This window comes from Eisenbergiella massiliensis (assembly GCF_003435485.1).
Window position 1 is genome coordinate 1 of the sequence record NZ_QVLV01000029.1, and the last position, 56,361, is coordinate 56,361.

General features: G+C 48.9%; 61 protein-coding genes and 1 tRNA gene (1 of these 62 only partly in view). 55 read left to right on the forward strand and 7 right to left on the reverse strand.

All coding sequences use genetic code 11. The features are described from left to right. Positions 1–224: 224 nt before the first annotated feature. The 3 genes from DXC51_RS25505 to DXC51_RS25515 all read left to right on the forward strand — a co-directional run bounded on the left by DXC51_RS25505 (position 225) and on the right by DXC51_RS25515 (position 4,094). Positions 225–2,228 carry a glycoside hydrolase family 31 protein gene (locus tag DXC51_RS25505; RefSeq protein WP_035323967.1) on the forward strand — a complete coding sequence of 668 codons (2,004 nt, stop codon included), beginning with the start codon at positions 225–227 and terminating at the stop codon, positions 2,226–2,228. A gap of 167 nt (positions 2,229–2,395) precedes the next feature. Further along, the gene (locus tag DXC51_RS25510; RefSeq protein WP_021639649.1) at positions 2,396–3,736 is read left to right on the forward strand and encodes a glycoside hydrolase family 5 protein; all 1,341 of its coding nucleotides are present in this window, start codon (positions 2,396–2,398) and stop codon (positions 3,734–3,736) included. Positions 3,737–4,022: 286 nt separating this feature from the next. Further along, positions 4,023–4,094 (forward strand) — tRNA-Glu (locus DXC51_RS25515). A gap of 79 nt (positions 4,095–4,173) precedes the next feature. Here DXC51_RS25515 and DXC51_RS25520 read toward each other — a convergent pair. After that, entirely contained in the window at positions 4,174–4,434 is a 261-nt protein-coding gene (locus DXC51_RS25520) for a hypothetical protein (protein WP_021639648.1), read from the reverse strand. 282 nt (positions 4,435–4,716) lie between these two features. Here DXC51_RS25520 and DXC51_RS25525 point away from each other — a divergent pair, with 282 nt between their 5' ends. The 3 genes from DXC51_RS25525 (at position 4,717) to DXC51_RS25535 (ending at position 8,860) form a co-directional block, all read left to right on the forward strand. Next, positions 4,717–6,441, forward strand: a complete 1,725-nt coding sequence (locus tag DXC51_RS25525; RefSeq protein WP_117545679.1) for an ABC transporter ATP-binding protein — start codon at positions 4,717–4,719, stop codon at positions 6,439–6,441. Continuing rightward, a complete protein-coding gene (locus tag DXC51_RS25530; protein ID WP_021639645.1) occupies positions 6,441–8,297 on the forward strand; it encodes an ABC transporter ATP-binding protein in 1,857 nt (618 codons plus the stop codon). Before DXC51_RS25525 ends, DXC51_RS25530 begins: the two co-directional genes overlap by 1 nt. 134 nt (positions 8,298–8,431) lie before the next feature. Beyond that, complete coding sequence (locus DXC51_RS25535) at positions 8,432–8,860, forward strand: MarR family winged helix-turn-helix transcriptional regulator (protein ID WP_021639644.1); 429 nt, start codon at positions 8,432–8,434, stop codon at positions 8,858–8,860. Between the two features lie 110 nt (positions 8,861–8,970). Here the strand turns inward: DXC51_RS25535 and DXC51_RS30325 are convergent, their stop codons facing one another. After that, the gene (locus DXC51_RS30325) at positions 8,971–9,105 is read right to left on the reverse strand and encodes a hypothetical protein (protein ID WP_278336995.1); all 135 of its coding nucleotides are present in this window, start codon (positions 9,103–9,105) and stop codon (positions 8,971–8,973) included. Between the two features lie 157 nt (positions 9,106–9,262). On the opposite strand from DXC51_RS30325, the gene DXC51_RS25540 reads away from it, so the two are divergent. Then, on the forward strand, positions 9,263–10,129 hold the full coding sequence (locus tag DXC51_RS25540; RefSeq protein WP_021639642.1) for a MerR family transcriptional regulator: 867 nt from the start codon (positions 9,263–9,265) through the stop codon (positions 10,127–10,129). A 184-nt stretch (positions 10,130–10,313) separates the two neighbouring features. Here DXC51_RS25540 and DXC51_RS25545 read toward each other — a convergent pair whose 3' ends face one another. Continuing rightward, positions 10,314–11,669, reverse strand: a complete 1,356-nt coding sequence (locus DXC51_RS25545) for a sodium-dependent transporter (protein ID WP_021639641.1) — start codon at positions 11,667–11,669, stop codon at positions 10,314–10,316. A 1,163-nt stretch (positions 11,670–12,832) separates the two neighbouring features. Between DXC51_RS25545 and DXC51_RS25550 the strand changes: the two genes are divergently transcribed. From DXC51_RS25550 to DXC51_RS25590, 9 genes are all read left to right on the forward strand, one after another. Then, positions 12,833–13,297, forward strand: a complete 465-nt coding sequence (locus tag DXC51_RS25550) for a ribosome maturation factor RimP (protein ID WP_021638782.1) — start codon at positions 12,833–12,835, stop codon at positions 13,295–13,297. A gap of 21 nt (positions 13,298–13,318) precedes the next feature. Continuing rightward, the gene (gene nusA / locus DXC51_RS25555) at positions 13,319–14,587 is read left to right on the forward strand and encodes a transcription termination factor NusA (RefSeq protein ID WP_021638783.1); all 1,269 of its coding nucleotides are present in this window, start codon (positions 13,319–13,321) and stop codon (positions 14,585–14,587) included. Further along, entirely contained in the window at positions 14,580–14,852 is a 273-nt protein-coding gene (rnpM, locus tag DXC51_RS25560) for an RNase P modulator RnpM (RefSeq protein ID WP_021638784.1), read from the forward strand. Before nusA ends, rnpM begins: the two co-directional genes overlap by 8 nt. Beyond that, positions 14,809–15,150 (forward strand): L7Ae/L30e/S12e/Gadd45 family ribosomal protein, encoded by a 342-nt coding sequence (locus DXC51_RS25565; protein ID WP_081745525.1) that lies wholly within the window; start codon positions 14,809–14,811, stop codon positions 15,148–15,150. The genes rnpM and DXC51_RS25565 overlap by 44 nt, the downstream gene beginning before the upstream one ends. A gap of 14 nt (positions 15,151–15,164) precedes the next feature. Next, a complete protein-coding gene (infB, locus tag DXC51_RS25570) occupies positions 15,165–18,305 on the forward strand; it encodes a translation initiation factor IF-2 (RefSeq protein WP_021638786.1) in 3,141 nt (1,046 codons plus the stop codon). Between the two features lie 36 nt (positions 18,306–18,341). Continuing rightward, positions 18,342–18,737: a 30S ribosome-binding factor RbfA gene (gene rbfA, locus DXC51_RS25575; protein WP_021638787.1), complete on the forward strand. Its 396-nt coding sequence runs from the start codon at positions 18,342–18,344 to the stop codon at positions 18,735–18,737. 50 nt (positions 18,738–18,787) lie between these two features. Continuing rightward, positions 18,788–19,729, forward strand: coding sequence for a DHH family phosphoesterase (locus DXC51_RS25580; RefSeq protein ID WP_025491102.1), 942 nt, complete (start codon positions 18,788–18,790; stop codon positions 19,727–19,729). Positions 19,730–19,807: 78 nt separating this feature from the next. Beyond that, positions 19,808–20,704 (forward strand): tRNA pseudouridine(55) synthase TruB, encoded by an 897-nt coding sequence (truB, locus tag DXC51_RS25585; protein WP_021638789.1) that lies wholly within the window; start codon positions 19,808–19,810, stop codon positions 20,702–20,704. A gap of 78 nt (positions 20,705–20,782) precedes the next feature. Beyond that, positions 20,783–21,712, forward strand: coding sequence for a bifunctional riboflavin kinase/FAD synthetase (locus DXC51_RS25590; protein WP_021638790.1), 930 nt, complete (start codon positions 20,783–20,785; stop codon positions 21,710–21,712). A gap of 58 nt (positions 21,713–21,770) precedes the next feature. Here the strand turns inward: DXC51_RS25590 and DXC51_RS25595 are convergent, their stop codons facing one another. Continuing rightward, on the reverse strand, positions 21,771–22,505 hold the full coding sequence (locus tag DXC51_RS25595; protein ID WP_021638791.1) for a cell wall-binding repeat protein: 735 nt from the start codon (positions 22,503–22,505) through the stop codon (positions 21,771–21,773). 262 nt (positions 22,506–22,767) lie between these two features. Between DXC51_RS25595 and DXC51_RS25600 the strand changes: the two genes are divergently transcribed. The 11 genes from DXC51_RS25600 to DXC51_RS25655 all read left to right on the forward strand — a co-directional run bounded on the left by DXC51_RS25600 (position 22,768) and on the right by DXC51_RS25655 (position 33,279). Further along, the gene (locus DXC51_RS25600; protein WP_025491106.1) at positions 22,768–24,420 is read left to right on the forward strand and encodes a Na/Pi cotransporter family protein; all 1,653 of its coding nucleotides are present in this window, start codon (positions 22,768–22,770) and stop codon (positions 24,418–24,420) included. Between the two features lie 306 nt (positions 24,421–24,726). Next, positions 24,727–25,758 carry a C40 family peptidase gene (locus tag DXC51_RS25610; protein WP_021638795.1) on the forward strand — a complete coding sequence of 344 codons (1,032 nt, stop codon included), beginning with the start codon at positions 24,727–24,729 and terminating at the stop codon, positions 25,756–25,758. Between the two features lie 136 nt (positions 25,759–25,894). Beyond that, complete coding sequence (rpsO, locus tag DXC51_RS25615) at positions 25,895–26,161, forward strand: 30S ribosomal protein S15 (RefSeq protein WP_021638796.1); 267 nt, start codon at positions 25,895–25,897, stop codon at positions 26,159–26,161. A 436-nt stretch (positions 26,162–26,597) separates the two neighbouring features. Further along, positions 26,598–28,688 carry a polyribonucleotide nucleotidyltransferase gene (locus DXC51_RS25620; RefSeq protein ID WP_025491108.1) on the forward strand — a complete coding sequence of 697 codons (2,091 nt, stop codon included), beginning with the start codon at positions 26,598–26,600 and terminating at the stop codon, positions 28,686–28,688. A gap of 187 nt (positions 28,689–28,875) precedes the next feature. Continuing rightward, positions 28,876–29,838 (forward strand): stage III sporulation protein AA, encoded by a 963-nt coding sequence (spoIIIAA, locus tag DXC51_RS25625; RefSeq protein WP_021638799.1) that lies wholly within the window; start codon positions 28,876–28,878, stop codon positions 29,836–29,838. Beyond that, complete coding sequence (locus tag DXC51_RS25630) at positions 29,832–30,350, forward strand: stage III sporulation protein AB (RefSeq protein WP_021638800.1); 519 nt, start codon at positions 29,832–29,834, stop codon at positions 30,348–30,350. Before spoIIIAA ends, DXC51_RS25630 begins: the two co-directional genes overlap by 7 nt. 16 nt (positions 30,351–30,366) lie before the next feature. Then, the gene (gene spoIIIAC / locus DXC51_RS25635; protein WP_021638801.1) at positions 30,367–30,561 is read left to right on the forward strand and encodes a stage III sporulation protein AC; all 195 of its coding nucleotides are present in this window, start codon (positions 30,367–30,369) and stop codon (positions 30,559–30,561) included. A 20-nt stretch (positions 30,562–30,581) separates the two neighbouring features. Then, complete coding sequence (locus DXC51_RS25640) at positions 30,582–30,968, forward strand: SpoIIIAC/SpoIIIAD family protein (protein WP_021638802.1); 387 nt, start codon at positions 30,582–30,584, stop codon at positions 30,966–30,968. A 61-nt stretch (positions 30,969–31,029) separates the two neighbouring features. After that, on the forward strand, positions 31,030–32,088 hold the full coding sequence (locus DXC51_RS25645; protein WP_035323389.1) for a stage III sporulation protein AE: 1,059 nt from the start codon (positions 31,030–31,032) through the stop codon (positions 32,086–32,088). A 26-nt stretch (positions 32,089–32,114) separates the two neighbouring features. Further along, positions 32,115–32,693 carry a stage III sporulation protein AF gene (locus DXC51_RS25650; RefSeq protein ID WP_021638804.1) on the forward strand — a complete coding sequence of 193 codons (579 nt, stop codon included), beginning with the start codon at positions 32,115–32,117 and terminating at the stop codon, positions 32,691–32,693. Further along, entirely contained in the window at positions 32,686–33,279 is a 594-nt protein-coding gene (locus DXC51_RS25655; protein WP_021638805.1) for a SpoIIIAG-related protein, read from the forward strand. The genes DXC51_RS25650 and DXC51_RS25655 overlap by 8 nt, the downstream gene beginning before the upstream one ends. A 113-nt stretch (positions 33,280–33,392) precedes the next feature. Here the strand turns inward: DXC51_RS25655 and DXC51_RS25660 are convergent, their stop codons facing one another. From DXC51_RS25660 to DXC51_RS25670, 3 genes are all read right to left on the reverse strand, one after another. Then, the gene (locus DXC51_RS25660) at positions 33,393–34,433 is read right to left on the reverse strand and encodes a tyrosine-type recombinase/integrase (protein ID WP_117545680.1); all 1,041 of its coding nucleotides are present in this window, start codon (positions 34,431–34,433) and stop codon (positions 33,393–33,395) included. Positions 34,434–34,583: 150 nt separating this feature from the next. After that, positions 34,584–35,078, reverse strand: coding sequence for a hypothetical protein (locus tag DXC51_RS25665; protein ID WP_117545681.1), 495 nt, complete (start codon positions 35,076–35,078; stop codon positions 34,584–34,586). Between the two features lie 53 nt (positions 35,079–35,131). Further along, entirely contained in the window at positions 35,132–35,674 is a 543-nt protein-coding gene (locus DXC51_RS25670; RefSeq protein ID WP_117545682.1) for a helix-turn-helix domain-containing protein, read from the reverse strand. A 222-nt stretch (positions 35,675–35,896) separates the two neighbouring features. Between DXC51_RS25670 and DXC51_RS25675 the strand changes: the two genes are divergently transcribed. The 28 genes from DXC51_RS25675 to DXC51_RS25810 form a co-directional block, all read left to right on the forward strand. Further along, entirely contained in the window at positions 35,897–36,094 is a 198-nt protein-coding gene (locus DXC51_RS25675; RefSeq protein WP_117545683.1) for a helix-turn-helix domain-containing protein, read from the forward strand. Beyond that, positions 36,091–36,717 (forward strand): BRO-N domain-containing protein, encoded by a 627-nt coding sequence (locus tag DXC51_RS25680; RefSeq protein WP_117545684.1) that lies wholly within the window; start codon positions 36,091–36,093, stop codon positions 36,715–36,717. Before DXC51_RS25675 ends, DXC51_RS25680 begins: the two co-directional genes overlap by 4 nt. 156 nt (positions 36,718–36,873) lie before the next feature. Continuing rightward, positions 36,874–37,065, forward strand: a complete 192-nt coding sequence (locus DXC51_RS25685; protein WP_117545685.1) for a hypothetical protein — start codon at positions 36,874–36,876, stop codon at positions 37,063–37,065. Then, positions 37,055–37,957 carry a prohibitin family protein gene (locus DXC51_RS25690; RefSeq protein ID WP_117545686.1) on the forward strand — a complete coding sequence of 301 codons (903 nt, stop codon included), beginning with the start codon at positions 37,055–37,057 and terminating at the stop codon, positions 37,955–37,957. Before DXC51_RS25685 ends, DXC51_RS25690 begins: the two co-directional genes overlap by 11 nt. Positions 37,958–37,971: 14 nt before the next feature. Then, the gene (locus tag DXC51_RS25695; RefSeq protein ID WP_117545687.1) at positions 37,972–38,175 is read left to right on the forward strand and encodes an Acb2/Tad1 domain-containing protein; all 204 of its coding nucleotides are present in this window, start codon (positions 37,972–37,974) and stop codon (positions 38,173–38,175) included. A gap of 69 nt (positions 38,176–38,244) precedes the next feature. Continuing rightward, entirely contained in the window at positions 38,245–38,634 is a 390-nt protein-coding gene (locus tag DXC51_RS25700) for a hypothetical protein (RefSeq protein ID WP_117545688.1), read from the forward strand. A gap of 12 nt (positions 38,635–38,646) precedes the next feature. Further along, the gene (locus DXC51_RS25705) at positions 38,647–38,874 is read left to right on the forward strand and encodes a hypothetical protein (protein ID WP_117545689.1); all 228 of its coding nucleotides are present in this window, start codon (positions 38,647–38,649) and stop codon (positions 38,872–38,874) included. A gap of 11 nt (positions 38,875–38,885) precedes the next feature. Further along, the gene (locus DXC51_RS25710; protein ID WP_117545690.1) at positions 38,886–39,149 is read left to right on the forward strand and encodes a hypothetical protein; all 264 of its coding nucleotides are present in this window, start codon (positions 38,886–38,888) and stop codon (positions 39,147–39,149) included. Between the two features lie 43 nt (positions 39,150–39,192). Further along, a complete protein-coding gene (locus DXC51_RS25715; RefSeq protein WP_117545691.1) occupies positions 39,193–39,450 on the forward strand; it encodes a hypothetical protein in 258 nt (85 codons plus the stop codon). A 20-nt stretch (positions 39,451–39,470) separates the two neighbouring features. After that, positions 39,471–40,103, forward strand: a complete 633-nt coding sequence (locus tag DXC51_RS25720) for a hypothetical protein (RefSeq protein ID WP_117545692.1) — start codon at positions 39,471–39,473, stop codon at positions 40,101–40,103. Positions 40,104–40,105: 2 nt separating this feature from the next. After that, a complete protein-coding gene (locus DXC51_RS29340; protein ID WP_147332405.1) occupies positions 40,106–40,429 on the forward strand; it encodes a hypothetical protein in 324 nt (107 codons plus the stop codon). Beyond that, a complete protein-coding gene (locus tag DXC51_RS25725) occupies positions 40,410–41,684 on the forward strand; it encodes an AAA family ATPase (protein WP_117545719.1) in 1,275 nt (424 codons plus the stop codon). The genes DXC51_RS29340 and DXC51_RS25725 overlap by 20 nt, the downstream gene beginning before the upstream one ends. Then, positions 41,684–42,835 carry an ATP-binding protein gene (locus DXC51_RS25730; RefSeq protein WP_117531724.1) on the forward strand — a complete coding sequence of 384 codons (1,152 nt, stop codon included), beginning with the start codon at positions 41,684–41,686 and terminating at the stop codon, positions 42,833–42,835. The genes DXC51_RS25725 and DXC51_RS25730 overlap by 1 nt, the downstream gene beginning before the upstream one ends. A 16-nt stretch (positions 42,836–42,851) precedes the next feature. Continuing rightward, positions 42,852–43,298 (forward strand): hypothetical protein, encoded by a 447-nt coding sequence (locus tag DXC51_RS25735; protein WP_117531672.1) that lies wholly within the window; start codon positions 42,852–42,854, stop codon positions 43,296–43,298. A 2-nt stretch (positions 43,299–43,300) separates the two neighbouring features. Continuing rightward, positions 43,301–44,887 (forward strand): DEAD/DEAH box helicase, encoded by a 1,587-nt coding sequence (locus DXC51_RS25740; RefSeq protein ID WP_117531674.1) that lies wholly within the window; start codon positions 43,301–43,303, stop codon positions 44,885–44,887. Between the two features lie 2 nt (positions 44,888–44,889). Further along, on the forward strand, positions 44,890–47,115 hold the full coding sequence (locus tag DXC51_RS25745; RefSeq protein ID WP_117545693.1) for an AAA family ATPase: 2,226 nt from the start codon (positions 44,890–44,892) through the stop codon (positions 47,113–47,115). A gap of 333 nt (positions 47,116–47,448) precedes the next feature. Next, positions 47,449–47,952: a RusA family crossover junction endodeoxyribonuclease gene (locus DXC51_RS25750; RefSeq protein WP_320985704.1), complete on the forward strand. Its 504-nt coding sequence runs from the start codon at positions 47,449–47,451 to the stop codon at positions 47,950–47,952. Next, entirely contained in the window at positions 47,949–48,179 is a 231-nt protein-coding gene (locus DXC51_RS25755; RefSeq protein WP_117545694.1) for a hypothetical protein, read from the forward strand. Before DXC51_RS25750 ends, DXC51_RS25755 begins: the two co-directional genes overlap by 4 nt. A 182-nt stretch (positions 48,180–48,361) precedes the next feature. Then, positions 48,362–48,583 carry a hypothetical protein gene (locus DXC51_RS25765; RefSeq protein ID WP_147332406.1) on the forward strand — a complete coding sequence of 74 codons (222 nt, stop codon included), beginning with the start codon at positions 48,362–48,364 and terminating at the stop codon, positions 48,581–48,583. Positions 48,584–48,607: 24 nt separating this feature from the next. Next, positions 48,608–48,826 (forward strand): hypothetical protein, encoded by a 219-nt coding sequence (locus DXC51_RS25770; RefSeq protein WP_025491449.1) that lies wholly within the window; start codon positions 48,608–48,610, stop codon positions 48,824–48,826. Positions 48,827–48,853: 27 nt separating this feature from the next. After that, positions 48,854–49,030 carry an NrdR family transcriptional regulator gene (locus tag DXC51_RS30860; protein WP_442876665.1) on the forward strand — a complete coding sequence of 59 codons (177 nt, stop codon included), beginning with the start codon at positions 48,854–48,856 and terminating at the stop codon, positions 49,028–49,030. Positions 49,031–49,391: 361 nt separating this feature from the next. After that, complete coding sequence (locus DXC51_RS25775) at positions 49,392–50,408, forward strand: tyrosine-type recombinase/integrase (RefSeq protein WP_117545697.1); 1,017 nt, start codon at positions 49,392–49,394, stop codon at positions 50,406–50,408. Between the two features lie 16 nt (positions 50,409–50,424). Then, positions 50,425–50,847, forward strand: coding sequence for an RNA polymerase subunit sigma-70 (locus tag DXC51_RS25780; RefSeq protein ID WP_117545698.1), 423 nt, complete (start codon positions 50,425–50,427; stop codon positions 50,845–50,847). A gap of 180 nt (positions 50,848–51,027) precedes the next feature. Beyond that, complete coding sequence (locus DXC51_RS25785; RefSeq protein ID WP_117545699.1) at positions 51,028–51,513, forward strand: hypothetical protein; 486 nt, start codon at positions 51,028–51,030, stop codon at positions 51,511–51,513. A gap of 340 nt (positions 51,514–51,853) precedes the next feature. Further along, entirely contained in the window at positions 51,854–53,206 is a 1,353-nt protein-coding gene (locus tag DXC51_RS25795; RefSeq protein ID WP_117545701.1) for a phage terminase large subunit, read from the forward strand. 8 nt (positions 53,207–53,214) lie between these two features. Then, positions 53,215–54,606 (forward strand): phage portal protein, encoded by a 1,392-nt coding sequence (locus tag DXC51_RS25800; protein ID WP_117545702.1) that lies wholly within the window; start codon positions 53,215–53,217, stop codon positions 54,604–54,606. Between the two features lie 3 nt (positions 54,607–54,609). Continuing rightward, positions 54,610–55,941 carry a phage minor capsid protein gene (locus tag DXC51_RS25805; RefSeq protein ID WP_117545703.1) on the forward strand — a complete coding sequence of 444 codons (1,332 nt, stop codon included), beginning with the start codon at positions 54,610–54,612 and terminating at the stop codon, positions 55,939–55,941. 111 nt (positions 55,942–56,052) lie between these two features. Beyond that, positions 56,053–56,361, forward strand: the 5' portion of a protein-coding gene (locus DXC51_RS25810) for a phage scaffolding protein (protein ID WP_117545704.1). It continues 288 nt past the right edge of the window; the window shows 309 of its 597 coding nt (coding positions 1–309); the start codon lies at positions 56,053–56,055; its stop codon lies beyond the right edge, outside the window.

Here is a 56,361-nt window from a genome sequence, read left to right on the forward strand (position 1 = left end):
TGTGAGAGGTCGAAAATTTCTCTAATCAGAGAAATTTTCTCCTACTCGATTATGGAATTTATAAAAAAAGGTCAGGATCCTTAAATAAAAGGTCAGGAAACAGAAGGAAATAACAGTACAAAATCAATATAATGTATTTATATCCCGCCGGATACCGCCTGCTGCTCAGGACGTCGGGAAAGGCGGAAATGCAGGAACCGGAAAACTGGTTAAAAGGAGGAGCTATGATTAAAGTAATCGACAACAAAATATACCGCAGACAGGACAAGGAGCTTCTTGTCATAGAGCCGTGGGGGCCGGACAGTCTCCGTGTGCGCGCCACGCAGAACCATACCTTTAATAAGGACGAAGAAACCTCAGCCCTTCTTCCGGCGCTGGCCTCGGCGCCGGAAATTACAACGGACGGGAAAAGCGCCGTCATCACCAACGGTAAAATCCGCTGTGAGCTGATGGTGACGGGCAAGCTGAAGTTTTTCAACCAGAAGGGTGAGCTGCTTCTGGAGGAATATGACAGGAACCGTTTCCGTGAAAATGTGGAAGGGGAATTCAACAGCGCGCTGGAAATCAGCCCCCGTACCTTCACACCCATTATGGGAACGGAAAACTTTAAATTAGCCGTTCGCTTTGAGCCGAATGACGGAGAGAAAATATACGGTATGGGCCAGTATCAGCAGCCGTATATGGATATGAAGGGCTGTGTGGTTGAGCTTGCCCACAGGAATTCCCAGGCCAGCGTTCCCTTTGCCCTTTCCAATAAAGGCTACGGCCTGCTCTGGAACAATCCTGCCATCGGAAGCGTGACCTTCGGAAAGAACCTGACGGAATGGACGGCGCTTTCCACAAGACAGATGGATTACTGGATTACAGCCGGGGATACGCCGGCCGAAATAGAAGAAGCCTATGCGGATGCCACGGGCAAGGTGCCCATGATGCCGGATTACGGCTGCGGCTTCTGGCAGTGCAAGCTGCGTTATCAGACGCAGGAGGAGCTGCTGGAGGTGGCAAGGGAATATAAGAGAAGAGGGCTGCCAATCTCTGTCATTGTGGCCGATTATTTCCACTGGCCTCATCAGGGGGACTGGAAATTCGACAAGGATTACTGGCCGGATCTGAAGGCTATGGTGGACGAGCTGGAAGGCATGGGCATCAAGCTGATGGTTTCCATCTGGCCCACGGTGGAGGAAGGCAGCGAGAACTTTAAGGAAATGGAGGAGCTGGGCTATCTGAGCCGGAATGACTACGGAAAAAGGATGCACCAGCTGGGCAATGCGGCCATCATGGATCCCACCAATCCGGATGCCAGAAAATATGTGTGGAGCAAGATTAAAAAGAATTATTATGACGACGGCGTACGCATTTTCTGGCTGGATGAGGCGGAACCGGAATTCACCAACTATGAATACGGCAACCATCGTTTTTACCTGGGCTCAGATCTGGAAATCGGCAATATTTTCCCCAGGGAATACGCGAGAATGGCCTATGAAGGCATGGAAGGGGAAGGCCAGGCCAACATTGTGAACCTTCTTCGCTGCGCATGGGCAGGCAGCCAGAAATACGGCGCCCTTGTATGGTCCGGAGATATTGACTCAAGCTTTCGCTCCTTAAGGAGCCAGCTGGCTGCAGGGCTGAATATGGGCCTTGCGGGGATTCCCTGGTGGACGACGGATATCGGCGGCTTCCACGGCGGAAATATATATGATGAGGATTTCAAGGAGGTTCTGGTCAGATGGTTTGAGTTCGGGGCATTCTGCCCGGTATTCCGTCTGCACGGCTTCCGCGAGCCCTTCAAGGAGCCTCTGGGAACCACAGGCGGCGGAACGGCTATCAGTGGCGCGGAAAATGAAGTATGGAGCTACGGCGAAGAGGTATATGAAATCTGTAAAAAGTACCTGGAGCTGAGAGAAAGGATGCTGCCCTACGTAAAACGCCTGATGGCGCAGGCGCATGAAAAAGGGACGCCGGTAATGCGTCCGCTGTTCTATGATTTCCCGGAGGACGGAAAATGCTGGGAGATCGAGGACGAGTATATGTTCGGGCCGGAAATTCTTGTGGCGCCCATCCTTTATGAAAAACAGAGGGAAAGAAAGCTGTATCTTCCTGCGGGAGAGTGGCGCAGCCTGAATGACGGAAAAGTATATGCAGGCGGGGCGGATATTGTATGTGAGGCTCCCATTGACGCCATTCCTGTTTTTGTGAAAAACGGGTGTCTTAAGGAACTGAAATTTTAACGGCAGGCTGCCGCTTACTATGTAAACAGTATAGAAGAAAACAGTCCCGGGACGGGAAGGATGCCCCGGGACTGTTATTGTTGGAAAAAATGCAGCAGTTCAGGACTGCCATCTTCTTGAATGGCCCGCCGTTCTGAACTGCTACGAGGAAATAAGGAGCGCTGATTATGGATTTTGTTAAGGTGAATGGAAAAGAATTTTATTACAGGGGAAAGCCCATCCTGTTTTCCGGGCTGGGCGTGGGCTCCTGGCTGAATATGGAGCATTTTATGCTGGGGCTTCCGGGAACGGACAAACAGATCAGGGAAACCTTTGCCCGGGTGCTGGGGAAGGAGGACGCGGCCCGTTTTTTTGATTCCTTTATTTTGAATTTCCTTACGGAGGAGGATTTCCTTTTCCTGAAGGAATCCGGGGTGAATCTGCTGCGCGTGCCTTTCAGCTACAGGCTTTTTATTGATGATGAGAATCCGGGGGTATATAAGGAAGAGGGCTTTGGCTATATGGACAGGCTGCTTGCCCTTTGCAGCAAGTATGAGATTTTCCTGATGCCGGATCTGCATACGGTGCCGGGGGGACAGAACCCGGACTGGCACTCGGATAACACCACGGGAATCCCGCAGTTCTGGCATTTCCGTATTTTCCAGGAACAGATTGTGAAGCTGTGGCAGGACATAGCACAACGATACCAGGACGAGCCTTTCCTGTTAGGCTACGATCTGCTCAATGAGCCTTTTCTTATGCCTAAAAAGGAGGGCGTGCTGAATGCCTTCTTTGAAGAAGTGACAAAGGCAGTGCGAAAGGTGGATAAGAATCATATTATTTTTATTGAGGGCGATTTTTTCTCCATGGATTTTTCAGATATCAGGCTGCCTGCGGATGAACAGACGGCGCTGACCTTCCATTTTTATCCTACTGTATGGGATAAGAATCTGTGTGATAAGGATTATGACGCCAGGGAGAGAGTGCGAAAGATGGATGAGCAGCTTGCCGGATTCGCGGCTCTGCGGGATAAATTCGGCCGTCCTGCCCTCTGTGGGGAAGCCGGGGTGGATATTAAGAAGGACGATCTTCCGTTTACGATGCAGCTTCTGGATGAAACACTGGGACTGTTTCAAAAGCATGGCCTTTCCTGGACTCTTTGGAGCTATAAGGATGCACAGTGGATGGGCCTGGCCTACCCGAAGGATGGCACCGGCTGGATGAAGCTGGCCGGCAGGATCAGGGAACACTGGTCGCATTACGGGCAGATGGACGCTGCGGATGAAATCATGGAGGATATGGGAAAAAGATATACGGCAGATTTGGCAAAGGAACTGAAATACGAGCTGCAGTTCCAGCTGAGGGGCGTGCTGTACCGCCTGGAAGAGGAATATATCCTGAAGCCGGTCCTGGAGGAATTCCCCAAAGAGGAAATCATGTCCATGCCGGAATCCTTCCGGTTTGAAAACTGTGCCTTCTATGAAGATTACAGGGCGCTCTTGAAGAAGTATACCTGGCGGCAGGCATAAGCTGCGCCGGGCCGGCGGCGGAATTAATTAGGAGGAAAACTGCAAGGCGGCAGGAAAAAAGGAAACAGGAGGGAGACGCCCGACAGGCAGCAAAAATAATCCCTCCGAAGCTCTGCCGCCCCTTAAAAAAGCAGCTTTTGCGCAGGTTTTTTATGAAATAATATTGCGTTAAAATAAAATCAAAATAAAAATTAGAAAAATTTCAAAAAAAGTACTTGCATTTCCTGGCAACTTGTATTATTATATACAAGTGTCACGCGGGAAGTTATCGCGGACAACACCAGATGGCTCGTTGGTCAAGCGGTTAAGACGCCGCCCTCTCACGGCGGAATCAGGGGTTCGATTCCCCTACGAGCTGCTGACTATTTTGAAAAGAATAGCCCAACCCGAAAGAAGTGCTGCAGGCCTTGTGTCTACAGTTCTTTTTTTATGTTTTTTTATTTGAGGTTCAGCTCTTCAAGCAGGCGCGCACAGTCTTTCATTCCCTGCTTATATGCCAGTTCTATCAGCTTCCCGCAGCAGCTGTTATGACAGTCCATCAGCGACTCCACCAGATCATGGTATTCTTCAGGCAGCTCGCGGTAACAGCTGACGGCAGCCTCCTTTTCCGTTTCGCTCAGCTTACGGTAATCCCCATCCTTCAGGAATATTTCCTGAAGCCTTCCTGATACTGCACAGTCAGTGATTTCATCCAACATTTCCTTATCCTCCGGGCCACTCCGATTTTTTCACCCAAAGAGCGGCTCCTTCCATATCAAAATTCCGACACATCACTATATACAGACTACCACAGAACGGTAATATAGTCTACATTAATGTAGTAATATTTGCAATAGTCCATAACAGCCCGGATAGAGCGGATCCGTTGCATAATTCAGGGCATGAAAAATAAAAAAAGATGCAGGAGTTGACAAAATCAAATAATGCCCATAAAATAGTTGCATATGCAATAATTGTAAATACTTGAATTTGGAGGCAGTATGAGACGTTTACTTTCTTACATGAAGAAATACAGGACGGCAACGGTTCTGGCAGTGTTCTGTATTGTTTTGGAGACCTTTCTGGAGCTGATTATTCCCCTCATCATGGCGGATATGGTGGATGTGGGAATTGCCAACGCGGATAAGGCCTATATTTTTGAAAAAGGCCTGCTGATGGCGGGCTGTGCGGTTGTTTCCATGGTGCTGGGAGCGGGAAGCGCCAGATTTGCAGCCGTCTGCGGACAGGGCATCGGCGCGGAAATCCGAAAGGATGAATACCGTAAGCTCCAGCAGTTCTCCTTTGCCAATACGGATCATTTCCGGACCTCATCCCTTGTCACAAGGCTGACGGGAGATGTGACCAATATCCAGAATTCCATTTCCGGCGGCATGCGTCCGGCCTGCCGCGCGCCGGTGATGATGATTACCGCCATTGCCGTTTCCTTTTATATCAACAAAGAGCTGGCAGTGGTTTTCCTGATAGCGGCGCCTGTTCTGGGCGTTCTTTTATTCCTCATTATTTCCCATGTCCGGCCGCTGTATTCCAAAATGCAGAAAGCAGTGGATCTGGTTAACCGCATTATCCAGGAAAACCTGACGGCAATCCGGGTGGTGAAGTCTTATGTCAGAGGCGATTATGAGCTGGCGAAATTCGAAGAGGTGAATACAGGGCTTTTGACCACCTCGGAGAGGGCTTTTAGGGTCGCTTCCCTGAATATGCCTGCCATGCAGCTTGTCATGTACACTACCATTCTGTGCATCCTCTGGTTTGGCGGCAGGCTGATTTTGGTGGGAGGCATGCAGGTGGGCGAGCTGACCGGTTTTTTAAGCTATGTGCTCCAGGTGCTTAATTCCCTTATGATGATATCCAATGTATTTATGATGTTCACCCGATCCCTCACCTCCTGGAAGCGTATCACGGAGGTAATGGACGAGAAAATCGACATCACCGAGGAACGGTCAAAGGACATTTTTGTTGAAAAAGGAGAAATTGATTTTGACCATGTATACTTTAAATACAGCAAAGATGCGCAGGAATATGTGCTTTCGGACATTACGCTTCATATGAAGGCCGGCCAGACAATCGGCATCATCGGAAGAACCGGCGCCGCCAAATCCACGCTGGTGCAGCTGATTCCCCGTCTGTATGATGTGACGGAGGGAGAGATCCGCATCGACGGATATCCGGTGCAGGAATATCCGCTGAGGCATCTGCGGGATGCCATAGCCATGGTGCTTCAGAAAAACACGCTTTTTTCCGGAACCGTCAGGGATAACCTGCGGTGGGGGAAGGAGGACGCCACGGAGGAAGAGATAGAAGAGGCATGCAGAACCGCCTGCGTGGATGAATTTATCGAAAGGCTGGAAAACGGCTATGACACCGACCTGGGCCAGGACGGCGTAAATGTATCCGGCGGGCAAAAACAGAGGCTCTGTATTGCCAGGGCCTTGCTGAAGAAGCCCAGGGTGCTGATTCTGGACGATTCCACAAGCGCTGTGGACACGGCAACGGAAGCGAAGATACGGGAAGGGATGGAACGCAGCCTGCCGGGCACCACCAAAATCATCATTGCCCAGCGGATCACCTCCGTCGTCCATGCGGATGAAATCATCATCCTTGAGGATGGAAGGGTCTATGCCGTGGGCACCCATGAGGAGCTTCTGAAGAATAATGAAATTTATCAGGAAATCTATCAATCCCAGAAGGAAGGAGCTGATCTGTAATGGCGAAATATACCGGATATGCAAGACCGAAGGATAAAAAGAAAACCATGAAAAAGATGCTCCACTATATGGGAATCTATAAATGGTCCATGGTGCTGGTGGGGATACTGGTGTGCATCAGCAGCCTTGCCAACATTCTGGGAACCTATATGCTCAAGCCGGTTATCAACCGGTACATTCTGCCGGGAAACATCCCGGGGCTCATCCGCATCCTGATTCTGATGGCCGTCATGTACGGCTTCGGGGCGCTGGCCACGCTGGGCTACAATCAGCTGATGGTGCACACCTGCCAGAAAATCGTGGGACGCATCAGAAGGGATTTATTTGAACATACCCAGGACCTTCCGCTTTCCTATTTCGATGCGCATACTCACGGCGAGCTGATGAGCAGGTTCACCAATGATGTGGATACCCTGACCGAGGCGCTGAACAACAGCTTTACCCTTCTGATACAGAGCTTTATCGTGGTAACTGGCACCATTACCATGCTGATTATCCTGAATTTCAGGCTTTCCCTGATTGTCATCGGCTTTTTGCTGCTGATGTTCCTTTTTATCCAGTTTAACGGAAAGCGGAGTAAAAAATACTATCTGGCCCAGCAGAAGCATCTGGGAAGCATCAACGGCTTTGTGGAAGAAATGGTGGGCGGCCAGAAGGTGGAAAAGGTTTTTAACCACGAGGATAAGGATTTCGAAGAGTTCTGCCGGAGAAATGAAGCGCTGCGGGAGGCATCTACAAAGGCGTTGTCCTATTCGGGCATGATGGTGCCGACAATCGTCAGCCTTTCCTATTTTAACTATGCGGTTTCCGCCTGCGTGGGCGGCATGTTTGTGCTGTCCGGACTGATGGATCTGGGAAGCCTGGCCTCTTATCTGGTCTATGTAAGACAGAGCGCCATGCCCATGAACCAGTTTACCCAGCAGATCAATTTCCTGCTGGCGGCGCTTTCCGGTGCGGAGCGTATTTTTGAGATGATGGAAGAGGAGCCGGAAACAGACGAAGGGAAAATCACGCTCTGCCATGTACGGGAAAAAGACGGACAGCTGGAAGAAAACGGCAGCGAGGGCAGGGATTACGCCTGGAAGGTGCCGGATAAGGACGGCGGCAGCCATCTGGTGCCTTTGAAGGGCGATGTGCGGTTTACCGATGTGGTGTTTGGCTATACTTCCGAAAAGAAGATATTAAACGGCATCAGCCTTTATGCAAAGCCCGGCCAGAAAATAGCCTTTGTAGGCTCCACAGGCGCGGGAAAGACGACGATCATCAACCTGGTCAACCGTTTTTATGAGATCCAGGGCGGCACCATCACCTACGACGGCCTGGATATCCGGGATATCCGCAAAAAGGATCTGCGCCGTTCCCTGTCCATGGTAATCCAGGATACCCACCTGTTTACCGGGACCATTGCCGATAATATCCGCTATGGCAGACTGAAGGCATCGGATGAGGAAGTAAAGGAAGCGGCCCGCATCGCCAACGCGGATTCCTTTATCCGAAGGCTTCCCGAGGGTTATCAGACCATGCTTTACAGCGACGGCTCCAATCTTTCCCAGGGACAGAGACAGCTGCTTGCCATTGCCAGAGCGGCAATTTCCAACCCGCCTGTGTTGATTTTGGATGAAGCCACCAGCTCCATCGATACCCGGACGGAAAAGCTTATCGAAAAAGGCATGGATGCCCTGATGGAGGGACGGACCGTATTTGTCATAGCCCACAGACTTTCCACCGTGCGTAATTCCAAGGCGATTATGGTGCTGGAAAAAGGAGAGATCATAGAACGGGGCGATCACGAGGAGCTTTTAGAGCAGAAAGGCCGCTACTATCAGCTGTATACTGGCCAATTCGAACTGGAATGACCCGTCAAACCATGCTACAATAAAAAAGAAGCCTGTACCCCGCAAAGGTTCCTCCCCGGCCTCATACCCGAAGCTGGGGAAGAACCCTGGCGGCAGGATGCCGCCGGAATGAAAGTCAGGAGAGTGATAACAGAATGGAAAAATGGGAAATCAGAGATGCGATGGTGGAAATGGAAATTGCCAGGAAAAGAATCCTCCAGCCGTATTTTCAGAAGCTGGGACTGTCACCGGGACAGCCGAGGATTCTGAATAAATTATATGAAAAAGACCATGTGACCCAGCGGGAACTGGCCGACCGGTGCTGTATGGATGTGGCAACCATGTCCCGCACCCTCGACCGTCTGGAGGAAGCCGGATACCTGACCCGGGAAAAGCATCCCGACTGCCGCCGTTCCTTCCTTATAGTCCTCACTGAGGAAGGCCGCAGCAGGGCCGCCCAGGTGCATGAGGACTTCCGGAATATTGACGAACAAATCTGGCAGGGCTTCCATGAACAGGAAATGGAAGAGTTCCTTGCCTGTGCGAAGAAGATCATTGCCAACCTGAAAAGCGGCGGGAAATAGGGCGGGAGAGGACGCCCTATTTCCTGCCCCTCGCCCATGAAAACAGCCTGCGGTTCCCTGCGCCCCATGCTGCCGCCCGCTGAATAGGCTCCGAACGCTGGGATGAATTATCATAAAGCCGGAATAAACGCAGTCCGTTGCTTTTTTGATATCATCTCCGGCGTTTTTAAGTTTATATTACTGACCCCTTCTTTATCAACAGCTTCTGAAGCTGCCTTTATTACCGCATCTGTCAAAATATCCATGTTTTTCTCCAAAAAACTCCTTTCATACGCCAAACCGGCTTTCATATTATACAAACCCAATCACAGAATAATTGCAAAAAGATTTTATAGGTATTGACCCTCACGTATAGTGATAGCCTAAAGTAATACCTGAGGGAAGGAAAGAAGGTGCAAATATATGATGACAGTAAAACAGGTGGCAAACCTGACAGGAGTCAGCGTGCGCACCCTCCAGTTCTACGATGAAATCGGACTGCTCAAGCCGGCGGGACTGACGGAGGCCGGATACCGCCTCTACGATGAAAATACGCTGGAAACTCTCCAGCAGATCCTTTTTTTCAAGGAACTGGACTTCACGCTGAAGGAAGTTAAAACCATTATGGAAAACCCGCAGTTTGATAAAATGAACGCATTCATAAAACAGCGCGAACTTATACAGCTCAAACGCGACCGTCTGAATGCCCTGATCGAACTGCTGGACAAACTGATTAAAGGAGAAAAATGCATGGACTTCAAAAAATTTGATATGACGGATTACTTTAACGCACTGAATGAATACAGACAAAATAATTCCGAAGAAATTGTAAAACAATTTGGAAGCCTGGAAAGCTTTGATGAGATGCTTACAATGATGCGCTCCAGGGAAGATGAGATTGGCGAAATGGCAGTAAAACAATATGGCAGCATTGAAAATTACACAAAGGCAGCCCAAAAGAACCTGGCCCGGTTTCTTGCGGACGGCCCGGCATTTTCCCGGACGGAAGCCCTTTCCCTTGCCGAAAAAACAGAGGCCCTGACCAGGAAACTCACCGCTGACCTCACCAAGGATCCCGCAGATCCCGGGATACGCGAAATTACCGCCGGGCTGATAACCCTGACTGAAGAATCGAACAAAGGCACAGATATGGGAGATAACTACTGGGAATTCATGGCGGAGCTTTACCGGACCAACCCAGCATATATTGAAGCCAACAACAAAAAGTACGGCCCCGGCGCCTCAGAGTTCATAAGCAAAGCCATAAAAGCCTGCCTGGAAGCGCAATAACCGCCGAAAAGGCCGCTTTCCACCCTCCGCTTTCCTCCGGCCTGCGGTCAGCAGTCAGCCGAACCATCCCGCAGAACACATCCTGCAAAACTAAAAAAGACAGCCGGAAATGAGAAACACATCCACGTTTCCCATTTCCGGCTGCCCTGCTCTGGCACACCGCCTGAAACCGACCCAACTGCCCTTACAGGCTAATCCAACCAAACGTATTGGCGATAGAACTGATAAGAATCAAAAAGATCAGAATCGGAGCCACATATTTCACAAGAACCACATAAAGCTTTTCATCCTTAAACGGAGCGGAAAGCTTCACCTCATCCGTAACCACCTTCGGCTTCACGACAAAACCCACAAAAATACAGGTAAATAACGCCACCACAGGCATAAGCACACTGTTGCTCAGGAAATCAAAGAAATCCAGGATGGAAAGCCCCAGAGGAGCCACCCAGAAAAGCACGCCAAAGCCCAGAGAAGAAGGAATTCCCATCACCAGGGCAAAAACCATGACTCCAAGACACGCCGTCTTCCTTTTCATATGGAATTTGTCCTGAACAATAGACACCACCGTCTCCATTAAAGAAATGGAAGAAGTCAGGGCCGCAAATAAAACAAGCAGGAAAAATACCAGCCCCAGAATCGCACCGGCCCGCATACTGGCGAAAACCTTGGGAAGCGTAATAAACATCAGGCTCGGCCCTGAAGAAAGAATATCCTTGTTCCCGCCGGAAAAAACGAATACCGAAGGAATAATAATCATACCTGAAATAAAAGCAATTCCCGTATCAAAAAGCTCAATGCTGCGCACCGACGACTCAATGTTTTCCGACTTCGGCATATAAGAACCATACGTAATCATAATACCCATGGCAAGAGACATGGAATAAAAAAGCTGCCCCATCGCCGCAAGCACACAATTCACCGAAAACTCCGAGAAATCAGGCTTGATATAATAAATCAGCCCGTCCACAGCCCCCGGCCGCGTCACCACATAAACCGCAATTCCCAGGGAAAGAAGGACAAGAATCGGCATCAATATTTTGCTCGCCTTCTCAATCCCCTTTTCCACGCCAAGCATAACAATAAAAGCAGTAGCCGCAATAAAAAGGAAAAGCCAGAACAAAGGCTGCCCAACCTCACCGATAAAACCCGTAAAAAAGCTGTCCTCCGTAGCCGCCAGCCCCTGCCCTGTCACATACACAAACAGATACTTGGCCACCCATCCCCCGATTACACAATAATAAGGAAAGATAATAATGGGAACAATACTGGAAAGCACGCCCAGGAAAGAAAACTTCTTATTCAGGGACGTAAAAGCATACAACGTACTCTTTCCCGTTTTCCGCCCCAAAGCAATCTCCGTCAGCATCAGGGCGAAACCAAACGTCACCGCCAGTATCAGATAAATCAGCAGAAAAGTCCCTCCGCCGTACTTCGCCGCCAGATAAGGAAACCGCCAGATATTCCCCAGCCCCACAGCAGACCCTGCCGCCGCCAATATAAAACCGATCCGGCCGGAAAACGAATTCTTTTGTTCTTTCATAAGGAAAAACCCCCTAAAATAATATGAATTACAGCGCTGCACTGCCGCTTCAAAACAATGCCGCTGTGACAATATATTCTATCACACTAAAAACCAAGAGAAAAGTCCCAAATACAAAAAGAGTGGGGAGGGGATAAGCGCATCCGGCCCGGTTCCTTTCTTCTGTTTCATGGGGGCGGCGGAAGGTTGGGAGGGCTGCGGCAGGGCGGGGAGGTGGGGGGAGGGGCGGCCCCAGTCTCAAAAATGGGGTGTTTCTAACTGCGCCGGAAGGCCAGGATTGTGCCGAAGCGGCTGAAACTCCTCCGCAGCGACCCCTGTGTGTGGTGGCTGTATTTTAGTTGCTGTGGTCGTCTGCGTTCGTCAGACAAGCCGCAAAGGGCGGCAAAATCCCGGCCTTCCGGCGCAGTAAGAAACATCACCGTTTTTTCCAATGGAGCCGCTCCCTTCCCCCACCTCCCCGCCCTGCCGTAGCTCTCCCAACCTCCCGCCGCCTCCGTGAAACAGAAGAAAGGAACCGGGCCGGATGCGCTTATCCCTGAATACAGCGACATTTGTTGAAAAAAGAATAATGAAACAAGTTAAAACCCCATAAAATAAAATTACCTCCCTCCAGTCCTTTTTCTTTTTCTTCTATATAAAATACAGAAGCGTGCGGCGCCCTTTTCGTTACCTGCCGGCCCGGAGTATTTCCGGTGGTGTCTGGGGGAGGGGTTCCGGGGTGCGGGGCGGGCTGTGTTACAGGTGAGTCCCGAAAAAATGGAGATATTTCTTATCGCCCCGTTTTTTCATGCTTCGCTCCGTTCCTAATGGCGCTGTCAGCGACTTTAGTCGCTTGCGAACGAAGTGAGGAGTTTGCGCCATGTTGGAAGAAGCATGGAAAAACGGGACGATTAGAAATATCCCATTTTTTCGGGACTCACCTGTAACACAGCCCGCCCCGCACCCCGGAACCCCTCCCCCAGACACCACCGGAAATGCTCCGGGCTTATCCACCCTCCCGAGAGGCCACCACACCCTCCGCATTTTGCACTTGCGTTTTGTATACAATGGTGTTATACTACTGTAAGGTTAATAAGATTACTAGAGTAGAGTGGACTTCCGGTCCACTCTTCTTTATTGATTAGGCAACTTACAACTGAATAAAGAAAGGAACTGGTGAACGAATGTCAAAAGGCAGAACGATTGAAACCCGTACCGAAGAAGTGCTTGCACCCATTGCAGAAGCAAACGGCGTGGAGATTTACGACGTTGAGTATGTGAAGGAAGGCAGCGACTGGTATTTGAGGGCTTATATCGACAAGCCGGAGGGTGTGAATATTCTCGACTGTGAGAATGTGAGCAGAGCGCTTTCCGACAAGCTGGATGAAGAGGATTTTATTGATGATGCTTATATTCTGGAGGTCAGCAGCCCGGGACTGGGCAGGACGCTGAAGAAGGATAAGCATTTGGAAAAGAGCCTTGGAGAGGAAGTGGAGCTGCGGCTCTACAAGCCTAAGGATAAACAGAAGGAATTTGCGGGCATTCTGAAAGCATTTGATGAAAACAGCGTCACAATTGAAACACAAGAGGAAGAAAAAGTTTTTGCAAGGTCTGAAATCGCCCTGATAAGGCTTGCATTTGATTTTTAAATATTTTTGGAGGTTAAAGCAATGAATAAGGAATTAATGGAAGCGCTGGATATTCTGGAAAAAGAAAAAGAAATCAGCAAGGAGACACTTTTTGAGGCGATTGAGAATTCCCTGCTTACGGCGTGCAAAAACCATTTCGGCAAAGCGGATAACGTGAAGGTGGAAATTGACCGGAAAACTTGCGATTTTCTCGTGTATGCGGAAAAGGAAGTGGTGGAGACAGAGGATGACGTGGAGGATGACTGCCTGCAGATCGCCCTGGAGGATGCCCAGGAGATTTCCAAGAGAGCCAAGGTGGGAGATGTCATTCATGTGGAAATCAAGTCCAAGGAATTCGGGCGTATTGCCACACAGAATGCCAAGAACGTGATACTGCAGAAGATCAGGGAAGAAGAAAGAAGCGTAATTTACAATCAGTATTTTGAAAAAGAAAAAGATGTGGTTACCGGCGTTGTCCAGAGATATGTGGGTAAGAACATAAGCATTAATTTAGGAAAGGCCGATGCCCTCCTGAATGAAAGCGAGCAGGTAAAGGGCGAGGTATTCAAGCCCACCGAGAGAATCAAGGTCTATATCCTGGAGGTGAAGAACACACCCAAGGGACCGCGTATCCTTGTGAGCCGCACCCATCCGGAGCTGGTTAAGAGGCTGTTTGAATCTGAGGTTACCGAAATCAAGGACGGAACGGTAGAAATCAAAAGCATCGCCAGAGAAGCGGGAAGCCGTACAAAAATGGCTGTCTGGTCCAACAATCCCAACGTTGACGCGGTGGGCGCCTGCGTAGGTATGAACGGCGCCAGGGTAAACGCCATTGTGGATGAGCTGCGCGGCGAGAAGATCGATATCGTCAACTGGGATGAGAATCCCGGAAACCTGATTCAGAATGCACTTTCCCCTGCCAAGATTGTTGCCGTATTTGCGGATCCTGATGAAAAAACCGCAAAGGTTGTTGTTCCTGATTACCAGCTTTCCCTGGCAATCGGCAAGGAAGGACAAAACGCCAGACTGGCGGCAAGGCTGACAGGTTACAAGATAGATATCAAGAGCGAGACTCAGGCCAAGGATGCACCCGGCTTCCGTTACGAGGATTATCTGGATGATGATTACGATGAGGAAGACGGCGAATACGAGGAAGAGTACGACGGCGATTATGAGGAGTCTGAGGATTCCGGGGAATACGCCGGAGAGGAAGCCTATGAGGAAGCTCCTCTTGAAGAAACCTTCGACGAGAACCTGGATGAAGCTTCGCAGGAAGAACTGACAGAGGATGACGGAGAGAACTATGAATAAGAAAGTTCCCATGAGACAATGCGTAGGCTGCGGCGAAATGAAGGGCAAAAAAGAAATGATGCGCGTCCTGAAGACTGCAGAAGGAGACATTGTACTGGATGTGACCGGTAAAAAAAATGGAAGAGGCGCTTATCTTTGCAAATCCATGGAATGCCTGAAAAAGGCAAGGAAAGGCAAAGGCCTGGAGCGCTCCTTCAAGATGAATATTCCAAATGAAGTATATGACAGTCTGGAGAGGGAGTTTGAGGAGTTTGAAGCAGAATAAGATTTTATCCCTGCTGGGTCTTGCCACCAGGGCTTCATCAGTGGTCAGCGGTGAGTTCATGACGGAAAAGTGTGTGAAGTCCGGTGCTGCAAGGCTGGTGATCGTAGGAAATGATGCCTCTGACAATACAAAGAAAAACTTCCGGAACATGTGCGAGTACTACCGCGTACCCTTTTACCTCTATGATACCAAGGAGGGGCTGGGACACGCGATGGGAAAGGAAATGAGGGCATCCCTGGCGGTAACAGATGACGGGTTTGCCAAAAGCCTGATCGGACATTTGGAAGAAGCCAAGTAGACGGAGGTAGCAGCATGGCAAAAACGAAAGTATTTGAACTTGCAAAAGAGTTAGGTATACACAGTAAAGACGTAATCACATTTCTTCAGGGCAAAGGGGTGGAGGCGAAAGCCGCCCAAAGCTCCATTGAAGACGATGCGACAGCGATGGTAAAGAAACATTTTGGTAAAAGCGAAGGAGAAAAACGCGTAGTGGAAGAAGCATCCATGAAGACGACGGGCGTTACGCCGGAAAAGAAAACAGAGAATACGCAGAATGAAAATCACGGAAAGCAGGAGCAGGTCCAGACTGCGGCAGCGCAGCCTTCTGCGGCGGCACAGCCTGCCGCTGAGCACCGTGAAGGCGGCGCAGCCGATGCGCCGGTGAAAAAGAAGAAAAACATTATTTTTGTGAGCAATCCGCACAACAGCAAAATGCAGTCCGGCGGACAGCGTCAGTCCTCAGCCGGGAATAAACCTGGTGTGTCTGGAAATAATGGAGACAGAAGGGGCAGCAACAACGGAAATAATGGAAATAATGGAAACAACGGCGGCAGAAATAATTCCGGCCGCGGTAACAATTCCGGCGGGCAGGGAAGAAACGGCCAGAACCGTCAGAATAATAACCAGAACCGTTCTTCAGGAAGAATCGGTTTTGAACAGCCCAAGCTGATCAAGCCCCTTACCAAGCCTTCACAGCCCCAGATGCCCGATGAGAGGCTGGAAGAACAGCGCAGGCGTGCGGAAGCTGCGGAAAGAGCAGCCAGAGAACAGAAAGCAAGAGAAGAAAAAGCTGCCGCGGAAAAAGCGGCAAGGGCCGAGAGAAGTGATAACAGGAATGAAGGAAGAACGGATAACAGAAGCGACAGGCCGCAGAACAGCCGCCCGGAGGGCAGCAGGCCGCAGGGCAGCCGTCCGGACAGCGGCAGGACAGACAGGCCGCAGTCCAGAAATCCGAGAAACGACAGACCGCAGGGCGGACGTACGGACACAAGGGCGCCCAGAAGCGACAGGCCTCAGGGCAGACCTGGTGAAGGCCAGAGCCGTCCAGGCTTTGGCGGCGGCCAGAGGCCTGGCCAGGGCTTTAACCGTAATGCAAATGGCGGCAGACCTGGCGGCAATAGTGACCGTCCTCAGGGAGACCGTACACAGGGCGCAGGCGGAAGGCCGGACGCTAAACGTGCCGCGGACAATAAATTCAGGAAGCCTGCGCCGGGCGGCAAGAGTTTTGTCCCCGAAAGCCCGATTAAAGAAGGCGAGAAGCACAGGGACGAAGAGAAGCGCCGCAGCAGCCAGGAGAGGGATAAACGCTCCAGGAAAGACCTTATTTACGAAGAGGACAATGCGGCAAAGAACAAACTGAAAAACAAGGCCGGCAGATTTATCAAGCCGGAGCCTAAGAAGGAAGAGGCTCAGGAGGAACAGATCAAGGTTATTACCGTAGGTGATACCATCACCATTAAGGAACTGGCCGATAAAATGAAGCTGCTGCCTGCCGCAATCATCAAGAAGCTGTTCCTGGAGGGCAAGGTTGTTACCCTGAATCAGGAAATTTCCTATGAAGATGCGGAAAATATCGCCATTGATTATGACATTATCTGCGAAAAAGAAATTAAGGTGGATGTCATTGAAGAACTGCTGAAGGAAGACGAAGAGAACGAAGAGGATATGATTTCCAGGCCTCCTGTTATCTGTGTTATGGGTCATGTTGACCATGGTAAAACCTCCCTTCTGGATGCTATCAGAAAGACAAATGTAACAGACCGTGAAGCGGGCGGAATCACCCAGCACATCGGCGCTTATACCGTACAGATTAACGGACAGAAAATCACCTTCCTGGATACTCCCGGACATGAGGCGTTTACAGCCATGCGTATGCGCGGCGCCAACTCCACGGATATCGCGGTCCTGGTGGTTGCGGCGGACGACGGCGTTATGCCCCAGACCGTGGAAGCGATCAACCATGCAAAGGCTGCAGGCATTGAAATCATCGTTGCTGTAAATAAGATGGATAAACCCAATGCCAATATCGACAGGGTGAAGCAGGAACTGGCAGAATATGAGCTTATTCCCGAGGAATGGGGCGGAAGCACCGTATTCGCACCGGTATCCGCAAAGACCGGCGACGGCATCAACCAGCTGCTGGAGATGATCCTGCTTACTTCCGAAATACTGGAACTGAAGGCCAACCCCAACAGACAGGCAAGAGGCCTTGTCATCGAAGCGGAGCTGGATAAGGGACGTGGACCTGTGGCAACCGTACTGGTACAGAAGGGCACCCTTCACGTGGGCGACTTTATTTCTGCCGGCGCATGCCATGGCAAGGTTAGGGCAATGATAGACGATAAGGGCAGACGCGCCAAGGAAGCAGGACCTTCCACCCCTGTGGAAATCCTGGGCCTTTCCGATGTTCCCAATGCCGGCGAGGTATTCCTGGCACATGAGAACGACAAAGAGGCGAGAGCCTATGCGGAAACCTTTATCGCACAGAATAAAGAGAAGAAGCTGGAAGAGACAAAGGCTAAAATGTCTCTGGATGATCTGTTCAGCCAGATTCAGGAAGGCAATCTGAAGGAACTGAACCTGATTATCAAGGCCGACGTACAGGGCAGCGTGGAAGCGGTAAAACAGAGCCTGCTTAAGCTGACCAATGAAGAAGTGGTTGTAAAATGCATCCACGGCGGCGTAGGCGCCATCAACGAATCCGATGTCACCCTGGCCGCAACCTCCAATGCCATCATTATCGGCTTCAATGTCCGTCCGGATGCAACGGCGAAGGCAACGGCCGAAAGAGAGGGCGTGGATATCCGTCTGTACAGAGTTATTTACCAGGCTATCGAGGATATCGAAGCTGCAATGAAGGGTATGCTGGATCCTGTATTTGAGGAGAAGGTTATCGGCCATGCGGAAGTGCGTCAGATTTTCAAAGCATCCGCAGTGGGCAACATTGCAGGTTCCTATGTGCTTGACGGTGAGTTCAAGAGAGACTGCAAGGTGAGAATTACCAGAGACAAGGATCAGATTTATGAAGGCACTCTGGCAAGTCTCAAGCGTTTTAAAGATGATGTGAAGGAAGTACGTTCCGGATATGAATGTGGTCTTGTCTTTGACGGCTTTGACCAGATTCAGGAGGGCGATATCGTGGAAGCCTACATTATGGTGGAGGTTCCCAGGTAAGCTGCGAAGGAATGCTGCCTCACAGGTAGGAGTAATATGAGAAAAAACAGTGTTAAAAATACCCGGATCAATACGGAGGTGCAGAAGGTGCTTGCCGAAACCATCCGGGGGGAAATAAAGGATCCCAGAATCGCTCCCCTTACTTCAGTGGTAGCGGTGGAGGTTTCTCCGGATCTGAAGACCTGCAAGGCATGGATCAGCGTGCTTGGGGATGAAAAAGCCCAGGCGGATACGCTGGCCGGCTTAAGAAGCGCCGCCGGCTTTATCAAAAGCAGGCTGGCGAAGGAAATCAATCTTCGTATTACGCCGGAGGTATGTTTTATCATGGATCAGTCCATTGCCTACGGAGTAAACATGTCCCATAAGATTGATGAAGTTATGGGCAGCGCAGGGACGCAGGCGGAGACGGATGAGGAAGCCGGAGAAGAATAAGCCGGCAGATGCTTCCGCCTGGCGCATGTTTGACAGCAGGGAGGTCTGATATGAAGCTTTTGGAAGAATGTAAACAGGCAAAAAGGATAGGGATCAGCGGACATATCCGTCCGGACGGAGACTGTGTCGGTTCCTGTATGGGCCTTTACCTTTATTTGAAAAAGGTAAGGCCCGATGCGGACCTTCATATTTTCCTGGAAAAACCGGCTGATATTTTCAGCTGCATCAGCAGTGTGGAAGAAATTGACAGCGAATACGGCGAGCAGGAACGCTTTGATGTGTTTTTCGCCCTGGATACTGCGTCCGACCGCCTGGGAGGAGCAGAAGCGTATTTCAACAGCGCTGTGAAAAAGATAAATATTGACCACCATATCAGCAATAAGGGCTGCGGGGATGTGAATTATGTGGTTCCCACAGCCAGCTCTACGAGCGAGCTTATTTATGATCTGACGGAAAAGGAACAGCTGGACGAAGAGATTGCCAAAGCGCTTTATATCGGCATTATCCATGATACGGGCGTGTTCCAGTATTCCAATACGTCGCCGGAAACCCTTCGGGCGGCGGCAAAGCTGATTTCCTATGGCTTTGATTTCAGCCGTCTCATAGAAGAGACATTTTATGAAAAAACCTATCTGCAGACGCAGATACTCGGCCGCGCACTGCTGGAAAGCATCCTTTTCATGGACGGAAAATGCGTGGTCAGCGTCATTGACAGGAAAACCATGGATTTTTATGGAGCCTCGCCCCAGGATCTGGAGGGCATTGTAAGCCAGCTTCGCAGTATCAAGGGCGTGGAATGCGCCATATTCATGTATGAAACAGGCGTGCTGGAGTATAAGGTGAGCATGAGATCCGGCGGCCTCGTCAATGTATCGCAGATCGCTTCCTATTTCGGAGGAGGCGGGCATGTGCGCGCGGCGGGCTGCACCATGAACGGCACCTGCCATGATGTAATCAATAACCTTTCGTTACATATTGAAAAGCAGCTGTAACTACCCGGCCAGCGGGCATTTTTCTGCTCGTTAAGCCTGACCGGACGGCTGGAAACAGTTTATCAAGGAGCGGAATACATGATAAACGGCATTCTGAATGTCTATAAAGAAGCGGGCTTTACCTCCCATGATGTGGTGGCAAAGCTGCGCGGCATATGCAGGCAGAAAAAAATCGGCCATACAGGTACCCTGGATCCGGAAGCGGTCGGGGTACTTCCTGTTTGCCTGGGCAGCGGCACGAAGCTGTGTGATATGCTTACTGATAAAAGCAAGGAATATGAGGCTGTGCTTCTTCTGGGACAGGTGACGGATACCCAGGACGTGACCGGAACGGTATTGGAGGAGCATGAGGTGACGGCGGATGAAGAGCAGGCTGTGGAGGCCATCCGATCCTTTGTGGGGGCTTATGAACAGATCCCGCCCATGTACTCTGCGCTGAAGGTGAACGGCAAAAGGCTGTATGAGCTGGCCAGGGCGGGGAAGGAAGTGGAGAGGAAGGGCAGGCCGGTGGAAATCCACAGCATCGAAATCCTCTCCGTCAGCCTGCCGGAAATCACCTTCCGCGTTGCCTGCTCCAAAGGAACCTATATCAGGACCTTATGCCATGATATCGGACAGAAGCTTGGCTGCGGCGGCACCATGAAAAGCCTGAAGCGCACAAGAGTGGGCATTTTTACCATTGACGGCGCGCTGAAGCTTTCCCAGCTGGAAGAACTGGCGGCGCAGGGCAGGCTGGAAGAAAAGGTGATACCTGTGGAAGCGATGTTTACAGAGCTTCCTGCCCTTACGGTGAAGGACGCTTTTGCCAGGCTGATAGAAAACGGGAATGCCTTTTATCCCGGCCAGGCGGAGGAAAGCGTAAGGACTCCGGACGGCGGACAGGTGAGAGTGTATGACAGAAAAGGACGTTTTTACGGCATTTATGCCTTCTCGGAGGAGAAGGAAAGGTATCAGCCCGTAAAAATGTTCCTGTAATGTGACCGTGAAGGAACCAAACCCTTTAGATAAATATCCCGCAGAAATAACGGAAAGTACGGATACTGGAGTGATTCAATGCAGATAATTTCGGGTACGACAGAATTTGAATGTAAACACCATACGGCGGTGGCCATCGGCAAATTTGACGGCATTCATCAGGGCCACAGAATGCTTCTTTCTCAGATTCTGAAGGCAAAGGAGGATGGGCTGCAGTCGGCGGTTTTCACCTTTGATCCCCCTCCAGGGGTGTTTTTCTCAGGGAAGCCGCAGGCAGAGCTGACAACCAAGGAAGAAAAAAGACGGGTTTTTGACCGGATGGGAATCGATCTTCTGATTGAATTCCCCATGAATGCGGAAACCGCGGCCATGCCGCCGGAGACCTTTGTCCGGGAAGTGCTGCATGACAGGCTGCAGACAAGGTTTATTGCGGCAGGGACGGATCTTTCCTATGGAGACAGAGGAAAGGGGGACTGGCATCTTCTGCAGGCCATGTCCGAACGGATGGGTTATCAGGTACAGGTTATCGACAAAATCATGTATAACGGCCGGGAGATTAGCTCCACCTTTGTGCGAGAAGAGGTGCAGAAGGGGAATATGGAGCTGGCGGAACGGCTTTTGGGCGCTCCCTACTGTGTGGCGGGGAATGTCATGCATGGGAAAAGGCTGGGAAGGACGCTGGGGATGCCCACGGTGAACCTTTTTCCTCCCAGGGACAAGCTCCTGCCCCCAAACGGCGTGTATCTTTCCCGGTTATCCGCCGGAAACAGACAGCTGAACGGCATTACAAATATCGGCTGCCGGCCTACGGTGAGCAACAGCGGCCAGATGAGCGTGGAAACAAATCTTTATGATTTTAATGAGGAAATCTACGGGGAATATGTGGAGGTGAGCCTGTATTCCTTCTGCCGTCCGGAGATGAAGTTTTCAAGTGTGGAAGAATTAAAGCAGAATATGGCCCGGGACATAGAAGCGGGCAGGGAATATTGGAAAAACCGGAGGCTGTGACGTCTCCGGTTTTTCTGTGACCTGCAGATATGCTGTTTCAGGTGTTTGCTTATGCGGCTCAGGGCCTGCAGACCTTGCAGGCGCCATAACCGGCGGCGAGGGCGTCGGACAGGTCGATGGAAATTTTGCTTTTCTCCAGATAACGGCAGCTTGCTCTGTGATATTTATTGCCGGTAGCCGTGATGTAAACGGTTTTCTCCTGAGGCTTGTCCGCTGTTACCTGCGGCGCTTCCTGCTGCTGCGGCGCAGGGACAGTCTGTCCTGCCAGGGCCGCCGTAAATACAGGTGACGCCCAGTAGCGTGCGCCGTCAAAGCCTATCAGCCCGGAGGCAATGCCATTCTGCAGCAGTGTCGCATCAGTGGGCGCATACAGCGTCCAGCCCGCGGCTTCAAAAACAGCGGCGATGGCGGCATCCGGTGCGGGAGCCGTCTGGGCGGGAGCGGGGGCCGCCTGGGGCGGAGCTGTTTGGGAAGGCGCTGCAGGTGCAGGGGTGGCGGCTTCGGCATTGGGACCAACCGGGCTTCCCTCAGGGTTGGTGCATACACCTGTTTCATCCAGGTAATACCAGAGCTCACCTACCTGAATCCAGCCTGTCTGCACGAAACCGGCGGCATCCAGATGATAGATGCCCGTCCCGGCCTGCACCCAGGTGTTGGCGGCAAAGCTTCCGTCATCGTTCTGGAACTTTACCCCTGCCGTATCCTGGACAAAGCCTGCGGCCGAAACCGTGGACGAGAAGGCGAAGCTCAAAAGCAGGGCTGTGGTTAACAGAGTCACTATCCTTTTTTTCATTGCATATCCTCCTTATTCCCCAATAAAATCTTTTCCTTAGTATACCATTTTCTGGTTAAACAGCCAACAAAATTTATCTGTATATTGTAAGCGTCTGATACAAAAATCAACATTTTCCCCATTTCCTCTTGTAACTTTCTTAAGAATCCCTTAAAATATACGTAAAGTGTGCGTAAATAAAAAGTAAAATCGATGTATAATGCAAACCCTGGAGAAAAGGCCGAAAGGCCTTTTTCGCAGGTGGGAAGGAAAAAGACAAAAGATGAGTATAGGTGCGATGCTGTTGTCAATGGCCGGGGGCCTTGGATTGTTCCTGTTTGGCATGCGGCTGATGAGCGAGAGTATTGAGAAGGCGGCGGGTGCCAAGCTGAGGGGCATCCTGGAGATGTTTACCAAGAACCGCTTTGTTGGAATGCTGGTCGGTATTATTTTTACAGCGGTTATACAGTCCTCCTCGGCGTGTACGGTAATGGTGGTCAGCTTCGTCAACTCGGGGCTGATGAATCTGTATCAGGCGGCGGGTGTAATCTTTGGTGCCAATATCGGTACTACGGTGACCTCCCAGCTTGTTTCCTTTAACCTTTCTGAGATAGCCCCGGTATTCCTTCTGGCAGGAATCCTGGGCATCATGTTCTGCAAGCGGCAGAACATTGTTAAAATCTGTCATATTATCCTTGGCTTCGGCGTTCTTTTCATGGGCCTGTCCGGGATGTCCAGCGCCATGTCGGGTATGCGGGACATGCCGGAGATAGTGCATATTCTTTCTTCCCTGACAAGCCCGATGCTTGCCATTCTTGTAGGGACGCTGCTGACAGCGGTAATCCAGAGCTCCTCTGTAACGGTAAGTATTGTGCTGCTGATGGCAAATCAGGGGCTGCTGGAGCTTCCCATCTGTCTGTTTATCATACTCGGCTGTAATATCGGCGCGTGTACCTCCGCGCTGCTGGCTTCCCTGAGCGGCAAGAAGGATGCCAAGAGGGCTGCCATGATCCATTTCCTGTTCAATGTAATAGGAACGGTATTGATGTATATCATCCTTAAGCTTGCCATGGGGCCGATTATCGATCTGCTTCATATTGTTTCCGGCTCCAACCCGGGACGTTTCGTGGCCAACGCCCATACTATTTTCAAGGTGTTCCAGGTACTGGCGCTTTTCCCGTTTGCCGGCCTGATCGTCAAAATGACCTATTTCTTCGTGCCTGGCGAGGACATGAAGATGGACGACCGCGACAATTTCACGCTGAAATATATCGGGGACAGGACCGTTTTCAATCCGGCTACGGCGGTGGTAGAGGTGGACAAGGAGCTGAAGCGTATGGCTGATCTTGCCTCCGACAACCTGAACCGCGCCATGAACGCGCTGATAACCCTGGATGAGGAAGATATTGAAACCGTTTATTCGGTGGAGAAGAATATCAACTTCCTCAATCATTCCATTACCAACTATCTGGTTAAAATCAACCAGACCACACTGCCCATTGAGGATCAGAAGAGCATCGGCGCCCTGTTCCATATTGTAAATGATATTGAAAGAATCGGCGATCATGCGGAAAATGTGGCTGATGCGGCAAGACAGAGAAAGGCCACCGGCGTAGGCTTCAGCAAGGAGGCGCAGCATGAGCTGGGACAGATGCTGGATATGGTCAATACGATCATCCGTTTTTCGGTGGAAATGTTCTCCACAGGCTCTGATGAGCGTGCCGAGGATGTGGCGAATCTGGAGGATGCCATTGACGAGAAGGAACGGGAAATCCAGAAATCCCACATAGAACGTATGACCAAGAACCTGTGTACGCCGGAAGCCAGTATGATTTTCTCCGATGTGGTGAGCGGACTGGAGAGAGTGGCGGATCATGCCACCAATATCGCATTTGCCATGAATAATACGGAATATGAAGTAAGTAAAGCCATGTAATAATAATGAAAATACTCCCGCCGCCGTCTTTGGCCGGCAGGAGGCAGAAAAGAGTCCTTCCATCCAACGCTTCCATTCTGAAACGGATGAAAGGACTTTTTCTTTGCGGCGGAAGGGTAACTGTGAAGGGACACAACGGTTATATTAGAAATAAATTCCAGGAAATAAGGGGAAATATGGATTGACAGGGAATTAAAATTTGAATATAATACGATTGTAACAATATTGTAACATTTTGAAAGGAATCTGTAAAAATTCCCTCAGGAATGAAGCAGATGCAGGATAATTAACAGGAGAAATATTTTTATGTTAAAAGGAACAAAAGCAATTGGCGTGTTGGCGGCTGGATTTGTATTATATACCGGAATGACTGTAATGGCGGCCGGAAACGGCAGTGTTGTTGTGCCCTCGGCAGGCGTTGGAGAGATTCTGGAAGCGAACGTGGAGGAAGAAGAATACCTTGCGGCGGCGGAAGAAGCTAAAATAGAAAGAAAAGCGATCTACGGCTTCAGTAATCTGGGAATAGCCAATGTATCCAATTATCTGAACGTGCGTGAGAAACCCAGTGAGGACGGCAAGCTTGTTGGCAAGATGAGCAAGAACAGCGGCTGCGACGTGCTTGAAATCAAGGACGGCTGGGCGCATATCAAATCCGGCAAGGTTAACGGATACGTAAAAGCTGAGTTCCTGTTAACAGGTCAGGAAGCCAGGGACAGGGCGGACAAGGTTGCAACCGATATGGCGGTGTGCAATTCCGGCGGACTGTTTGTGCGGCAGGGCCCGGGAACGGACAACCCGGTAATCACACAGGTGGCGGAAGGCGAAGAGCTGGAAGTCGTGGAGAAGCTGGACGGATGGGTTAAGATCATGCTGGATGACGAGGAGGCTTACGTATCCGCCGATTATGTGGATATAGCCAAGAAGCTCGACAGAGCGGTGACCCAGACGGAACTGATCTATGGCAAGGGAGTTTCCAACGTCAGGGTGGATTTGGTCAACTATGCGAAGCAGTATCTGGGCAATCCTTATGTATGGGGAGGCACCAGTCTGACAAGTGGCGCGGACTGCTCCGGTTTCGTCCTTAGCGTATTTAAGAAGTACGGCGTATCCCTGCCCCATTCCTCAGCGGCACAGAGCACTATGGGATCGAAGGTGAGCCTTTCTGAGGCGCAGCCCGGCGATCTGATCTTCTATGCACAGAACGGAAGAGTCAACCACGTGGCTATTTATATCGGAAACGGCCAGGTTATCCATGCCAGCAATCCCAGAAGCGGCATAAAGATTTCCAATGCCACTTACCGTACGCCTTATGCCGTGAAGCGTGTGCTGAACCAGTAACGTTTATTAAAAAAAGGTTTACAAAGCCGGGAAGAGTATGCTATACTTTTCAGGTATGAATTCAGCCGGTACCCAGATGAAGGACACTCCGACCTCATCCTGGTATCAGGCGGTTTAATAAAAAGGAGGAACACACATGATTTCCAAAGAAAAGAAAACAGCAATCATCAAGGAATATGCGAGAGGCGAAGGCGATACAGGATCACCGGAAGTACAGATCGCAGTTCTGACAGAGAGAATCCAGGAGCTCACCGAGCATCTTAAGAGCAACCCCAAGGATCATCATTCCAGAAGAGGACTTCTGAAAATGGTTGGACAGAGAAGAGGTCTGCTTGATTACCTGAAGGAAAAGGATATCGAAAGATACCGTTCCCTGATCGAAAGACTTGGAATCAGAAAGTAATTAACAAAAACAAGGCGGATTTGACTTCAGAGCTTTCTGAGGTCTTCCGCCTTATTGTACGATGATGGAGAAAAAAGCCGCCGGATACGGAGTTAACAACGGCGCGGATATCAGGTGACGTTTATATGCAAAACCGGATAGAACTGCATTTCCATCCCTGTACACAGGGCGTCTCCGCATAAACGGATGCCGCCTCTGCTTTTTCAGGTCGGAAGAATGCTTCCGAGACCACTGATAAGTCCATTTGCCGCCGTGCTGAAGTAAGTGGATTTGTCAGTAGTTTCGGCATCTTCTGTGCCTGAACAGCACCAGTACTGCACCTGCGGACAGAAAAGTCCGGTACCATATATATGGATCCGGAAACTGCCGCGACAGCCAGCCCCGGCATACGGGAAGAACTGACTGACAAGTAATGTTCGAAAAAAGGAGAGACAAGATGTACAAAACATTTTCCATGGAACTTGCCGGACGCACCCTGAGTGTAGATGTCGGCAGAGTAGCGGCACAGGCTAACGGCGCCGCATTTATGCATTATGGTGATACCACCGTTTTATCCACAGCTACGGCGAGTGAGAAGCCCAGAGAAGGAATTGATTTCTTCCCTTTGAGCGTTGAATATGAAGAAAAGCTGTATTCCGTAGGAAAGATTCCCGGAGGCTTCAATAAAAGAGAGGGAAAGGCCAGCGAGAACTCCGTTCTGACGAGCCGTGTTATCGACCGTCCCATGCGCCCTCTGTTCCCTAAGGATTACAGAAATGATGTAACCCTGAATAACCTGGTGCTTTCCGTAGATCCTGCCTGCCGCCCCGAGCTGGTGGCTATGCTTGGTTCCGCTATCGCAACCAGCATTTCCGACATTCCTTTTGCCGGACCCTGCGCAATGACACAGGTAGGCCTGATTGACGGAGAATTCGTTCTCAACCCTTCCCAGGAGCAGTGGAAGAACGGCGATCTGAACCTGACGGTGGCGTCCACCAGTGAAAAGGTCATCATGATCGAAGCCGGAGCCAATGAAATCCCGGAAGCTAAAATGATCGAAGCCATCTACATGGCACATGAGGTAAACCAGTCAATCATTGCTTTTATCAACCAGATTGTAGCGGAAGTCGGCAAGGCAAAGCATGAATATACAAGCTGTGCCGTTCCGGAAGAGCTGTTTGCAGCAATAAAGGAAATCATCCCTCCTGAAGAAATGGAAGAAGCTGTATTCACCGATGTGAAGCAGGTAAGGGAAGAAAATATAAGAAAGATTACAGAGCGTCTGGAAGAAGCTTTTGCTGATAAGGAAGAATGGCTTCCTGTTCTGGGCGAGGCAATTTACCAGTACCAGAAAAAGACGGTGCGTAAGATGATTCTCAAGGATCATAAGCGTCCTGACGGCCGTGCGATTACACAGATCCGACCTCTGGCTGCAGAAATTGATATTATCCCCAGAGTACATGGTTCAGGTATGTTCACCCGCGGACAGACTCAGATCTGTACCATCACCACGCTGGCGCCTCTGTCTGAAATGCAGAGAATTGACGGCCTGGATGAGAATGAAGTGAATAAGAGATATATGCATCATTATAATTTCCCGTCCTATTCCGTAGGAGAGACCAAACCCTCCAGAGGACCGGGACGCCGTGAAATCGGACATGGCGCGCTTGCTGAAAGAGCTCTGATACCGGTACTGCCTTCAGAGGATGAATTCCCCTATGCAATCCGTACCGTATCCGAAACCTTTGAATCCAACGGTTCCACCTCCCAGGCGTCCATCTGTGCATCTACTCTGTCACTGATGGCTGCAGGCGTTCCCATTAAGAAGCAGGTTGCAGGTATCTCCTGCGGTCTGGTAACCGGCGATACCGATGATGATTACATCGTGCTTACCGATATCCAGGGACTGGAAGACTTCTTTGGGGATATGGACTTTAAGGTGGCAGGTACCCATGACGGTATTACCGCAATCCAGATGGATATTAAGATTCACGGCCTGACCAGGCCTATCGTAGAGGAAGCGATTGCCAAGACCAAGGAAGCAAGAGAGTATATCATGAATGAAATCATGACTCCCTGCATTGCAGCTCCCAGAGCTGAGGTCGGTCAGTTCGCTCCCAAGATTATTTCCGTACAGATCGATCCCGAGAAGATTGGTGATGTGGTTGGACAGCGCGGAAAGACAATCAATGAGATTATCGCCCGCACCGGCGTTAAGATTGATATTACCGATGACGGAAAGGTTTCCGTATGCGGAACCGATAAGGAAATGATGGATAAAGCGGTAGAGATGGTTAAGATCATCACCACTGATTTCCAGGAAGGCCAGATTTTCAAGGGAACCGTTGTAAGTATTAAGGAATTCGGCGCATTCATCGAATTCGCTCCCGGAAAAGAAGGAATGGTTCATATTTCCAAGATCGCAAAGGAAAGAATCAACCGTGTAGAGGATGTTCTTACTCTTGGAGAACAGGTTACCGTTGTATGCCTTGGTAAGGACAAAATGGGCAGAATCAGCTTCTCCATGAAGGATGTTGCCCAGGTTTAAATACCGGATTATTAATTTAATAGAAACAATCGGCAGTTTAATAAGCCGGAGGAATATACTGACATATTCCTCCGGCTTATTTTTGTCCGCGCAGTCATAACCTGGCATGTACAACATATACTGAGATAAGCAGAAAGTTGGACAGACTGCTTGAAAGGAACCTGTCCGGAAAGCGAGGAGTGTGCCCATGACACAAAGGGAAGATATTTTGCGGATCTTTCCGGAACGAATGCGGCCCAGGTGGAAGAAAACCGCCGGATTTGCGCAGCAGCTGCAGGAAATCCGGCTGCGCGTTGGAAAACCGGTGCTTTTGTACATAGACGGAAGAGAATTTTTCCAGGAGGAATCCGGGGATGTGGTATGCCGGACTGACCGGCCTGCAGTCACTGCACAGGAGGATTTGGATCAGTTGATAGCCTATGCATGCAGCTACTCCATGTATGCTTTTGAAGAAGAAATCAGCAGAGGCTACCTGACACTGCCGGGCGGACACCGTATGGGGCTTACAGGGGAAGCTGTGCTGACGGATTCGGACAGAGTGAGGAATATCAAGCATATTTCCTGTGTAAATATCCGGATTTCCCATGAAATCAGGGGAGCGGCGGACGCCGTGCTGCCCTTTCTTTACAGGGACGGACATTTCCTGAATACACTGATTCTTTCGCCGCCCGGCTGTGGTAAGACAACCCTGCTGAGGGATATCGTGAGGCAGGTTTCCGATGGGAATTCCTGCGGTCCCGGCGTGACTGTGGGGATTGTGGATGAACGTTCGGAAATTGCCGGAACCTTTCAGGGGAGGGCGCAGAATGATGTGGGAATGCGCACGGATATCCTTGACAGCTGTCCGAAGGCGGAAGGCATGATGCTGCTGATCCGTTCCATGGCGCCAAAGGTTATCGGCGTGGATGAATTGGGAAGTGAAGAGGATATCCGGGCGCTGAAAAAGGCGATCTGCTGCGGATGCTGCGTTCTGGCAACCATCCATGCCGGTTCATTGGAGGAGGCGGAAAGCAGGCTGTCCGGGATGAAGCTGGATGAAATAAAGATTTTTGACCGCTATGTGATACTCACCAGGCAAGAGGGGAAATGTGCGGTGGATGCCGTACTGGACGGCGGAAGGAAGCTTCTGGCCGGGAGGGCGCCATGCTGAAGCTTACCGGCGCGCTTCTGCTGGTTATGGGGTGCGCCGGGTTCGGCCTGTGCATGTGCAGGGATATGGAAAAGCACGTGGCGCAGCTGCGGCAGCTGGCAAGGGCATTTACCATGCTGGAAAGTGAAGTGGGATACAGCAGGGCCACATTGCCGGAGGGAATGATCAGAGTGGGTAACCGCCTGCACACAGAGCTGGGGGACTGCTTCATACGGATGGGAAAGAGGGCGCAGGAGCAGAGCGGAAGCTCCTTCCAGACCGTATGGCAGGAGGAAATGCCCTCCTGGCTGAAGACAACCTGCCTTGACGCCAGGGAAAAGGAGCTTCTGCTTTCCTTCCCCGGCTTTACCGGATTTGTGGACGGGCAGATGCAGCTGATTTCCCTGGAGCAATTTGTAAAGGAGCTTTCGCATGCACAGGAAAAAGCGGGGAAAGAAGCGGAAAGCCGCAAAAAGGCAGTTCTTTCCGTAAGTACGGCGGGCGGGCTGCTGATGGCCATCCTGCTGATATGACTTGAAGGAGAATGGAATGGGAGTAAGTCTGATTTTTAAAATTGCAGCGGTAGGGATTCTGGTGACTATCCTCAGCCAGATACTGAAGCACAGCGGCCGGGAGGAGCATGCGTTCCTCCTTTCGCTGGCCGGCCTGATACTGGTTCTCACCTGGATCATTCCCTACATATATGATCTGTTTACTACAATACAGAACCTGTTTCAGCTCTGACGGAAAGGAGAGGACAGGAAATGGATATGGTAAAAATCGCCACGCTGGGCATAACCGGCGTTCTGATAGGGCTTCAGTTCAAATCCGGGAAACAGGAATACAGCGCTTATATCGGTATCGGCGTGTCGCTGGTTATTTTCTTTTATGTCTGTGAATACCTGATGCAGATGAAGGACTCCGTGCTGGCTCTGGGAGGGTTTTTGGAAGGAAGCGGCGCTTATTTCGGGATACTTTTCAAGGTGATCGGCATTACCTATCTGTGCGAATTCTGCGCAGGCCTCTGCCGGGATGCCGGATATCAGGCCATTGCCGCCCAGGTGGAGCTGTTCGGGAAGGTGACTGTGCTGCTTGCGGGAATGCCGGTGCTTTTATCCCTGATCGATACCATTACAGGCTTCATGGCTTAGAGTGTGATTGAAAATTCATTCCCGCACACAGCGTAAGCAGCAACCCGGGAAGGAGGGGAACATGGACTGGACCACATTGACCGGAGAATTGAATCTTGAGGCGCTTTCGGAACAGATTGAACAGCTGTTTCCCAATTTCTCCATCGACTTTTCCTCGCTTCTTGGGCAGATATTATCAGGGAATGCAAAAGAGGCGTTTGCCGGCCTCGCCGCTTCCCTGAAAAACGGGATGCTGGCTGAGATGGCGGGGATGAAGAATCTGCTGCTTACGCTTTTGATTATCGGCGTGCTTTCCGCACTTTTTACGGTAGTCATGCAAAGCTTCGACAATCACCAGATAGCGGATATCGCCCATTTTATTTCCTACCTGCTCATGCTTTTTGTAGTGCTTCGCACCTTTACCCAGGCGGCGGATATTGCAGGTGAGCTGCTTGGCAGAATCCTTCTTTTCGTCCGCCTGTTTGTCCCTACCTTCATGCTGGCGCTGGGGCTTTCGGCGGGAGCGGCCACCGCGGCAGGGTATTACCAGCTGATTCTGCTTCTGATTTACGGCGTGGAGCAGGTGCTCAAAAGCATCGGGCTTCCGGCGGTAAACATCTACATGATGCTGGTTGTGATGAACGGTATCTGGGAAGAAGAACGGCTGGGCATGCTCGTAGAGCTGCTGCAGAAGGGCGTGGCTGGATTTTTAAAATTCCTCCTTACCTGTATTACCGGCATCGGCCTTCTCCAGTCCATGGTTACTCCCGTGCTGGAGCATCTGAAGCTGAATGCGGCGGGCAAGGCTCTGTCGGCAATTCCCGGCCTGGGAGGCCTGGCGGAGGGCACAGCCCAGCTTCTTATAGGATCCGCGGTTCTTGTAAAAAACGGCCTGGGCGTGGCGGCCTTCCTTCTTCTGCTCGCCCTGTGCATCGGCCCTTTTGCCAGGCTGCTGCTGTATGCCGGTATATTGAAGCTGTGCGCGGCCCTTCTGGGCATGACGGCTGACAAACGGATTACAGGCTGCGTCAATAAAGCGGGAGACGGCCTGCTGCTGCTTTTGAAAATCAGCTATACGGCCTGCGCCTGCTTTCTGATCATGTTTGCCATCATAACCTGCCTGGCGGGGAAAATCGGATAGCAAACCGAAGAAAGGAGAGGACTCCAATGGGAGCGCAATTTCTGGATTTGTTAAAAAAAGTCACGATTTTCATGCTGGCGGGGCAGATTATCGTGCAGTTCCTCCCGTCCGGTGGCTATGAAAAATATGTAAAAATGATGATAAGCATCATGGTCCTGTCCCAGATAGCCCTTCCCATCCTTTCTCTGGGAAAATTCGATGCGCAGCAAAATTTTCAAACCGCATTGCGGCAGTATGAAGAGGAGATGGAACGAATCTCCAGACAGGTGGAAGAGGCGGGGCTTCAAAGCGGTGATTATCAGGAGGAGGCGCTTTCCATGACCGCCCGCAGCAGCCTGGAGGAGGTTTCGGCACAATACGGCGTAACCGTCACCGCTGTTTCCCGGACAGAGGACGGCAGGCCTTTGCTGCAGGTGTCGGGAGACGGAGAGCAAAGGGTACGGATAGAAAAGGTGAAAATTTCCCCGCAGGGGCCGGAAGCGGAGGCTGTTTTGAACGGATCGGACAATACAGAGGCGGCGCAGAAACAGCAGGAGCTGCGGGAGGCCTTTGCGGAGGAGCTTGGAATAGCCCCGGAGGAGTTGGAGGTGATTTGGAATGGGTGAACGGCTGAAAACATGGAAAAAGAAGCTGACTAAGGAAAATATGGCGATAATGGCTCTTTTGGGGATTTTGCTGATGGTAATCGCCATTCCTGTAAAAAAAACGGAGACACAAAAGGATCAGACAGCCGCTCCCGAGAATAAAAGCACCGCTTCCGGAACACAGGAAACTGAGGAAGAGGACAATACCGGCGGCTATGCAGGCGAACTGGAGGAACGGCTGGAGTCCCTTTTAGCCAGCATGGAAGGCGTGGGAAATGTGAAGGTCATGGTAACCCTGGACTCCTCCAGGGAACAGGTGGTGGAAAAAGATATTCCCTCCACCATGGACACCACAAAGGAGACGGACAGCACGGGCGGAAGCCGGGATGTGATTAACTCCAGACAGGAGGAAACCACAGTCTATGTGACCGATTCCGCAGGCAATAAAACACCCTATGTAAGCAAAATAAGGGAGCCGTCCATTGAAGGCGTGACCGTTGTGGCCCAGGGAGGAGGGAATGCCGTAATTCAGAAAAATATTACGGAAGTGATTCAGGCATTATTTGGAATAGAAGCACATAAGATTAAAGTAGTTAAGATGAAATAGCAGAAAGCAAGAAATGGCTTAAAACGGGCATTTTATATCGAACAAATATTCGATAAAAAGCCCGTTTTTTTAATTAAAATATACACACAATATACACACAATATACAAATTATTTATACTTTAATCTTATTGATTTCCAATAGTAATCGCTGGGGCAGAATATGAGTATACACGCCGTCTGTTATGTCGGTGACACGATGGCCCAGAATCAGCTTACGACATAGGTCATCACACTTTGCATCCTTCATAAGGGTTGCGCATGTGTGCCGTGTATCGTGCATGGTATGTTCCATTCCCTTCGATTCAAGGAAGGGCTTAAGGTGGACATCATTGAAATGCGCATAGGTGAATGGCTTACCCTCATCCATAATAAGGTACTCATTTTTAGGATTATAAAATTGCTTAATGATAGGGTATATTTTATTATGGATTGGCACAATACGATTTTTGCCTGCATCCGTTTTATTTCCTCCGCCCATGTAGCGGTCCTTTAAATTTACGTCAGCGGTTTTTATTCGCAGTAATTCCATTACTCTATATCCGGTGTAGATATAAATCAGGAGCTGCCGTGATATTTCAGATTCGTCTGCCCAAAGAGCTGCAATTTCATCAGGAGTGAATACTTTATGCTTCTGAGCTTTTTCCCTGGCTGACACCCGGATGATGAATTGTGAAATGTCTTTTTCCACATATTCATGCTTCATGGCATATTTGTACATGTGATGGAGCAGTGTTATGGGCTTCGTAATCGTAGAGTCAGACATGCCGTCCAGCTTGTCTATTTCCGCCTGCAGATCCTCTATTTTAAGGTACGCAAACTTCTTATCATGTAAGGCAGAAAGCTGGTTAAAAGCGCAGATATATGATTCATGTGTTTTCTGGCTGACGCTTTTATATCTTTCATATTCAGTAATCCATTCATCAAAGACAGTACGAAAGAGGATATCTGATATCGGTCGATTGTCGTGCGTTAATTTGCCCTCATTATATTGCGCGAGGAAAATGTTGGCCGACTTCTTGTCTTCGAAATAGCCCAAATAATCGTACAATGGGGTACCATTCTTTTTGTACCCCTTAATTATTCGTACGGCATAAGGCCGGCGCCTTTTACCGGATAATTTTATGATGCCTCCGTATCCTCCTGGTAATTTCATTACAAGACCTCCTTTTTGAGTATAAAAAATACACCTGTACAGGTGTCATGGAGGTGTGGTAAAATATTCTTGTCATGGAGTACTTTACGGCCTCCTGGCCTGTACAGTATTCAATTTCCGCTCTGGCGTTCCCCAACGCTGGGGCGGTTTTTATATTTGCTGATAAAAATTCATATCCTTAAATTCGCACACAGATAGCTGGGGTTCAAAAGAAATAAAGTATTCATCAAACTTAACTCCTGTCCCATACTTTGCCCGATATGAACATATTGCATCATTCAAGTAATCTTCTGACACGTCCAGTTCTTTTGCCATATCATATAGGGAATAACACTTTCTTTTATATGCCTTTACAATTCCAAACAAACCAACCATATCATCATAGGACCAGCGGCGCCCCTTTTCTTCCAGACGCCTGTTGTTTGAATCATTTTGATCAAGAATGTCGCAGGAGCATGTATAAAAATGACCACGCTCCTCTGATAAAACACAGGCACTTCTTATTATCGGCATTCCCTTACGGATAAAGATTCTATTACCTTTTATGCGTCCGTCATAAGTACGAAAAGGTTTTTCGAATACTCTGATATTTTCTTTTTCAGCTTCGACAAGTTGTTTTTCATAAGGATTCAATAAATCGCTCAAGATAATCACCTCAAGACAATTCTATAGTAAACCATGTCCGATAAATGGGACAGTTATTCATTACCATCATCAATCATTGCCTCATCGGCAGCACGCTCCTCTGCTGTAAAATCTATGTCAGTACGAGAATGGGCAGCATTCAGGCCAGAACTTTTTTGCGCTTCAGATGGAAATAAATACATAACAGATTCTTCATATATTTTTTGTAACTGTTCTTTGCAAAAATTTTGAGAATTTTCTACAAGTGAACTGAATTGTTCGTCTGTTATTTTAAAAGATATCTGCCCATTTGATAATGTATACATATTATCATAGTCTTTCCATTCGTAAGACCATCCAAGACTACGCATCTGATAGAAGAAAGCATTTATTTTATCCTCTAATCTTTTCGACTCTTGATCCCATTCATCGAATCCGAGCAAATGATTTACAGTTATACCAAAATAATCAGCTAACTTTTTTACTTTTTCCATACTGGGTGTATTTGTATCTACTTTGCATAAGGAACCACGGGAAAAACCTAGTTCTCGTTCTGTAGCTGTGACAGTAACTCCTTTTTCTTTACATAGCTGTTTAATCAATTGATATGTCAGCATAAAAACCTCCTATAAAAAAGTTGAAAAAATTACGCATATAGTCCTTGACATATCGAATATTTTACGTATAATGTAAGTAAAGGCCGAATAAATTACGTAAATACAAAACGATATGTTGCTGCTATATGACAAGTATTTTGAGATACTCTGATTATAGAATATTTTACGCAATATGTCAATATTATAGCGTGATATTTTCGATATAGGAAAGGAGGTAAAAGGATGCTTTATGACAACGTAAAGGCCATTTGTGATGAGAAGGGCTTGTCTATTTCTCAATTGGAAAGAGATTTAGATTTTCCACGAAGCAGTATATGCAAATGGAACGATAATGAACCAGGTGTTAGAAAAGTGCAGAAGGTTGCAGATTACCTCGGAGTTCAAATTGAAAAAATTTTAGAAGAAAGAGGTAACGCATGAAAACTGAATATTGGAACGGATTCCCCATTCGTTTCATCGAAAAGAATGGGGAATGGTGGGCGGTAGCCGTTGACGTAACAAATGCTTTAGGGCTGAAACAAACAACCAGGGCAATCAGCAGGTTAAAAGATGGGGTTACTTTTAGTAAGGTCACTGATAAATTAGGTAGGACACAAGAAGTTAACATTATTAATGAAAAAGCAATCTACAAGTTAGTTTTCCGAAGTCACAAACCTGAAGCTGAAGATTTTCAGGACTGGGTATATGAAATGCTTAAACTGATTCGCCAGTCATCTGGCCTTGAGGGCTTCCAGATATTCAGAATGCTAGATAAGGAACACCAAAAGGAAATGATGGGAAAACTAAATGAATCTCTGCGACACCCGGTCAGGGTTGACTTCATCAAGGCGAATACAATAGCCAATAAAGCTGTGTCTACAAAATATGGTTATCCCAAAATGGTTAAAAAATCTGACATGTCTCCGGCTATGCTGGTGGACAGGCAGGGGCTTTTGGAAAGTACTGTTGAGCTTATGAGCATCAAAGAAAAATACCATCTGGATTTATCGGTGAGCGAGGAAGTCTACAAAATTGCTTCTGGAGTTAATGAAAAGACAGGATAAAAAACGGAAAAACCGTCCCAATGATTTATGGTAAACGGTATGCATCTATCAGATGGGAAACACTAAATGGTTATTGTCCGATGAAGATAGGGAATCAATCTGGCTAAGCCATAAGTAAAAACTCCGTAATTTCCTGATAAAAAGAGGTGAGAAGTAGTGTGGTTCATATTTTTAGTATCGGCCCTGGTAATTGCCGTGGCAGCCCTTCCGGTCATCTGGATAGCAGGGAAGGTAATATTATCTATTAAAAGGCAATACAAGAGATTTGAAGTTGAAGAGGAAGCATATAAAAAAGCCCAGGAAAAAATCAATCGGGCATTTGAAGAGGAGAAAGAAAATGAAAGGTAAGTTTATTGCAATTTTAGTCGCCATTATCGCCGTACTTGGAGGTCTTTACACAGTGATTTCCATTACCCGTGTTGGGCAGGGAGAAGTAGGAGTTGTGTATACGATGAAAGATGGAGTACAGGAGGAAGTCCTGGTTCCGGGATTTCATTTTGTAGGACCGACAGCGAAGGTAAAAACTTTTCCGATTTCACAGCAGCAGCTGGTATTGAGTAATAATCCTGCTGATTACAATGCGGAAGAGCACCAGGATTGGCATGTAGATGCTCCTGCAGACGGTGGCATGGTAAAGATGAACCTGACCATCAATTACAATTTTATGTCAGACAGAGTGGTTGATTTGTATACAAAATTTAATGGCATGGATGGAGAGGCTATTGTAGAGGGTATGGTCCAGAATTCTATCATCGCCTACATAAAGGAAGTCACCCCTCAGTTTTCTGTTATGGACATCTATAGCAGCAAACGTTCTGAGGTCAGCCAGGCTATCACAGAATACCTGAACAAAAAGCTGAATAGCGAATATGGCATCAATATTGCATCCGCTCTTATTATAGATGTCCAGCTGGATGAGACTCTGCAGGCAAAAATACAGGCTAAAGAACAGGCAAAACAGGATGCCGAGAAAGCCGAACTGGATAAGCAGACAGCACAGGCCCAGGCTGAAGTAGAAAAAGTAAATGCCGAAACCGCAAAGCAGATTGCTATTACAAAGGCTGAAGGATCTGCTGAGGTCCAGAAGATTAAAGCAGAAGCGGAGGCAAAAGCGAATCAGATAATAAGCCAGTCCATCACACCCGAGCTTATCCAAATGAAAGAAGCGGAAGCCAGGCTAAAGCATGGCTGGGTGACTGTTCAGGGCGGAACTGTTGTTACTGATAATACCGAAAAATAGAAGGGAGATCGACTATGAATCCAGTAATTGAAAATAATTTCAGTTATCACAGAGTACAGGAAGGACAGGCAGAGAGGTACGAAAGGCTGCGCGAAGAAGCAAAGGAGCTGGCCTATTCCATTGATGCACTGTGTCCAAACAGCCGGGAGAAGTCCCTGGCTATGACAAAACTTGAAGAATCAATTATGTGGGCTAACGCATCGATAGCCAGAAATTAATGACTTAGCGGGACACAGTGGGACTTCCTTCTGAGGTGGGGCGGAAGGTATTAGAAAGGAGGCACTCAGATGCGTGAATGGACAAGAATAACCGTCCACCAGGCTGCCCAGAAACTGGGCATCAGCGACCAGGCTGTCCGGGTGCAGATGCAGTGCGGCGATATGAAAATCGGTAAGATTATACCAGGGGAGCGCGGTCACAACACCTATGTGATATACGACGAATTGGTGGACCGTGAAGTGGCACGAATGCAGGAAAGGGAAAGAGGTGAAATCCGCACGCAGGAAAATTTCACTGCTGAAGCAAGAGTTTTCAAGGACGGCAGAGTAATAACCAGAGTACGGCCGGTAGAACCCGAAGACAAGCAGGGTTACAAGGAAACACAGTTCTGTATCATCTGGATAGACCTTTTCGAATCGGCCGAAGAGGCCGAAGAGTTTCTTTCACAATACAAATAGGAGGAATTACTTATGACAAATGCATACAAAATTTTTATGACAAAGTCCTATGAGGTAGCTTATTTGCTGGGAGAGGTGCATAAGGACAAACTGGGTAAAGAGGGTATTACATCTGTGAAAACTGGTGCAGCCAATGAAAGGTGTGGCTTTATCCCTCAGATTTATCATGATACTGGATACTTTTACTGTGCGGTAACAAGGGAATCCGATAAGCCGGATTATGAACTTATTTTTGCATAGGGAGAGAAACCATGAAAAAAACAGAACGCCTGGAACTGGAGAATAAGGTTCTGAAAAACATGCTGGAAAACATCCAGTGTGAGATCGAACAGTATTATCAGAAAGAATATGAAGACCGCCTGGATCCACATCGCCTGCTCGGCCGTATCCAGCAAACGTCAGGAAGCTTTGAAGACCGGATGGAATATGCGAACAAGTTTGGATATCTGGAATACAGTCCAGTCAGAAAAGAAAATGACCCTGTTGCTGGGGAGCAAAACGGGGCCATTAAATAAAAATATCTCAAGTGCATTATAGCACGGAAAAGGAGTTTTGAAAATGGAAATGTGTGAAGCAGCAAAAAGGATTTTAGATACCCCGGCCAAAGTGGTGTATTATCGGGCGCCTGGGGATACATCCGGAAAAATAGAATCGGATGCTGACCATGTATCTCTCTGCGTAGCAGCTGAGGATATCATGCTTGAAGCCTGCCTGCGCATGAGCCGCGGGGATATTGCTGTCGCAAATAAGGCTATGCGCCAAATGACCAAAAATGTGCGTAACAATATTCTGCAGCTGAATAACCTCAAAAATTGACCGGGGGGGGGTAAAAACTTATGTGTGAAAGAGTTAAGCTTACACCCCTCACCCTCGAAGAAAAAGCTTTCGCAGAAGAGCATCACAGCGTCCTGGTCTGGTATCTGAACACTCAGAAACTGGACAAGTCAGAGTATTATGATGTAGCTGCTATGGGATACCTGCAGGCGGTCAAACAATGGTTCGCCCGGCCTGAGCTGCATCAATGGTCCTTTTCAACAATCGCCAGGCAGTCAATGCGCAGCCGCGTACATAATGAGCGGCAGAAACAGAATAGGCTGCCGACTGTGAGCCTTAATGATGTGGTGCCGGGCACAGAAGACCTTACTTACGGGGAGTCAATAACCTATGAAAACCAAAGATTTTTTAAACAGGAAAGGAAGATACAGATGGGAATGAAAATTAATTATGACGTAACAGTGCCGGCTGCGGCCAAAGTAACAACCAGAACAAGTGTGGAAGTGGAGACTCTTTTAAGCTTCCTGGAATCCACACACAAAACGCTCAGCTTCGAGTACGACACGCCCAAAGAGGCAATAAAGAAATGTGGTACTCTTCGCACCTACAAGCGCAGCCATAAGCATACAGGGTACAATGTTTACCGTCAGGAAGAGACAGTGTATATCGAAAAAGAAAAGACGGGGAGGAAATAAGGATGATTGAAGTAAAGATTTATGAGGATGGTGCTTTAATTAAGCAGATGGAAGGGCAGGCAATTTTTTCTATGGCTGTATTAGCCAACCATGATGAGTATGAACAAGTTGAAGCTACGGCATGGGGGACGATGACCAGGGATGATTTTTATAATGCTTTGGCGTCATCCTGCGCACAGCAAATAATTGACCATCATGATTCTGTGAAGAATAGTATCGAAGCGATTGCGTGGTTCATGCTCATGGTAAGGAGCTATGGCTCTCAGTATCTGGCAGAAAAATATGGGAAAACGGAGGAAGCAGAAGATGGAAGCACTGAAAATTAATCAGCTGGAAGTTGAAAATGTAAAGCGTATTAAGGCAGTAAAGGTGGAGCCGACAGCCAACGGCCTGACTATCATCGGCGGCAATAATAATCAGGGGAAGACCTCCGTACTGGATTCCATTGCCTGGGCGCTGGGAGGGGACCGTTACCGGCCCTCTCAGGCCACAAGAGAAGGTTCCCTGATTCCTCCTATCTTGCATATTGTCATGAACAATGGGCTGGTAGTGGAACGCAAGGGCAAGAACAGTGACCTTAAGGTAACGGATCCTTCCGGGAGGAAAGGCGGGCAGCAGCTCCTGAATGAGTTCGTGAACCAGCTGGCCCTAGACCTGCCGAAGTTCATGGATGCGACCGGGAAAGAGAAGGCGGATATCCTCCTGCAGATTATTGGTATAGGTGATCAACTCCACTCTCTGGAACAGCAGGAGACTGACCAGTATAACCGGCGCCGTGCAATCGGCCAGATTGCAGACCAGAAGGAAAAGTTTGCAAAGGAGCAGCCTTATTACCCGGATGCCCCGAAGGATATCGTCTCTGCAACAGAGCTGATTAAGCGTCAGCAGGATATCCTGGCAAAGAATGGGGAAAACCAGAGAAAGCGTGAACGTCTGCACCAGCTGGAGCAGGAGAGCCAGAAGATTAATGAGGAACTGGAAGCGCTTCTGAAGCGGCAGGAACAGGTTCAGGCAGACCTTGAAACTGCCCGAAAGTCAGCGGCTGACCTGCAGGACGAGTCCACGGCAGAACTGGAAGCCAGCATTACCAATATAGAGGAGATTAACCGTAAAGTCCGTGCCAACCTTGACAAGGACAAAGCGGAGGATGATGCCAGGGAATACCGCAGGCAGTATGACGGCCTTACGAAAGAACTGGAGGACACCCGGCAGAAGAAAACAGACCTGCTCAAGAATGCGCCCCTTCCCCTTCCTGAGCTTTCTGTGGAGGATGGCAACCTGGTATACAAGGGACAGCAGTGGGACAACATGTCCGGTTCCGACCGGCTGAAAGTGGCAACGGCCATTGTTCGGAAACTGAATCCAAAGTGTGGCTTTGTGCTTTTGGATAAGTTGGAGCAGATGGACCTAGGAACACTGCAGGATTTCGGTTCCTGGCTGGAAGCGGAAGGACTGCAGGCCATAGCAACGCGGGTGAGTACAGGTTCCGAATGTAGCATTATTATTGAAGACGGCTATGTGGCAGGGCAGGAACAGCCTGAACAGCCGGAGAAAAAGACATGGAAGGCAGGTGCATTTTAATGGAAATAATCAGAGGAAAAATACCGTGTGCAAAAAAAGTTGTGATCTATGGCCCAGAAGGAATTGGAAAGAGTACTTTTGCATCCAAGTTCCCGAACCCTCTTTTTATTGATACCGAGGGGAGTACAAAGGATATGGATGTGGCGCGGACTCCTACTCCGTCATCCTGGGCCATGCTCAAAGAACAGATTGACTATGTGGTATCTCATCCGGATATCTGCCGTACTCTGATAATTGATACGGCAGACTGGGCAGAGCAGATGTGCGTGGAAGATATCTGCTCCCGGCACCAAAAGCACGGAATTGAAGACTTTGGGTACGGCAATGGATATGTCTATGTCAAGGAAGAGTTTGGCCGCTTCCTGAACCGTCTGGAAGATGTAATTTCAAAAGGTATTAATGTAGTACTTACCGCTCACGCACAGCTGCGCAAATTTGAGCAGCCGGATGAGCTGGGAGCCTATGATCGGTATGAAATGAAACTGGGAAAAAAGACTGCCTCCCAGACGACTCCCCTGGTGAAGGAATGGGCGGATATGGTGCTGTTTGCCAATTACAAGACCTATTCCATAGCTACGGATAAAGACGGAAAGAAACATAAGGCTCAGGGAGGCAGACGGGTAATGTATACCCAACATCACCCCTGCTGGGATGCCAAGAACCGGTATGGCCTGCCGGAGGAAGTGGATTTTGATTACGCTGTGATTGCTCCTATCATTGAGCAGCCTGGTGTTGCACCGGCGCAACCCACAACACCGGCGCAGGAAAAGAAAACAGAGATTCCCGTTACTGCGGCAGCTGTCCAGATGTCAATCCCGGGAACGGAGACTTCCAAGGCGAATATTCCGCCTGCAGAGCCGGAGCCTGTCAAACCGGAGACCCCGCCGCCGATGAACCCGCCTACAGAGACGGGGCCTGCTGAGAAACTGGATGAACGTATCCCGAAAGCCCTGCGTGACCTAATGGAGGAAAACGGCGTAGGTGAATGGGATTTACAGGAAGTGGTTGCAGACCGGGGATATTATCCCTCGGATACCCTTATCTGGAATTACGATCCGGATTTTATCGATGGTGTGCTGGTTGCGGCATGGGATCAGGTGTATGGGATGATTAAAGAAATGCGGGAAAAAGCAGAAATACCATTTAATTAAGGAGGATATTCGAAGTATGTATGAAGAAAGAGAACTGCAGTGGGATGATGTCATCGAAAAAGAGGGCGGCGAGTTTGTAACCCTTCAGGAAGGTGATTATGCATTCATGGTAGAAAGTTTTGAACGTGGGAGATTCACGCCCAAAGAAGGAAACAAGCTGCCGGCCTGTAACATGGCAACCCTGAAACTGAGAATTGATACACCAGAAGGCGCCGCTTATATTAACCATCAACTGTATTTACATACAAAGATGGAAAGCCGCTTATCCGAGTTTTTTGCATCAATTGGCCAGAAAAAGAAGGGTGAAGCATTGAAAATGAATTGGAATGCAGTGCCTGGCTCAACTGGTAGAGCGCATATTACCCTGGATCCGGATAAAACGGATCCGAACAAAAAATTCAATCATATTAAAAACTTTTATCCGAAGGAGGATAAACCCAAATTTAAGGCAGGTGCATTTTAATTATGGAACTTAGGCCGTATCAAATAGAAGCAAAAAACAGCATATTTGAGGAATGGGACAAGGGCGTCAACAAGACGCTCCTGGTCCTTCCTACCGGCTGCGGAAAAACTATTGTTTTTGCCAAAGTAACAGAAGACTGTGTGAGGCGAGGGGATAGAGTTTTAATCCTGGCTCACCGTGGTGAATTACTGGACCAAGCTGCCGACAAGATAAAAACGGCGACAGGCCTGGGATGCGCTACGGAAAAGGCAGAAGAAACTTGCCTGGGAAGCTGGTACAGAATAACAGTAGGCTCCGTACAAACCTTGATGCGTGAAAAGAGACTGGGACAGTTCCCATCTGATTACTTCAAAACCATCATAATTGATGAAGCCCATCACTGTATATCTGACAGCTATCAGCGTGTATTGCAGCATTTTCCGGACGCGAAGGTGCTGGGTGTAACTGCCACTCCTGACCGTGGAGATATGCGTAACCTTGGGGAATATTTTGACAGCCTGGCCTACGAATATACACTTCCGAAGGCGATTAAGTCCGGTTATCTGTCTCCAATCAAGGCGCTGACCCTGCCTCTTAAGATTGACATGAGTGGTGTGGGAATACAGGCTGGAGATTTCAAGGCCGGTGATATTGGTACAGCGTTGGATCCTTATCTGCACAGCATTGCCGATGAAATGGCAAAGTACTGCAAAAATAGGAAAACAGTAGTATTCCTGCCGCTGGTAAAGACCAGCCAGAAGTTTCGGGATATCTTATGCAGCAAGGGATTCCAGGCTGCCGAAGTCAACGGGGAGAGTCAGAACAGAGCGGAAATACTGGCAGATTTTGACGCCGGGAAGTATAACGTCCTCTGCAATTCCATGTTACTTACGGAGGGCTGGGACTGCCCATCGGTAGACTGCATTGTGGTTTTGCGGCCGACAAAGGTGCGTAGCCTGTACAGCCAGATGGTGGGCCGCGGTACAAGGTTATGTCCGGGAAAGGATCACCTCTTGTTATTGGACTTCCTGTGGATGACAGAACGGCATGAACTGTGTCATCCAGCAGACCTTATCTGCACAGATGAGGAAGTATCGAAGCAGATGACGGCCAACCTGGAAGATGCGGGATGTCCTATTGACCTGGAGGAAGCAGAGAAAACTGCCGCTGAGGATGTAGTGGCCCAGCGTGAAGAAGCCCTTGCAAAGCAGCTGGCAGAAATGAAGCGCAGAAAGAAGAAGCTGGTGGATCCGCTGCAGTTTGAAATGAGCATCCAGGCGGAGGACCTGGCTGGATATGTGCCGGCTTTTGGCTGGGAAATGGCGCCACCGTCTGACAAACAGAAGGCGACTCTGGAAAAACTGGGAATTATGCCGGATGAAATAGACAACGCCGGCAAGGCTACAAAGCTGCTGGATAGATTGGATAAGCGCCGGCAGGAAGGGTTGACCACTCCGAAGCAGATTCGATTCCTGGAGAATCGTGGTTTCCAGCATGTGGGCACCTGGAGCTTTGAAGCAGCAAAAAGTATGATAGACCGGATAGCAGCCAGTGGATGGCATACACCAAGAGGCATAAATCCTCAGGAATATGTACCCGGTAAGGAGTAAGTATGACAGATGGATTTGACATATTAGAAGTATTGGAACATATAGACCCTTCCAGACTGGATTATCAGGAGTGGGTGAATGTGGGTATGGCCCTGAAAGAGGAGGGCCATACTGCAGCGGACTGGGATGCATGGAGCCAGAGGGACACCGGCCGGTATCATCCCGGGGAATGTTTCCGGAAGTGGGATTCCTTCCGGGGGACTCTGCAGCCGGTAACGGGTGGAACTATTGTACAGATGGCAAAGGACCAGGGATGGCAGCCCGAAGTTGGGCATGAACTGGACTGGGACGATACCATATCCGATGAAAGAGTAGTGGTTGATAAAAACTGGATTGAAGGACAGGAAGTCGAAGAGCCGAAAGATTGGGATCCAACCTCCCAGTTAATTAAATATCTGGAAACATTGTTTGAAGCCGGGGAAAATGTTGGCTATGTTACGGCCAGCTGGGAGAAGGACGGGAAGTATCTGCCAACCCAGGGAAACTGGGACCGTACCGCGGGACAGCTTATTGAGCAGCTATCAAAGTGCGGCGGTGATATCGGCAGTGTGCTGGGAGATTACAAGCCAGAGGCCGGAGCCTGGATCCGTTTCAACCCATTGGATGGTAAGGGATGTAAAAATGATAATGTGACGGAGTATCGATATGCATTGGTAGAATCCGATGCGACAGACCTTGCAAAGCAAAACGCCATTATACGGGAAATGGAACTGCCGGTGGCCTGCCTGGTGCATTCCGGGAAAAAGAGTATCCACGCTATTGTGCGTGTAGATGCTGCCAACTACGATGAGTACCGGAAGCGTGTTAATTATCTGTATGAGGTCTGCAAGAAAAACGGCCTGGAGATTGATACGCAGAACCGGAACCCTTCCCGACTGTCCCGGATGCCCGGTGTTATGCGGAATGGTAGAAAGCAGTTCCTAATTGATACTAACATAGGAAAAGCCAGCTGGAATGAATGGTACGAATGGATAGAGAGTGTCAACGATGACCTTCCGGACCCGGAAAGCCTGCAGGGCGTATGGGACAACCTTCCGGAGCTGGCCCCATGTTTAATTGGTGGAGTACTACGGCAGGGACATAAGATGCTGATTGCAGGGCCGTCAAAGGCTGGAAAATCGTTTCTACTTATTGAAATGTGCATTGCCATAGCGGAAGGCCGTCCATGGCTCGGCTGGCCGTGCACACAGGGACATGTGATGTATGTGAACCTGGAACTTGACCGGGCCAGCTGCCTGCATCGATTTAAGGATGTATACCAGGCACTGGGCTGGGAGCCGCGGAACCTTGACAATATAGATATCTGGAACCTGCGTGGCAAGTCTGTACCGATGGACAAACTGGCGCCAAAACTCATCCGAAGGGCCGCAAAGAAAGATTACATTGCCATTATCATTGACCCAATTTACAAGGTTATTACCGGGGACGAGAACAGTGCCGACCAGATGGCAGCCTTCTGCAACCAGTTTGACAAAATATGCACAGAGCTGGGAACGGCGGTGATATATTGCCACCACCACAGCAAGGGTGCCCAGGGAGGGAAGCGGTCCATGGATAGAGCCTCCGGTTCCGGAGTGTTTGCTCGTGACCCAGATGCCCTGCTTGACTTGATAGAGCTTGATGTGACGCCAGAGCTGATGGCACAGCAGGAAAGTGTCATGGTATGCGATACATGCATCCGATACCTGAATAGCTTGTTTGATGACTGGGAGGATGACGTTTCCCAGGACGATATGCTCAGTTATGTGCAGATGCTTAATTATTGCAAGAAAAAGCTGTCTGCGGGGCAATACAGCACGCTGAATTCCCTTGTGGAGGCCGCTGCCAAGAAGGTCAAGGCATTGACGGCCTGGCGGATAGATGGCACGCTCCGTGAGTTCCCGAAGTTCGCGCCGGTGAACCTGTGGTTTGACTATCCCGCGCATCGGCCAGACAAGAGCGGCGTGCTGAAAGATATACAACCGGATGCCGAGAAGGCTCCATGGCAGCGCGGTACGGACAAGATTAAGAAAAACGCACAGGGGCGTAAAACAGAGCGAAAAAAAGCAGTCGAAGAAGCGATTGAGGGATGCAATTTCGGAGATATACCAACGGTAAAGGATGTTGCAGAATACCTGGGAATCTCAGAAAGAACAGCTCGTGACCGGATAAAAGAGCATGGTGGCTATACCTATGAAGATGGAAAAGTAAGAAAAAAGGAAGTGGAAGAGGATACGGGGAAACCTTAATTACAGTTTTCCCCGCCATGATGCAAAGTACACGGGGGAACCTTAAAAACAGATTTCCCCGCACAAACCAGATAGACGGGGAAACCATACTTTTCAGATTCCCCCGTGTAGACAAAAAGTGACGGGGAAACCTTAAAATTCAGATTCCCCCGTGCGGCGGGGAAACCTATACCCTAAAGGGTAAATATTTTTCCCCGCCATGCGTGGTCACGGGGGTAGGAAAGGACGGGCTACCGCATAAGCCCGCCCGTTCCCTTCCCCCTCCCCGTGACAAGGCGAATTTCAAAAAAACAAAAGAATTTCATACGTTAAAAATTTAGAGAGGTAAAGTATATGAAACATGAGATTAATCTGTGTTATACATGTGACTGTTGGGATGAAGATATGGGATGCGTCATGCCAGCAATTGATAAGAATTATGCCTGCCCATTGGAACAGAGGTCAATAATACAGTTCTTTATGGCAATGGATCCCCCCACAGTAACCCATCAGGAAAAGCAGGTGCATGTGGTAAATGGCAAACCGATACTTTACGAACCCGCAGAACTGCAAGCTGCCAGGGCGAAACTAAAAGCCCATCTTGTACAACACCGGCCGGAACAGATGTATACGAAGCCGGTGGAGCTTGTGACAAAGTGGTGCTTCCCGCGGGGCAAGCATGGGAATGGAGTGTACCGGAGCACAAAGCCGGATACCGACAACCTGCAGAAGCTCCTGAAAGACTGTATGACGGATGCGCAGTTCTGGACGGATGACGCGCTGGTCTGCCGGGAGATTACAGAAAAGTTCTGGGCGGAAGTGCCTGGGATCTATATCCGGATTGAGGAGCTGCCATGAAGATAGTATGGGAATTGTTTACCGATGTGTGGCACCTGGCACGGAAGTATGAGTTCCGGAAGCTCACGGATGCTGAATGGGAACAGTTCAAGGCCCGCGGGGAAGAGTTGCTGGTAAAGTACCGAAAGCACGGGCCAGACGTTGAAATGCTGTACCGGGATATCTTCCGGGCAGCACAAGCGTTTTATGAAAGGAGAAGCCATGAAGATACAGAAAACAATATGTGACCGCTGTGGTCGTGAAATACAATCTGCGAACTGCTATATGATATATCCTCAGGTTATTGATACAGAGAGTAGGGATATTCTTGTAACACAGCCATACGCAGAGGAAATGAGCAGAGATTACTGCGAGGATTGCATACAGGAGGTCATGGAAATTTTACATGATGGTTTTTAAGGGAGGGGCAATGATGAAATATATAAAAAGTATAACACCTATAATGGAAACCTTGCAGGTTGTGTGGTCTGACGGACATATAGACGGATATGGTCTGGTGGATTTGGGCTGTGATTGGTTCCGAATGAGCAATGACTGTTTCTATGATGTATATGGATTTAATTTTAATCCACATGATTACCCAGGACTATATGAGCGATGCAGAGATATTGTATATCCTAAAAACTTTTAAATGAGGATTTAAAGGAGGTATAAAGTGAAAGTATTAGATGCCATGAGACAGATTGAACATATTGATAATGAAGTGAAGAATTTACAGAAATTCTGCCTACTTTCCCCAGAAGCCAGAGAACGAATAGCTGACGAAGTTGGCCTGAACAGTAATTTAGAAACGCTGGTTAATGTTAGTGTAAATGCTATGCTTTCGTGGAAGACAACACTTAAAGAAAAAATTCATAATGCTGAGTTAAACTGAAATTTAACGGGGGAAAGAAGGTGCCTTATGAAATATGCGGAAGGTTGCCAGTGTCCTTCCTGTGGTAGCACCGACAGTAGAGTTATTGACATCCGGTTCCGGCCGAGCCTCAAGCGGGTGGTCCGGCGCCGGCAGTGCCTGACCTGCGGCTGCAGGTGGAATACAGCAGAAGTAAGAATAAAGGAGCGCAAAGATGATTATTAAAACGATTGTAGTTATAGGCTGCTGCATTATCGCAGCGGGGTACATACTGGCTGTGGCCGCTTGCATCGGGCTGCGGTACGAGGACCAGATGCTGGATTAATAAAAAATTCTGGATACAGGACAAAAAAATGAGTCCTGTATCCAGGGCCGCCACCCTTATCGAATACAGAACTCATGTTCGAATTGCAAATTTATTGTATCACCTCATGCGCGCGAGGTCAATAAAAAAATTCCATTTTCTGGAAATAGTAGAACATGAAAATAGCGGTGGGACACCCGCCAAGATGACACCCACCGCTTGATAGCTTAAGAGTATTATACCATTCTGGGGCCTCTTAAGCAAGATAAGGGAGGCATTTATATGATGACGAGGAAAGAGCAGGTTATTAACGATGTGCTTATGGCAATGCGCGTACATCTTACCGCACAGGTAATGTCCATTCTGCAGGACGTATTGACGCAGGCGTTTTATGGAGTCGAAGTTATAGAAGAGCAGACAGCTCTGGCAACACAGGATATGACCAACGATTATATTATTGAGCTGTTTCAGACAAAGAAGGCTCCGAAGCTGTCAGAACGGACGGCGGAGCAGTACTTACGGCATATTAATCTGTTGATCGATATGGTTCATAAACCATTAACGCAGGTCACGGAAAACGATGTAGAATATTTCCTCATGAAATATCGGAAAAAGGGAAATACCAGCCGAACAATTAATAACTGCAAACGATTTATTTCTGCTTTCTTCACCTGGATGAGGAAAGTGAAATTAATCACGGAAAATCCATGCGAAAATATCGATAGATTCAAAGAAACGAGAAAACCCATAGAGCATTTGGAGCCGGAGCAGTGGGAGCAGCTTAAGACCGGATGTAATAGTACCAGAGATCGGGCTTTGTTGGAGTTTTTAAGATGCACGGCCATGCGTGACGGCGAGGTGCCGGCGGTCCGAGTCTGTGACGTTGATTGGTATGATGGCAAGATTGTGATTTTCGGCCATAAAACGGACAGATATCGGCTGGTATGTATCGACCGTGTGGCAAAGGAGTATCTGCTTAAATACCTCCAGGAGAGAGGTATCAATCAGAGCAGTCGGGAGCCTTTATTTATTGCCCGGGGAACACATAATGCTTTAAAACGTACCGGAATATACAGTGCAGTTAAGAGTATTGCAGCACGGGCAAAAATGGATATCAACGTGTACCCTCATCTTATTCGCAAGACCACCGCCACCAACATAATCAAGCGTGGTGGGGATTCTGAAAAGGCAGGGGACTATCTGGGGCACGTTGATCAGAATACAGCTAATCAATATTACACTTATAAAAGTGATGATTATATTATAAATATTTTCCGGTCCTACGTGGCCGCAGTATAGGAGGTAAAGAAAGTTAATGGATAAACAGATTCTGCAGGATTATATTGACGCCTGCGAGTTAATCAAAGAGACGGAGCAGGATATCCAGCGGTTACAGCGTAAAAAGAAAACGGTCATACAGACTAACGTGAAAGGAAGCAACCCTGAATTTCCCTATCAGGAGCAACACTTCAAGATTCAGGGGACAACTTTCACGTACACAGAGGATACGCAGCTCAGAATGGAGGAAAAGCTTCTGGAAGAACGTAAGACCGTGGCAGAGGAGAAAAAACGCCTGGTAGAAGAATGGATGCTGACTGTACCGGCCAGGATGCAGCGGATCATCCGGTTTAAGTTCTTCCAGAAGAAAACATGGGAGGAAGTGGCCGTATTTATGAAAGGGAAAGCCACGGCGGATAGTGTAAGGAAGGAATTTGAGAATTTTATGAAAGCAGCATAAGTTTTTCCGTTTTTTCCACATTTTCCGTTTTTTAAATGTTATAGTATAGACTGAGAGAAGTGAAAAGAGCTTCTTTCCCTCCCATAAAAGTATCCCTTACAAGAGACACCTGGCTGCCGAGACGACTGCTGGGTGTCTTTTTGCGTCAAATATAAAATTGCCAGATAGGAAGGTGAGGTGATGGCAAATGTACAAAATTTAAAACCAGTACGAACCGAGAGCGAAGCAAGGGAGCGCGGTAGAGCCGGCGGAAAAGCATCTGGGGTGGCCCGGAGGCGGAAAGCTGACTTCCGCAAGACGCTGAACATGCTTCTCACTGCTGAAATAGATAGTCCTGAGTGGACGCCTATCCTGCAGGCTCTGGGGCTTGATAGTACCCTGGAGGCTGCCGTTAACATGGCGATGGTTAAGAAGGCCCTGGCGGGCGATGTGAAGGCCTACGAGGCCATTGCGAAGTATGCAGGGCAGTCTGACAGGACAGAGAAGGACGATGCCGAACAGGCCGCTAAAACAGAGCGAGAGAAGGCACAGGCGGAGACGTTGAAGGAAAAACAGGCAAAAGAAAAGGATACAGAAAATTCAGTGATTCAGAACATGGAAACGCTGGCTGATGTCCTGAAACGCAGCCGCCCGAACCGGAACATAGAAGATTACGAGGAGGAATAGTTATGGTACTTTGTTACGAGGAGAAAGATAGAATCGCTATTGAATCAACAGGGATGCGGATTATTGAGCATAAACGCATGATGTACAAGCTGTACAGTATGCTGCAGAAAATATTCCAGACTCTGTCTGATAGACTACAAAAAATATATCAGACTATAAGAAAAGTCGTTGATATGGTTGTGGATACTGTCAAAGCGGGATTCCGGAGTATTACAAGATTAGAACCGCGGAAACGGTGGAAGATTGTTAAACCGTTAATCAAGGCAGGCCTTCCCTGCGGTATGTTCTTCCCCAATTGGAGGGCATATCACTGTCGAAATAACTGTTGAGGTGATGCAGAATGAACATTCCAGCTCCTTTCAGCCAGCGGCAGGAGGATTACTTATACCGGTGCTTCGATAGCTGGTTCAATGTGGCCGAAGGTGGGAAGCGTGGCGGGAAGAACGTTTTGCAGACGCTTATTTTTTGTATGCTCATGGAAAATCACCCGAACAAGCTGCATCTGGTATCCGGCGTGTCCAATGCAACAGCAAAGCTTAATATCCTGGACTGTGACGGCTACGGCCTGCTCAATTATTTTGAGGGACGCTGCCGGGAAGGAAAGTACAAAGACCGTGATTGTGTGTATGTTCAGACTCCAACCGGAGAGAAGATTATTCTTGTATCCGGTGGCGGTAAGGATGGCGATGAGAAGCTTATCAAGGGTAACACCTACGGCATGGCCTACGTTACCGAAGCCAACGAATGTCATCCGAAGTTCCTGAAAGAAGTATTCGACCGAACGTTATCCAGTGCGGACAGGAAAATATTCCATGACCTTAACCCGAAGGAAGAAGAGCACTGGTATTACACAGAAATACTGAACTATCACAAGGAAATGCAGGAAGCGGACCCGGGATACGGATATAATTACGGCCTTTTCACGATTGCTGACAACTACAGCATATCTGACGACCAGCTTCGCGCTGTGCTTAAGACATACCGCAAGGGGACTGTTTGGTATGAGCGTGATATCCTGGGGCACAGAGCCGTGGCGGAGGGGATTATCTTCCGCTACTTTGCGGATAACCCCGAACCATATCTTTACACGGATGCGCAGATGCAGGAATGGTTTGCAGTACGTATCAAGCAGGCACAGAGGGACGGCCGGAAGAAGTGGCTGGATATGATAACAATTGGCATTGACTTCGGTGGCAACGGCTCTATGACAACCTATGTTGCTACAGGATTTATAAAATATCACACGCTGCTTCCTCTGGAAGAAGACCACCTGCCGGTGACGCAGGAGGTAGACAGCAAGTGTATTTGTGATAAGTTCGTAGTGTTCTACAGCCGGATTATTGACCAGTATGGTGATGTGGACTGGGTATTCCCGGACAGTGCCAGCACAACAATGATTAACAGCCTTCGGAGCGCCGCAAAAGAGGCGGGGCTTCCCTGGCGGAATATTGCCGGATGCAAAAAAAATGAGATATCCGAGCGGCCTAAAACGGTTGACCTGCTGTTCAGCACCGGGCGTCTTCTTATCAACCGGCGCTGCACAATGCTGATTGCGGCCATTCAGAAGTTGCGCTGGGATGATGAGCATCCGGACCAGCCGGAGGACAAGAATATAGGCAACTGCAATGACTGGTGGGACGGATTCTGTTATTCCTGGCTGGATTTTGTGAAATATATTGATTTAGATAGATAGGGGCAGATATGGAAAATTGCGTGCAAACATATTTACTAAAAAAAGGATATCGGACCAATTCGGAAGCGCTGAGTCTTATCCGCTCCTGTGATGATTGGTATGCCAACCGGATGATTCCCGAGTTCCATAAGCGTCACACGGTTCAGAACGTGCCGTATAACCTTCTGCAGCTGAACTTCGGGAAGCGCTGCTGCTCAGATGACGCGAACCTGTGTGAAATATTGGAGATTAATTCCGGAAACAAGGGACAAAGTGATTTTGTCAAAGATGTTTTGAACGCCAGCGAGTTTCAGACCCAGTACCGAAAGCAGCTGGAGAAAACGGCAGCTGACGGGACCGTGGCCTGCTACGTGCGCCTGGACAAAGCAACAATCATGAAGTCCGGCAAGGTCCAGGGCGGCCAGATACGGCTGAATTATGTGGAAGCTGAATGCTTTGTACCGCTGACCGTGGTGGATGACATAGTAACAGAGGCTGCCTTCTCTGGGAGCGGCCTGGAAAAGGGAAAGAAAGTTACTACGCTGGTGCTATTCACCCATGATGAAAACGGGCTGTACTCAGCAGAGACAGCCTATTTTGACGAACATGGAAATATTCAGGAAGACCGCACCGTCATCCTGAAACTGGGAGACGTGAAGCCGTTTGCGGTGATGCGCAACGCTGAGGTCAATAATCTGGATGACATGGAAGGGTATGGCCTGCCGAAGCTCTACAATGCCATTCCCATTCTGAAAATTCTGGACCTGTGTTTCAATGTCCTCTTCGGGGACTTGGACAAGGCGGATAAACTGGTACTGATTAATGAGATACTGTGCAAATTTGACGATAATGGAAGGGCGATCACCCCGAACGAACAAGTTAAAAAGTTGTTTGTTCTTCTGGGGAAAAAGCTTCCGGATGATAAAGAATTGTATCATGAATACAATCCGGAAATTCGGGTTGACCAGATTACGAAAACTTTTGAACTGGCGCTTTCACTGCTTTCCCTCATGTTTGGATATGGTACGAAAAAATACAGTTTTGAAAATGGCCAGATCAAAACGGCCACGGAATACGCCGGTGAGCGTCAGGATATGATGCAGGAGCTGAATCGGCAGCGGCAGGAAGCTATCCGGTACATACAGGACATAGTACGGGCAGTACTGTGGTTCGCTAATACCTTCCAGGGTGGCAGCTGGGATATCGAGGCAGAAGTAAATGTGGAATTTGACGATTCCTACATAACCAACAAGGAAGCAGAATTGGAGCAGATGCGCTCCGATGCTGTCTCTTTTTCGGATATCCCAATCTTTCGCATAAGATATATCATGGAACGTCTGAACTGTGATGAGAAACAGGCGCGGGCTTACCTGGCGGAAGGGCAGATGGACCCGGATTCCGGGGATGAACCGGAGGATTAAACAATGTTGAGTGATGAGCAGCTGGATGTGTTATCTGGTGCCCTGGCTCCGCTCTTCCAGAACTTGGAAGCCTGGGTGATTACGGATGTAGCGCAGCGTATAAAAAATACGATGATGTATACCAGGACCGCAGAGCTGGAAGTGGAAGCGCTGCAGAAGATGGGATACAGCCCGGCGCGTATCCGGGCGGAAGTGATGCGTATCCTGCGGGCGGATAAGGCGTTCCAGCGGCAGGTGGAAGAAAACACACTGGCCTTTAAGCGCGAAGTTGCTGCAAAGCTTGCAGAGATAACGGGTAAGGCACAGGAAGCAGCAGGTGAGGTAATCGATGGTGCTGGAGATATGTCCTGGGCGGACGATATCAGTCTGTGGGATTCTGCAGGCGTGAACCTGGAAGAGGACGGCAGCCTCAAGCAGATTACCCAGGCCATGAAAGACCAAACACGGGGAACGCTTAAGAACCTCACCCGGACAACAGGCTTCCGTACTGCATCTGGCATGGAATCGGTGAAAGAAGTGTACCAGAAGGAACTGGACAAGGCGCTAGTCAAGGCATCCAGCGGCGCGGTGACAAGAGAACAGTGTGTCAGAGAAGTGATACAGGACCTTGCCAGAAGTGGCCTGCGTACCATTGATTATGATAGCGGCCGGAGCTATCAGTTGGACACGGCTTCCCGGATGTGCCTTAATACGGCGGCTGGTCAGCTGGCGGCACAGGTATGCAATTCCAACATCCAGAAAACAGGCGTTACCATGGTGCAGGTATCCGCGCACTGGGGCGCCCGCGATAAAGGAGAAGGAATCAAGAATCATAAGGAGTGGCAGGGAAAGGTTTACAGTATAGACGGCCAGCTGCATCCGGAGGAAGAAAAGCGGATAGGTATGGAAATAAATGACTTGCAGGAATGTACCGGATACAGCGTTCAGGATGGGACCGGGGATATAGAGGGACTGCACGGTGTCAACTGCAGGCATAACCATCACCCCTTTTTCGAGGGAGTCAGTACCCCGGTGAAGTACGACCCAGAGCCGGAGGACAAAGAGATTAATGGCCGGACATATTCCTACTATGATGTGCTGCAAGGGATGCGCCGACGGGAGAGAGAAATCCGGGCGCTTAAGCGGGAGAAGGAAGCGCTGGAAAAACTGGGGGAAGATGCTGCAGCTGTAAAAGCAAAAATCCGGCAGAAAACGAAGGAGTATAACTCCTTCTGCGATATCTGCGAGGTGCGGCAGAAACCGGAACGTCTGCGCGTGGAAAGCGGAACCACAGACCTGACTAAAACCCAGGCATGGAAATCTTTTCAGGAGGAACGAACTAAGGCTGTAAAATAAAATTTGATGTCTTAAGAGGAACCGATGTTAATGCGCACCGGTTCTTTTTATACATAAATTCCCGGATCGGGGAAAGCCCGATTCACAAATTATTTTAGGAGGAGAAACTACATGAAAAACATTTTTGAACTGATGAAAGAATTTGGGTTTGAAGTTCCTGAGGACAAAAAGAAAGACTTTGAGAAGGCGGTCCTGGAAAACTATAGGACCGTAAAGGACTATGAAGCCCAGAAAGAGAAACTGGAAACCGCAGAGCAGAAAGCGTCTGCCAGTGAGACAACAATCAACAGTCTGAAAGAGGATCTGAAAAAGTTTGAAGGCGTAGACGTCACCGGCCTGCAGCAGAAGATTACGGATTTGGAAACTGACCTGCAAACAAAGGAAACAGAGTTCCAGCAGAAACTGGCTGACCGTGATTTT

Coding starts and splice junctions, on each gene's coding strand:
- DXC51_RS25505 (WP_035323967.1), top strand. CDS start 225: ATGATTAAAGTAATCGACAACAAAATATACCGCAGACAGGACAAGGAG.
- DXC51_RS25510 (WP_021639649.1), top strand. CDS start 2,396: ATGGATTTTGTTAAGGTGAATGGAAAAGAATTTTATTACAGGGGAAAG.
- DXC51_RS25520 (WP_021639648.1), bottom strand. CDS start 4,434: ATGTTGGATGAAATCACTGACTGTGCAGTATCAGGAAGGCTTCAGGAA.
- DXC51_RS25525 (WP_117545679.1), top strand. CDS start 4,717: ATGAGACGTTTACTTTCTTACATGAAGAAATACAGGACGGCAACGGTT.
- DXC51_RS25530 (WP_021639645.1), top strand. CDS start 6,441: ATGGCGAAATATACCGGATATGCAAGACCGAAGGATAAAAAGAAAACC.
- DXC51_RS25535 (WP_021639644.1), top strand. CDS start 8,432: ATGGAAAAATGGGAAATCAGAGATGCGATGGTGGAAATGGAAATTGCC.
- DXC51_RS30325 (WP_278336995.1), bottom strand. CDS start 9,105: ATGGATATTTTGACAGATGCGGTAATAAAGGCAGCTTCAGAAGCTGTT.
- DXC51_RS25540 (WP_021639642.1), top strand. CDS start 9,263: ATGATGACAGTAAAACAGGTGGCAAACCTGACAGGAGTCAGCGTGCGC.
- DXC51_RS25545 (WP_021639641.1), bottom strand. CDS start 11,669: ATGAAAGAACAAAAGAATTCGTTTTCCGGCCGGATCGGTTTTATATTG.
- DXC51_RS25550 (WP_021638782.1), top strand. CDS start 12,833: ATGTCAAAAGGCAGAACGATTGAAACCCGTACCGAAGAAGTGCTTGCA.
- nusA (WP_021638783.1), top strand. CDS start 13,319: ATGAATAAGGAATTAATGGAAGCGCTGGATATTCTGGAAAAAGAAAAA.
- rnpM (WP_021638784.1), top strand. CDS start 14,580: ATGAATAAGAAAGTTCCCATGAGACAATGCGTAGGCTGCGGCGAAATG.
- DXC51_RS25565 (WP_081745525.1), top strand. CDS start 14,809: ATGACAGTCTGGAGAGGGAGTTTGAGGAGTTTGAAGCAGAATAAGATT.
- infB (WP_021638786.1), top strand. CDS start 15,165: ATGGCAAAAACGAAAGTATTTGAACTTGCAAAAGAGTTAGGTATACAC.
- rbfA (WP_021638787.1), top strand. CDS start 18,342: ATGAGAAAAAACAGTGTTAAAAATACCCGGATCAATACGGAGGTGCAG.
- DXC51_RS25580 (WP_025491102.1), top strand. CDS start 18,788: ATGAAGCTTTTGGAAGAATGTAAACAGGCAAAAAGGATAGGGATCAGC.
- truB (WP_021638789.1), top strand. CDS start 19,808: ATGATAAACGGCATTCTGAATGTCTATAAAGAAGCGGGCTTTACCTCC.
- DXC51_RS25590 (WP_021638790.1), top strand. CDS start 20,783: ATGCAGATAATTTCGGGTACGACAGAATTTGAATGTAAACACCATACG.
- DXC51_RS25595 (WP_021638791.1), bottom strand. CDS start 22,505: ATGAAAAAAAGGATAGTGACTCTGTTAACCACAGCCCTGCTTTTGAGC.
- DXC51_RS25600 (WP_025491106.1), top strand. CDS start 22,768: ATGAGTATAGGTGCGATGCTGTTGTCAATGGCCGGGGGCCTTGGATTG.
- DXC51_RS25610 (WP_021638795.1), top strand. CDS start 24,727: ATGTTAAAAGGAACAAAAGCAATTGGCGTGTTGGCGGCTGGATTTGTA.
- rpsO (WP_021638796.1), top strand. CDS start 25,895: ATGATTTCCAAAGAAAAGAAAACAGCAATCATCAAGGAATATGCGAGA.
- DXC51_RS25620 (WP_025491108.1), top strand. CDS start 26,598: ATGTACAAAACATTTTCCATGGAACTTGCCGGACGCACCCTGAGTGTA.
- spoIIIAA (WP_021638799.1), top strand. CDS start 28,876: ATGACACAAAGGGAAGATATTTTGCGGATCTTTCCGGAACGAATGCGG.
- DXC51_RS25630 (WP_021638800.1), top strand. CDS start 29,832: ATGCTGAAGCTTACCGGCGCGCTTCTGCTGGTTATGGGGTGCGCCGGG.
- spoIIIAC (WP_021638801.1), top strand. CDS start 30,367: ATGGGAGTAAGTCTGATTTTTAAAATTGCAGCGGTAGGGATTCTGGTG.
- DXC51_RS25640 (WP_021638802.1), top strand. CDS start 30,582: ATGGATATGGTAAAAATCGCCACGCTGGGCATAACCGGCGTTCTGATA.
- DXC51_RS25645 (WP_035323389.1), top strand. CDS start 31,030: ATGGACTGGACCACATTGACCGGAGAATTGAATCTTGAGGCGCTTTCG.
- DXC51_RS25650 (WP_021638804.1), top strand. CDS start 32,115: ATGGGAGCGCAATTTCTGGATTTGTTAAAAAAAGTCACGATTTTCATG.
- DXC51_RS25655 (WP_021638805.1), top strand. CDS start 32,686: ATGGGTGAACGGCTGAAAACATGGAAAAAGAAGCTGACTAAGGAAAAT.
- DXC51_RS25660 (WP_117545680.1), bottom strand. CDS start 34,433: ATGAAATTACCAGGAGGATACGGAGGCATCATAAAATTATCCGGTAAA.
- DXC51_RS25670 (WP_117545682.1), bottom strand. CDS start 35,674: ATGCTGACATATCAATTGATTAAACAGCTATGTAAAGAAAAAGGAGTT.
- DXC51_RS25675 (WP_117545683.1), top strand. CDS start 35,897: ATGCTTTATGACAACGTAAAGGCCATTTGTGATGAGAAGGGCTTGTCT.
- DXC51_RS25680 (WP_117545684.1), top strand. CDS start 36,091: ATGAAAACTGAATATTGGAACGGATTCCCCATTCGTTTCATCGAAAAG.
- DXC51_RS25690 (WP_117545686.1), top strand. CDS start 37,055: ATGAAAGGTAAGTTTATTGCAATTTTAGTCGCCATTATCGCCGTACTT.
- DXC51_RS25695 (WP_117545687.1), top strand. CDS start 37,972: ATGAATCCAGTAATTGAAAATAATTTCAGTTATCACAGAGTACAGGAA.
- DXC51_RS25700 (WP_117545688.1), top strand. CDS start 38,245: ATGCGTGAATGGACAAGAATAACCGTCCACCAGGCTGCCCAGAAACTG.
- DXC51_RS25705 (WP_117545689.1), top strand. CDS start 38,647: ATGACAAATGCATACAAAATTTTTATGACAAAGTCCTATGAGGTAGCT.
- DXC51_RS25710 (WP_117545690.1), top strand. CDS start 38,886: ATGAAAAAAACAGAACGCCTGGAACTGGAGAATAAGGTTCTGAAAAAC.
- DXC51_RS25715 (WP_117545691.1), top strand. CDS start 39,193: ATGGAAATGTGTGAAGCAGCAAAAAGGATTTTAGATACCCCGGCCAAA.
- DXC51_RS25720 (WP_117545692.1), top strand. CDS start 39,471: ATGTGTGAAAGAGTTAAGCTTACACCCCTCACCCTCGAAGAAAAAGCT.
- DXC51_RS29340 (WP_147332405.1), top strand. CDS start 40,106: ATGATTGAAGTAAAGATTTATGAGGATGGTGCTTTAATTAAGCAGATG.
- DXC51_RS25725 (WP_117545719.1), top strand. CDS start 40,410: ATGGAAGCACTGAAAATTAATCAGCTGGAAGTTGAAAATGTAAAGCGT.
- DXC51_RS25730 (WP_117531724.1), top strand. CDS start 41,684: ATGGAAATAATCAGAGGAAAAATACCGTGTGCAAAAAAAGTTGTGATC.
- DXC51_RS25735 (WP_117531672.1), top strand. CDS start 42,852: ATGTATGAAGAAAGAGAACTGCAGTGGGATGATGTCATCGAAAAAGAG.
- DXC51_RS25740 (WP_117531674.1), top strand. CDS start 43,301: ATGGAACTTAGGCCGTATCAAATAGAAGCAAAAAACAGCATATTTGAG.
- DXC51_RS25745 (WP_117545693.1), top strand. CDS start 44,890: ATGACAGATGGATTTGACATATTAGAAGTATTGGAACATATAGACCCT.
- DXC51_RS25750 (WP_320985704.1), top strand. CDS start 47,449: ATGAAACATGAGATTAATCTGTGTTATACATGTGACTGTTGGGATGAA.
- DXC51_RS25755 (WP_117545694.1), top strand. CDS start 47,949: ATGAAGATAGTATGGGAATTGTTTACCGATGTGTGGCACCTGGCACGG.
- DXC51_RS25765 (WP_147332406.1), top strand. CDS start 48,362: ATGATGAAATATATAAAAAGTATAACACCTATAATGGAAACCTTGCAG.
- DXC51_RS30860 (WP_442876665.1), top strand. CDS start 48,854: ATGAAATATGCGGAAGGTTGCCAGTGTCCTTCCTGTGGTAGCACCGAC.
- DXC51_RS25775 (WP_117545697.1), top strand. CDS start 49,392: ATGATGACGAGGAAAGAGCAGGTTATTAACGATGTGCTTATGGCAATG.
- DXC51_RS25780 (WP_117545698.1), top strand. CDS start 50,425: ATGGATAAACAGATTCTGCAGGATTATATTGACGCCTGCGAGTTAATC.
- DXC51_RS25785 (WP_117545699.1), top strand. CDS start 51,028: ATGGCAAATGTACAAAATTTAAAACCAGTACGAACCGAGAGCGAAGCA.
- DXC51_RS25795 (WP_117545701.1), top strand. CDS start 51,854: ATGAACATTCCAGCTCCTTTCAGCCAGCGGCAGGAGGATTACTTATAC.
- DXC51_RS25800 (WP_117545702.1), top strand. CDS start 53,215: ATGGAAAATTGCGTGCAAACATATTTACTAAAAAAAGGATATCGGACC.
- DXC51_RS25805 (WP_117545703.1), top strand. CDS start 54,610: ATGTTGAGTGATGAGCAGCTGGATGTGTTATCTGGTGCCCTGGCTCCG.